Raw genomic sequence first — 57,324 nt, 5'->3', positions numbered from 1 at the left:
ATTATCAACCTTTTGGTTCAGATCAACGTCTTCTGTAAAATACGTCAAAATGATTTCTCGATAGTCTTTTCGCAACTGAGCTAACAGCGCATGGCGCTCTGTCGGAGGTAGATGACGCAAAAAATCTTGGGGATTCCGCTTGTAGTAGACGCCCAAATATCCCAGTCGCTCTTTCAGTTTGTCGGTAAGCCGCCGCTGTTGTAACATGAGAAAATTTTGGGTCGTTAACTCTCGAGTCAGGTCAAAGTCTGCGGTGCTATCGGGTAAACGACAGGACGGAGAGAGATTCAAAAATGCTGCGATCGCTGGATCGATGTACTCCGTGATCTGCTTGAGCTGAGCGAGCGGCACTCGAATCTCCGCCGTGTGATAGAGCGGGTCAACAGTCGTCACTCCGGTCTTACTAGCTTCCGGGTCAGTGGCGGTGTCGGGGTCAAGAATCACCGTTGGCAAGAGCGTTGCCTGAGCTTGCAGCCAGTCAATTAGCTGGGGAAGGGGCTGTCCATCTTGCAAAATCAAACAGTCAAGCTGCTGTTTCTCGCGCTCGATTAAGTCAAAAAAGGCGGCTTGCGAGTCGGGTTGCACAACCTTGTAGCGCTCATCATCGAACATTGACACCAGCGATTGCGCCAATGCTAAAGAGTTAACAAAAATACAGATAAATAGTCGCGGACGAATGCCGGAAGGAGATGAAGCGGTCAAGGCTGACTAACCCTGCGAAATGACATAAAACAATCTAAGAACAAATCTTAAACAGTGAGAGTAAGGAATGCAATGGAACAAACTTAAGCACTCAGGTCAAGGAGCATCTTAATGATTGGCCCCACAAGGATTCGGACTATGCTTTGATGGAGAGCCTCGAAAACAAAATGCTGAAAGACTTAATGATTATTTAAACCTTATCGTACATTGTTCATTATAATGACAAGAGGACATATCCTCTCGATCAGAAGTTCGGAACTAAGCGGTTCTCCTAACACATAAGAAACTAAGAAACTACATGAAGGCAAAGGCTGAAATGAAGTTTCTGCAACAAGGTTCTGCAAAAGGCATAGTATTTAGGGCTTAATAAATTGTCTTAAATCATTGTATTTCTGGTAACAATACCTAATTTTTCATTCGCACAGAGTTGACAACTGGCTAACATGTAGGCGTTGGCGCTCTCGATGTTTAGCTCCACGGCAGGTCTCAATGGTTATACTCAATGCTAAGTTCCGTGAGTTTATTGAACCTGCCCCCGTTTGTTCCGCCTCGGCAGGCATTTCGATCGCGGCTGAAATAGTTCACCAGCAGGCGTACGATCGCGTCGTGGTGATTGACGACTCGAATTATCCTGTTGGTTTAGTTCATTTCCGCCAACTGCTGCCTTTCTTGGGAGCAGATTACGCCCACCAACCCCTTTCAACGTTACTGAAGACTGACTCGCTGCCCTGTGTTGTGCAGGATCAGAGGCTGAGCGATTACATGGCAGAACTGGAGTATTCTCCAGTGCGATTTTGGGCAGTCATTGATTGCGATCGCAACTATTTGGGCGTTGTCGATATTTTCTACCTGCGAAAGTTCTTAGCGATCGCGACCTCAAACGACCGAGACGGTAGCTTGAGAACTAGTCTTGACACGGTGCGAACCCGCGACCTTGAAAGAATATCCTTAGAGTTCAATGAAGACAATGGAGCGGGTGCAAAATTAACGACGCTGACCAACATCTCTAAGCGGCATCCGGTTCAACCAGAAGGCCTACCAGAAGGCCTACCAGAAGCCGCTGAATTGCCCGCTGATATGGTGCGCATGAAGCGGCAGTTGCGCTGGCAAATCGATCAGCTCCGGACTCAGGTTCAATCGCATTCTTTGGTCGCTTCGACTAAACCAGCGCTTCCGAGGAGCTTAGCAGAGCCAGTCGCGGCGCTGCGATCGCTAATGCAATTTCTAGAGCGGTTACCGTTGCCGCTCATGCTGCAAACGACAGCAGGCGATGTCGTGGCTCGAAACATACACTGGCAACAGCAGTTGGGCGATTTAGTCGATCCGGGCTGGCTGCAACGCGAAGCCGCCGCCGTTTTAGAATATACGATGCCGCCGCCCGAAGCCGACGTCAACCGGCAGTCGTTAGAAAATACGGTCGGGCATTCGGATGAGGAGCCGCCTCTGGCGGTGGGTTCGTGCCAGGTAGGTGCCACTCCCAATACCTGTATTTGCGTTTGCCCATTAAAGAGTGGACAAGAACGGACTCTACAGTTTATCAAGATTCCGCTAGGTGACTTACTATTGGGGCGGGAGTTAGAGATATTCTCAGCTGTCCCATCGTGGTCAAAGTCGCCGTTTAAGCTGGCAACGCTAGATGGAGTGCCACCCGGAATGCGCCTGCCATCTCCCTCCTTGCCCGAAGAAGATTTGTGGCTTGTGCTAGCGCAGGATGTCACCGAGCAGCATCATCTGGCTAGAGAATTAGCGGCTAAAAATGCAGATTTAGTTCACCTCAATCGGTTGAAGGATGAGTTTTTAGCCTGCATCAGCCACGAGTTGAGAACGCCGCTCACGGCAGTACTGGGCTTATCGGGTTTGCTCAAAGACCAGTTGTCCGGTTCGCTGAATGAGCGACAGGTGCGCTATGCCAACCTGATTCACAAAAGCGGGCGGCATTTGATGACGATCGTGAATGACATTCTCGATCTAACCCGCATGGAAAGTGGGCAATTAGAGTTAGCCCTAGAGCCAGTGACTATCGCAACCGTGTGCGATCGCGCCTTTGAGCAAGCCCAGAACCTCTGTTTTGAAGAACACGAATCAGACACGGATTCAGGGAGTCCTGCCTTTAGCTACACGATCGAACCAGGGCTAGAAACATTGGTGGCAGATGAATTGCGGCTGCGTCAAATGCTGGTTCACCTCCTCTCCAATGCGTTGAAGTTCACCGAGGCTTCGGGAGTCATCGGGCTGGATGTGAGCTTATGGGAAGGCTGGATCGCTTTTACTGTGTGGGATACAGGAATTGGAATTCCAGCAGAAAAACAACATCTTATTTTTCAGAAATTCCAGCAGCTTGAGAACCCGTTGACGCGACGGTTTGAAGGGGCGGGACTCGGACTTGTGCTGACGCAACGCTTAGCGCGGCTTCACGGTGGCGATATTTCCTTTACATCTGAAGAACATCAGGGCAGCCAATTTACTCTGTTGCTGCCGCCGACGCACCCGCAGCCAACTCGAACCATTGGTGGAATGATTCATCGCCCGACTCAAAATCGGTTGGTGCTGATTGTAGAAGCCGTGGTGCGATCGCTCGAAAGCCTGGCTCAGCAACTGGGTGAACTCGGCTATCGCTTCGTCGTCGCTCGCTCAGGAACCGAAGCGGTCGAAAAAGCTCGTCGCTTGCAGCCCTGCGCAGTGTTTCTCAATCCGCTTTTACCGACTCTATCGGGGTGGGATGTGCTGACGCTTTTAAAGGCCGATGCCCAAACGCGAGGCATTCCTGTGATTGTGATGGGGACTCGCAACGATCGCACCTCTGCCTACCGCAATCAGGCGGATGGGTTTTTAAGCTTGCCCATTGCTAAAAAGCCGCTTAAGCAGATTCTCAGCCAATTTACTGAAGCAGCGTCTATTGAGTCCTCTGAGCCTGAGTCAAACTTAGTTGTGCTGCGAATCAGTCCGACCCGGTATGCCGATCTACATCGCTCAAGCCCCAAAGCGGCGATCGATCTGAATGCGCTGCTGCATAGCCACAACTACCGCGTTCTCGAAGCCGATGATCTAGAGCAAGCGGAGCTACTCGCCCAGGTTTGGAAGCCTAATGTCGTTGTGCTTGATCCAGCGATGCCCGATCCGGCTGCATATTTAAAGCGGTTGGGAGAGCAATCGTTTCTTTCCTCCCTGCCCCTCGTGACGCTCGATATTGCTACCACTCAAGCGGCGAACCAAGTGTCTGGCTTGACCGTCTTTCCGTGCCTAGCGCCCCTCGTGGAGCCATCGGTTTCTGCTGAACAGTCAGAAACATCGGCATTACTTCAGGTGATTCAGGTTGCGGCAGGGTTTGCGTGGCGTCCGTTGGTGTTGGCGCTCGATGCGGCGAAGTTAGGCAATGTGAAGGACGCCCATCTCCAAGAGTCGGAATGGCTGCAAGCGCTGATACAGTACCTGCAAACGGCTGGGTTTCGGGGAATGGTGGCGCGATCGCACGCCGAAGCGCTGCAAAAACTTCAAACTAGAAGCGTCGATTTGCTGCTGGTCTATTGGCATGAAACTGATTTGGACGACTCTAGCCGAGATGTCTTGAATGCGATCGAACAGTTGCCTCACAAGCCGCCTGTTCTCGTGATTGACCATTACTCAACGGCAAATGGCGCTCGGTCGAGCCAGTTAGAGGATGAGGTTTTTGCGGTGCTGAATAGCCTTTCTACCCATACTCTTCCGCCGTTGCCGATGGAGGAATTGCTCAGCCAAATTAACCAAATTTTGACGAATTGAGCTTGGCTCTACGCAGATTTTACTCTCTGCCTGCTTGGAGACGGTAGTGTTATGGACATGTTGATCATGACAACACTTGATCACGACAACACTACCGGGCGCTAAATTATGCGGCGGCCAAAAACTTGAAGTAGGCTTCACTCATTTCCTCAACCGCTAACTGGTAGAACTGCTGCCCGTGTTCTGGAGTCGCTAGGGCAGGATTTGACCCCATTCGTCCATCGGGGTATCGCTGACGAAAATCGACGGCGCTATAAATTTGGTGGTCTTTTGATACAGCTTCACTAAGGGGCGCGTGTTTAATGAATGCTGGATAAACGTACTGCGTTAGCGCTACTTCACTCGGCGTTGCGTGAGAGCCTTCCTGGTCGCCGTATAATTCTTTTGCTAATTTATAGACCGAACTGCCCATATACCAATTACTCACTTGACAATGAATTAGGTGGCTGTGAGGAATGCCGATTTCTGCCAGATGAGCGTAGGTTTCAGAAAAGGCGGCTTTTAGGGTCGCGACATTTCCACCGTGTCCGTTGATGAAGAAGAATTTGCGAAATCCAGCTTTTGCTAGAGAAGTGAGGTAGTCACGAATGAGCAGAATCATCGTGCTGGGGCGGAGGCTAATACTTCCCGGAAAAGCGGTATGATGGAGCGCCATGCCGACCTGAATGGTCGGCGCAACGAGGGCTTGGGTGACGTCTCCAACTCCATGCGCGATCGCTTCTGCACAAATTGCATCCGTTCCTATCAGTCCGGTAGGGCCATGCTGTTCAGTTGATCCGATCGGAAAAATAATTCCTCTGGAGTGTTCGAGATAGGTCTCGACTTCTTGCCAGGTACTGAGGTGGAGTAACATAATCAACGTGTCTAAAATCAGAGGTTAGCAGTTTATGAAGATGGTGGGGTCTCCTCGGGTGCGCTAAGACGTTATCATTTTCAGTAGTGATGTTGCTCAGAAAGCCGATTGTTTAGGCATTCTACTATTTAGGCATTGTTTAGGCATTGTGGACTTAAACCAAGTATTCAAAACTCCGAATCCCGTCATTGGCGTCGTGCATTTGCTGCCGTTGCCCACGTCTCCGCGTTGGGGAGGCAGTCTCAAAGCGGTGATCGATCGAGCAGAGCAAGAAGCAACGGCTCTCGCGGCAGGTGGCGTCGATGGCATGATTGTCGAAAATTTTTTTGATGCGCCCTTTCCAAAGGATCAAGTTGACCCTGCGGTGGTGAGCGCGATGACGGTTGTGGTGCAACGGCTGATGAACCTCGTGACGCTGCCCATTGGGCTGAATGTGCTACGGAATGATGCCCGCAGTGCGCTTGCGATCGCGTCCTGTGTGCAGGCTCAATTCATCCGCGTTAACGTTTGGACGGGCATTATGGCGACCGATCAGGGCTTGATCGAGGGTCGCGCTCACGAGCTAATGCGCTATCGTCGTGAGTTGGGCAGCGATGTCAAAATTATGGCAGATGTGCTAGTCAAACATGCTCGCCCTCTGGGGTCGGTGAATTTGACGACAGCAGTACAAGATACGATCGAACGCGGCTTAGCCGATGCGGTGATTCTGTCTGGATGGGCGACGGGTAACCCGACGAGCCGAGAGGATCTTGAACTCGCTAGTGCTGCTGCCAACGGAACTCCGGTGTTTATCGGCAGTGGAGCCGACTGGGAAAATATTTCTGACCTGATGCACGCAGCAGATGGGGTGATTGTGTCGAGTTCGCTCAAGCGTCAAGGCAAGCGCGAAAACCCGATCGATCCAATTCGAGTCAGTCGGTTTGTCGAAGCGGCGCGGCGGAGTGTCCCGTTAGAGAACCCTAAGAAGTCTATTCCTTCGGTCAAGATGCATTCGTAAGGTTTAAGAAGTAGGTAAAACTAGAGTAAATCCCGCTTCCTTTTTATGCATCTTGAACTCCTAGAGCGATTCCTCAATCAGCCTGATTCAGAAGATACGGCGCAGTGCCATATCTTTACAGATATTAGCTGGCAGCAATACGAAGCGCTACTTGAAGACATAGGAGACGATTTTCCGGGACTGCATGTGACTTATTTAGAAGGAACTCTAGAACTGATGTCTCCAAGCCGAAGGCACGAATCGAACAAATCTGCGATCGGCTCGTTATTGGAAGCTTATTTTCAAGAGAATCAGATTCGATATTATCCGTTGGGTTCTACGACGTTTCGGAAAAAGGCAAAATCAAGAGGGGCTGAGCCTGACGAGTGTTACTGCATTGGAACTGAAAAAGAGTTTCCCGATATTGCAATCGAGGTTGTCAAGACAAGTGGTGGCATTAATAAGCTTGAAGTCTATCAGGGACTAGAAGTACCGGAAGTATGGTTCTGGAGAAATAATAAATTTTCAGTTTACTGTCTTAGAGGCAATCACTATGAGCAAATGATTCGCAGCGAGTTTTTGCCAAATTTAGACTTGGAGTTACTGGCATCGTTCGTGCTTAACCCGGAACCTTTAGATGCTGTTTTACAGTTTAGAGAAGCGATTCGAGCTAGCTATTAGAGTGTTTAGGATGGTTATACCCAGCCTCGCAACTGATAAACAAAAATACCAATGTATTCTTTCAACGCTCGCGTCGTGCGACGGAGCTGATCAGCATCGGGCAACGCATCTAGAATGGCAGCTTCTGTACTGTTTTTACTGGCTTGATCGAGCGTCAGTGCGGTGTAGTCCGTGGGGGCAGGAATAGCATCAATGCCTAATTTCTGAAAAATTAAGAGCGATCGCGGCATGTGCATTGCAGAGGTCACAAGCAACACTCGTCGAATGCCTTGAGCGTCTATAATTTTCTTCACATTTACTGCATTCTCGCGGGTATTGAGAGACGTTGGATCTTGCAGCATTGCCGATCGCGGTACGCCCATTGTTTCCATCAGAACTGCCATATCTTCCGACTCAGACGCGCTGCCCGCTCGCCAATCGACCCGTCCGCCACTGAGAATAACCTTCGGCGCTTTGCCATCGCGGTAGAGTTTCGCCCCATATAACACGCGATCGCCTTCTTCACGCAACTCAACCCACGGTCTGGGCGCGATCGCAGATTCTGTTGCCCCGCCAAGCACTACGATCGCTTCGGCTTTTGGCAACTGGCCCTGAGGAATCGTTTGGAATTCGAGAGATTTCACAAGGGCGTCGCTAAACCGCGCACTGCCGCTCAACGTCAGCAACCCTAGCACCACAATCAGGGGAATGAGCGCGAGGCGCGATCGCTTCTGAAGAATCAAAACAAACGTGATAACGAGCAGCAGGCAACTTAGTCCGAGCGGGTAGAGGAAGATCGGCAGCAACTTCGAGAGAAATAGAAACATAAAGCGCTCTAGGGGAAGGACACTCAGCAAGCGATTTAGCTCAGGTCAAAAGGCGTCGTTGATCAAGGCGACGAGCGTCTATTTCGCCAACTCTTTCTCGATCGCATCCACCAATTCTGGACTATCTGGAGTCACACCACTGCGATAGCGAACCACCACTTCACCTTTTTTGTCGATCAAAAATTTCTCAAAGTTCCAGCTAACTGCGCCAGAGGGAGTCACGGAATCCGTCAAGGTTTTGTACAGCAGATGCTGATTTGCGCCTTTGGCATGAACTTTATCGAATAGCTCGAAGGTGACACCGTAGTTAAGGTCGCAAAACTGCTGAATTTCTGCATTTGTGCCCGGTTCTTGTGCCCCAAAATCATTACAGGGAAATCCCAGTACACGCAACCCTTGGTCTTTATACTGCTGGCTCAGTTGCTCCAAGCCCTTGTACTGAGGCGTGTACCCACACTGAGATGCCACGTTCACGATCAGAAGAACGTCGCCTGCGTAGTCACCTAGTTTTTTGTCTACGCCGTCGATGGTTTTAACTGTAATGTCAGAAATGCCCATAGCCGTACTTGCCTAATCCGTCCGGCTTGCACTATATCATTTACTCTCATTCAGTCGCTTTTCTAAGCGAGTCTAAGCGCGAAGCACTTCCTTTGCGATCGCTAAGTACTCTTGCCGCTCTGCAAATCCGTTCAGACCTCCATTAATCGTCCGAGTGACCATCTCTATATCATCGGCATCCGCATACTCATTCAGATTATTTTTCTGCCAAAACCAGCCTGCACTAAGGCAAGCTAAATCATCATTCTTTAACAAGACGGGATTGTTAATCAAATCAACTCCTAGATCTTGTCCGCACGCTTCGTAGTTTGTTCTACCCGTAATCTGAATCAAGCCTCTGCCTTTGTAGCGCCGACCATCTCCCCGTTGAGTGTTGCCAATATCGGTACGACCTTCAAGGTAGTCGCCTGGATCAATCTCTTCAACATAATGGAAGGAACCGGACTCATGAATGAGTTGCGACAGAAAGTGAGTTTCTCTAAGAGGGGTCGTGATGTCATACTCCGCCATTGTTAGAAGCAGATGAGGATACAAGCGTTTGACGCGATCTGGATCAGCGTAGAGCGCCATTTTTAACAATTGATTGAAGCTAATCGACGGCAGAGGGGTTGCTGGAATAATGTCTGCATAAGGTGGGTTGCCTCCTCTAAGGGGCAGCGTGAGTAGCGATCGCAAGGCATCGTCCACCCAGCCATCTTGGGGTTGCAGACTGTCGCCTTTAATATTGATGATGAGTTGTTTGAGTCGATTCGCAGTTTTGACTCGTCCAACGCTGATGCTCACATCGGGAAAACTGCCTTTGTAGGGAGCGCGATCGCTGGGTCGCTCAGGCAAATTGCTCAGCCGTCGTAACAACGTGTCGGCATGTGAATCAGTCGGTTGAAGTGCTTCTCCGGTATAGCCTGTAATCAATTGGTAGATGCGGTTGGCCGCTTGTTTGCGCCAAATGATGAGTTGCTGCGTCGATGGCATAGTCTGACCCTGAACGTAATTCCTCTAAAGTGCCCGCTCAAAACATGAACTGATCAGAACACTTGGGCAATTCATGAGCTACAATAGCCGTGTTTCTACGTACAGCAGCGTCAGATCACGCCAAATCGTGAATTCGGTGGCTTAAATTTTGGCTCAATCGGCTGATACTCTAATCCTGGTAATCTAACCCTTTTGGATGATACGAAGTCGATAGGAAGCTGCTAAAACAGTTAAACAATTCTTTTAACATTTCTCATTTTTTATATAAGGGTGCGATTTTGAAATGGAAACAAAAAGACGGCGGGATTTTATTAGGTTTTTGAAAGAAGAGTTAGCGCTACCGACCTCTGCGATCGACTTGGCAGTGCGTCACGGTGATTCTAGCAGCGCTCATTTACCGCATCTACCGATGATTCTTTGGCAGTATGGGCTGATTACGATCGCTCAACTCGATCAAATTTTCGATTGGATGGAGCAAGCGTAGGGTAAACTCCGGCCTCCCGATTTGGTCTAACGATAGAGTCTACCGTTCCGAATCTGCACGACAGGATGATTAGACAAGCGAATCAGATTCTCATCGTGGGTTGTGATTACCACGGTAGTGCCAAGCTGGTTGAGCTTCTTTAGAATTTTAATAACTTGCCAGGAGTTATCGGGATCTAGGTTTCCGGTAGGTTCGTCTGCTAGTAAGATCGGCGGAGTAGCCACGATCGCACGAGCAATGCCGACTCGCTGTTGCTCTCCACCAGAGAGTTCTTCCGGGAAGCGATTGGCTTTGTCAGTCAGTCCTACGATCTTGAGAGCAGGCTGTAAGCGGCGCGCGATCTCTTGACGGTTATAGCCCTGCGCCCACAGCACAAACGAAACGTTTTCTGCTACAGTCCGGCGCGGAATTAGCTTGTAATCCTGAAACACAATCCCGATACGGCGGCGCAGCATCGATAATTTGTTACCCCGCAACTGATGTGGAAACTCTTTATCGACAATAATTTCTCCGTCCGATGGGCGTTCATCGCCATATAGCATCTTTAATAGCGTTGACTTCCCTGAGCCAGACGGGCCTGTGATAAACAGAAAATCGCCTTTTCTAATGTCTAAATTAATGTTAACTAGGGCATGGCTACCGTTGTCATAGACCTTACTGACCCGCCGTAGTTGAATGATGCTTGGGGCGAGTTGATTGCTTGAGGGTTGCTCTAGAGGAACCCCTACCTGTACCGCAGCAGCAGGACGAGCATCAGTTGTAGGGGGATGGGGTAGAACTTGCGTCATGGTGGGGTAGAAAAGAAGGGTTAGCGAATCAGAAGCTAGCAATAGAACGCCCTGAAAGCGCTATAAACTAACTGTTACCCATCTTTTACATCAATTTTTTTTAGCAGGCGTCTGGGTACCTACTGAGGTCTGTCACCCCCTCACCCTCCGGTTTGTCTCAGAATTTACTGACAATCACCGGATTTCGTTTTGTGAGGCGGTAGATCAGCGATCGCCAAGCAAATTTGGGCAGCGCTGACATCCGTTTCCAGCGCCACGGCTCTTGATAGAGGCGATAAACCCACTCTAGATGATTGTCACAAAACCATTTTGGGGCGCGGGTTTTCGTCCCTGCCCAAATATCAAAACTGCCGCCCACGCCGATCCAAATTGAGTTTGGACAACAATGCCAATGCTGAGCAATCCACAATTCTTGCCGAGGAACCCCTAAGCCAACGTAGATGATTTGAGGTTGCAGTGTCTTTAGCCTATGTAGAAAGGCAGGCTCCTCATCGGGCGTGAGGTAGCCGTTTTGAGTGCCTACGATCGCAATTCCTGGTGCGTTCTGTTGCCAAACCTCAGCCGCTTTTGCCGCCACTCCGGGCGCACCGCCAAAAAAGAAAATTGACCAAGGCGGATTGGACTGCGGCGATCGCGCCAGTAAAGTTGCCGAAAGCTCAATGCCGGGACAGCGATTGACATGCCGACCGTGCAACTTGAGGTAAAGCACGATTCCGGCTCCATCGGGAATCACCAGTTCAGCGTTTTGAATAATGCGAGCTAGTGCTGGGCTATGTTCTGCCTGCATCGTCATTTCAGCATTTAGGGTGACAACGTGACAGCCCAGCCTTTGCTCAATGCGATCGGCTAACCAACTCGGATAGTCATTCAGGAGATGAACGGGTAAGCCGAGAACAGAGAACTGGTCTGACTGAGATGGAGTTAAATAAGTCACAGGAAAATTTTTGATTCACGAGCATTGAGTAACGCTTAGGGTATCGCTATCGTATTTCCATTGCAAGTCGTGATCTGCTTAATTTAGCCAAAAGGGCATTCTCTGTAAGCTGATTCAGACGGAATGAGAGGTAAATGCTACGCACATCAGTTTTTGAACTTTTGAAACCTGTCTGAGCTGCTACAGACCGAGATCGATCAGGAATTCAGAACAAGATTATCTCGATGCACAACGGTTTCAGCACCCGCATAGCCTAGAATCGTTGCAATTTCGTCTGAGCGCCGACCTCGAATCTTTTGCAGTTCGGCGCTAGTGTAGTTAACTAACCCCCTCCCGATTTCTTGTCCAGCGCGATCGCAGAGCCTCACCGCATCCTGACTCTCAAATTCTCCTTCAATCCCAATAATGCCAGCCGCTAGAAGAGAGCGTCCTAATTGCCGCACCGCATTTACGGCTCCTTCGTCTAAAGTTATCGTTCCAGTTGGAATTAGGCCGTGAGCAATCCAGCGCTGGCGCGCATTAATCGGGCGGGGCTGGGGTTCAAACTGAGTTCCAATCGATTCTCCAGCCAAAATTTTGAGCAGATTTTCGGGTGAGCGTCCTTGGGTAATCACGGTTCTCACGCCTGCATCCGTTGCAATTCGGGCAGCGGAAATCTTGGTAATCATGCCTCCTGTACCCCAAGCTGTCCCTGATGTCCCGGTGTTCACGCCAGCTAGTTCTTCAATGCGCTGGACTCGAATAATTGGTTCAGCATTGGGATTGCGACGCGGATCGGCAGAATATAAGCGATCGACATCGGTGAGCAAAAAGAGCCAATCTGCGCCGACTAAACCTGCTACGAGTGCCGATAGGCTGTCATTGTCGCCAAACTTGAGTTCTTCAACGGCAACGGTGTCATTTTCATTCACAATCGGCACAACGCCCAACTGCAGTAGAGCTTGAAACGTTTGATAGGCATTGATGTAGCGATTTCGCTCGACCAAATCGCCACGGGTGAGGAGGACTTGCGCGATCGGCTGCTGCATGGCGGTAAACAGGTCGTCATAAATTCGCATCAACCGCCCTTGACCCACGGCAGCGACGGCTTGTTTGAGCGCGATCGCTTTCGGACGCTCGGTTAAGCCTAGTCGCGCACAGCCAACCCCAACGGCTCCCGACGACACCAGAATCACGCGATGTCCTTGCCGCCGCAGTTCACACAGAACTTCGATCAGCGATGCGATCGTAGAGAGGGCTAACTGTCCTGAATCCGGTTGCGTCAGGCTAGACGTACCAATTTTAATGACTAATGTTTGAGCTATCACAGTTTGAACCATCACCCGCTACATCACAATATAGTCGCGTTAATCATGATGCCTGAAAATAGAATCAAGTGTCTCCCACAATTGAGCATGAGTGAAGAACAAGATATTTTAGCCGTTAATCATGCGTTTTATCGAGCCTTTGAGAAGAAAGATCTGGACGCCATGAATGCAGTTTGGTCAAAGGGTGCGGGAAGTATTTGCATTCATCCAGGGAGAGAAGCATTACGAGGATGGGAACGCATTTCTGATTCCTGGCAACAGATCTTTCGCAATACAAACTATATCGAGATTAATACAGAAATAATCACAGTTGAAATCAACGGCGATCTAGCTTATGTTGTGCTGATCGAAACAGTATTGCAAGTGGTAGGGCGGCGGCAACTTCAAGTGCGATCGATGGCAACCAACGTGTTTGAGCGAACGGCAAAGCAATGGTATCTAGTGCATCATCATGGCAGTCCTGTTGGTGGGATGAGGGAGATCTTCGACCCGCTTCGTGGTGAAAGACGCTTATGACAACACTAACTCAAGAAGAAATAGTTACTGAAATTGATGGGCTAGAGAGCCTTTCAGCCGATTACGCCTCATCGATTAATTCGCGTACCTTTTGAGCGATCGCAGCTTTATCAAATAGCTCTAAACACCGCTTACGCAACCATGCACCATCACATCGTTGATCCATTGATTGGAGCATTTCAACACACGCTGTCGCCACTGCCACCGGATCGCGATGGGGCACGCGCCACCCTAACGCGCCATCCTGCAACGGATCAGCAGAACCGTCAGCATCACCTGACAGAACGGGAACGCCGCATGCCATCGCTTCAAGGTAGACAATTCCAAATCCTTCTTGAGAGGGCATCACATAGGCATCGGCGAGGCAATAGTGCGGCGGCAAATCTTCGGTGGCGACAAAGCCCGCGAAAATAACGCGATCGCGGACTCCCAAATCTTCTGCTAAATGCGCTAGTCGGGGTTGGTCATCGCCGCGACCAATCACCAGATATTTCACATTCGGAAAACGCTGTGCGATCGCGGGCAAGGCGCGGATCGTCACATCAACACCCTTATACGGATCGCCTGACCACAACCGTGCGACCGTCATCAAAACTTTAGCGTCCCGTAGTCCATACTTCTCTAGCAGTTCCGGTGATTTGGCTTGAGGAGTAAACACCGCTCCGTCAACCGCACAGAACAGAAATTGGAACCGCTGAGGATCAATTTGGTTGGACGCACAAGCGCGATCGCGAGAATAGCGGCTAATCGTCCAAATTTGCTCCGCTTTGCGAAGCGCGTTTTGCTTGGTGGGTGAAAGCGGTTCCCAGACTTCTTTGCCGTAGGTCAGCACCGTGTATGGAATTCCTAAGGGTTGACACAAGGTTTGAACCAACGGAGTGAGTAGAATGTGACCGCAGAACACTCGATCAGGACGATGGTTCAGCAGATGCACAAAGAGCGCGATCGCCAGTCTCGTCCGTCCTAACAGGGCTGACTTTGATTTGAAGTAGTGAAACTTCAGATTTGAATGCTCTGACGAGTTCTCGACCTCTGCGCCGTCCCGCAGAAGAAAGACATCTCCGCGCGCGGGTAGCGCGGCATAAGCGTTCAAGATGTCTTTGACATAAGACTGAATTCCTCCCTCACGCGAAAAAATTTCTAAAAAGACGAAAACATGACGGGGAGATTGAGCGTTCATATTGGCATCAATAGGAAGCATGGAAAAAGGGCGAACGTACTGTTCGCCCTACCAAATATTCAAGAGCATCTACTGCTCTTTGTAATTCCCATTTCAGAGCGCGATCGCACAGCGAGCTTCGGAGAATCGCACAGCGAGCTTCGGAGAATCGCACAGCGAGCTTCGGAGAATCGCACAGCGAGCTTCGGAGAATTACTACGAGGCTTGAGGCACTTCCTTTAACATTTCAACAAGCGTCGTGTGAGCGTCTTTTGCATCTTCCAACACATGATCAAACTTAACTCTCACCGGAACAGCTTGCCCGTTCACTTGGGCAGACAGATCCATTCCTTCGGCATCGATCGCGACCATCTCAGCAGCACTCGCCTCATCTGCTTTGCCAAAAACTTTTGCATAGACCAACACCGCATCCGCATGGTCTTTATTCATGTGGTTGCAGATGCGATCGCTAATTGCTTGGGTAAATACCTCATCAGGCATCGTTTCATCTCCTGTCTTATCTGTTACGCATCATAACAAACAGGAGCTGGCGGCAAAGAATGAATCAAGGCGTGAAAATTCTTTTATGCCTTTATTCATAGATGGCTCTAGCCATAGATGGATGAAACACCCATCCCAAATCTGGTTGTTTCATTGATGTAGTTTTCTTCCCAAAAATTGATGCTGAAGTTAGTTGTTCGGCAAGCTCAATGGCTTATTGCCGTGTTTCCTATAGGAGCTTGTATCGCAGTCACCCCCTCTGCTTTGGCTCAAACGACTCCTACATCAGCGGTTGAATCAACGGTTGAATCGTTGGCTGAACCGTTGACTACTCAATCTGCAACTACTCCATCTACAAAAGCTGCAACCTTACCTATTCGACTAGAAATTCAGCTAAAACAGCGGCGTGTCACGCTATATCAGGGAGAAACCAAAGTTAAAAGTTATCCGATCGCGGTGGGTCGTCCTGGCTGGGAGACGCCCAAAGGAAGCTATAAAGTTCAGCAGAGAATTGAGAAACCAACTTGGGTTCATCCCCTAACTGGAGAAGTAGTGAAGGGCGGCGATCCAGAAAATCCGTTAGGAAAATATTGGCTTGGATTCTGGACAGACGGGAAGAACTGGATTGGGTTTCATGGCACGCCAACTCCCAAATCGGTTGGTACAGCTGCGTCTCATGGTTGTATCCGCATGTACAACAAAGATATTTCCGAACTATTTGCCAAAATTCCGATTGGTACAGAAGTGACCGTTCGTGACTAAAGACAAGTATTCATTTTGGATTTGAAAAATCAAACCATTGGGGGAGAGCCTAGCGATCGCTAATCCTTACACTTCAAAGCTGTGGTGACGATTTGACTTAATTTCTCACTGGCAGCAAAAAATAATCGCAGCCTGTAGCCCACCAATCCATTCGGGCATGTAGATTCAGTACATCAAGGAGAACCAAATGAACGGAAAGAAGCGTGTGTTTAGTAACTTATTCAACATAAAAGGCGTTGCGAAATTAGCAGGTACATTAGGAATCGCAGGTGTGGGTTCCTTTTTGGCGCTTCCTGCACTAGCACAGTCCTCTCCCCTCAATCCTAGACCTAGCATTTTTAACGAAGCTCCCTATAACAAGAGTCTTGCTCAGGCAACGCCAGATCAAACTACGCCGGGTATGATGTCGGCTCCTACAAGCGGCACAAGCGAAGAAACGCCCCGCAATTCATCACCTTCTTTAGCAAAAGTTAATCCGAACCCCAGCATTTTTAACGAAGCTCCCTATAATCGAGCACTCTCATCTAGCAGCACCACGGCTCCAGATAGCAGCGCTATGCCGGGTATGTCTGGCTCTTCGAACAACAGCATGCAGGCTCCTGGCAGTTCTTCGTCAGACTCGACTCAAAACTTGCCGTCTGGGTCAGGACTTTCTCAGCAGAATCTAGGTCAGTCGGGACCTGGAAGCTCCACCTTGCAGCAGACTGCTCCTAACACTCCCAACAATGGCACGAATACAGGTGACGCTGCTCAGCCAGGAATGTCTCAGCAGAATCTGTCTCAGCCGGGATCTGGAAGCTCCACCCTGCAGCAAACTGCTCCTAACACTCCTAATAACGGGTCTACTCCTGCTTCCCCCTCTAACGTAGGTCCAGGCAGCAATACGGATGGCAGTACCCCAGACACCAACTCGACTACCGAAACAACTACTCCTGGCGGTTCTTCAGGAACTCAAGTTACGCCTGGTTCAGGCAGTGGAACGGGCGATGTGATCGTGCCGACTACGCCTAGTGGGTCTGTAACTCCTGGCGGATCTGTAACACCTGGAAGCCCCAGCAACACAGTTCCAACAGCGCCTGATTCAACCATTCCTTCGACAACAACGCCTGATAACACAACAACGCCTGATACAACGATTCCTGATGATTCAACGACTCCTGGAGCAACTCCTTCTCAGGGGGGAACTGAGTCTGGTGGCGGTGTGCGGGCGCTTTGGTAAAGTTGCTCAAGCGCTAAGGTTGCCTAGACTGAGCGATTTCTACTGGGTCTGCTGACCTTTTTAAGCAGAACGCTGAATTGATAAGTAAAGGGACGCTTCTTCAAAAAGAGCGTCCCTTTTTCAGGTTTGGCTAGGTTAGTAACTTCTCTAGCGTCTCGCTAATGCTAATTAATCCATTTCCAGAGCGGATGATTCGCTCCTTGATGGCGAATTTTGAGTACTTTAGCTTCAAGCCTCTTCTGCTCAACTTTTGAAAGACCAAAGAGAATATTTCGGCTTTGCCAAACAAGAGTACTTACGGTCATGCCAACGCAGAGACCTAACCCGATTGCCGCGATGGGCTGACGAGCAAGTCCGTGACGCACGGCGGCCCAGGTAAAATACTGTTGCAGCAGAGAAATAGACCCTCGTAAGCTCCACAAGCTTAACAGGCCAACCGTGAGCCATAACCCAGTCACAACGATCCATCTCCCAAGTACCGTTAATCGGTGCAACTTGCGCACCAAGGTTTGAAACGTTGGATCAGAAGGTGACGAGTCGGATGAGCGCGGGTCGTGCATATTGTAGACGCTACCCTAGTGGATCTTTAGAGACATTCGCTTCGGTTGCTGTTGCGTTGACAGGCGCGATCGCGTTTCCAGTCCGTTCTCGCCACAGGGCAAGCAATGTACTAGCAACGAAAATACTGGAGTACGCGCCCATCGTGAATCCAACAATTAACGCCAGGGCAAAGTTCTTCAGCGTCTCTCCCCCAAATAAGAAGAGGGCAGTTAAGGTCAGCAATGCTGTCATCGTCGTGTTAATTGATCGCGTCAACGTTTGGTTTACAGCATCGTCAACAATATCGTCAATGTGACGACCGGGATTAAGCGCAATCGTTTCCCGGACGCGATCGTAAATCACAACTGTGTCATTCACCGAGAAACCGACGATCGTTAACAACGCCACGATGAATAAACTATCGACTTCTGTACCGTTGATCAGACCCAGAATGGCAAAGAATCCAACGGTGATCAGCACATCATGGAGAAGGGCGACGATCGCAAAGATGGCATAATCGAACTGATACCGAATGGTTAAATACAGCGCGATGCCGGCAAAGGCGACAATCAGCGAGAGTAAGCCCGATGAGAAGAGTTGACGACCGATCGTGGGTCCAACCGTATCGATTTGAGTTTTCTTAACATCAAACGTTCCGATTTTTGACTCTAAAGCAGATTGCAATTTGGATCGCTGATCCACATCCAGATTCGTCGTCCGAATCGTGACCGCATGTTGCTCTTGTCCGAGAACTTGAATGGTACTGCCAGCCAGTCCTTGAGCATCTACCACATCGCGAACCGCCGCCGTCTGAATCGGGCGATCGCAATTATTTGGTTTTGTGCAATCTAATTCAAATTGGAGGCGAGTTCCTCCGACGAAATCTAGGCTAGGACGCAAGGGTGCGTGAATTTGAGTCCAGAGAATCGCCATTGCGGCCAATCCCGCCAGAATTAATGCTGAAGAAATAGCCCACCAAAGTCCCCGTTGACGAATAACACTTAGTTTCATGAGGTTGCCTCCGCCGACGGTTTGTTAGGAATGTTGGGGCAAAAGAGTTCTGGCTTTCGCAAACTTTGAATGCTCAGCACGTAGAGCATGAGTGTCCGGCTACAGGTGATGGCTGTAAACATACTAATGACAACTCCCAAAGCCAGCGTTAGCGCAAAGCCTCGAACGAGACCTGCGCCGAGCCAAAACAGAGCGGCACATGCAATCAGCGTCGTGACGTTGCTATCGAGAATGCTAGAGAAGGCGCGAAAGAATCCAGATTCAACCGAGCGATAGAGCGTCTTGCCCGCTTTAATTTCTTCGCGGGTGCGCTCAAAGATCAGCACGTTGGCATCGACGGCCATCCCAATACTGAGAATGAAGCCTGCAATTCCAGGCAAGGTTAGGGTGACGCCAAGCAGATTAAATGCGGCAAAGGTAAGCAAGGCATAGATGACCAGCGCGATCGCGGCAATGACGCCGGGCAATCGATAGTAGACAACCATAAACACCAGTACAAGCGTCAAACCACCGATACCCGCAATAATGCTGCTTCTGATACTGTCTTGACCCAATGTTGCACCTACGGTTCGGTTCTCGACAATTTGAATCGGAACCGGAAGCGAACCGCCGCGAAGCTGTAGCTCTAACTCTCTAGCTGATTCTGCCGTAAAGTTTCCGGTAATGACAGCATTACCTCCGGTGATGCCTGTTTGAGCGAATTGAGCAGGATCAACACTGGGAGAGCTAAGCAGCTTGTCATCGAGAAAGATTCCCAAACGGGTGTTGGTTTGCGCCGCTTTCTTGGTGAGGGCTGCAAATAAATCGGCTCCTTTTTGGTCGAAGGAAATGCCGACTGCCCAAACGTTGCCTTGGAGTTCGGTGCGGGCGTCTTTAAGGTAGCGTCCGTCTAGCCCCGTTTTCTCATAAACCTGTTTGACTGCATCCTCGACCTGCTTTTCTTTCGCGACGATCGCGGCTTGGTTGGCCGCGATCGCGGCTTGGTCGCCCGCTTTTTCTAAGGCGGGTTGCTTTGTCTGCAATTCTTGCAGTTCTTCTTGCCGGACTCGTAAAAATGCGATTTGAGTCGGATTTTCTGAACGGAAGTCTAGCTGCGCTGTTCCGCCCAAGACTCGTTCCGCTTGTTGAGGATTATCAACTCCTGGAAGTTGAACGAGTACTTGATCTTCGCCTGCGGTTTGAATCACAGGTTCAGACACTCCTAATCCGTTGATCCGCCCTTCAATTACTTTTTGAACGGCTTCGAGTTCTCGCTCTGTAATTTTCTTAATTTCTTCGGTGGGTTTTACCTGAATGGTAAGTTGAGACCCTCCCCGCAAGTCTAGTCCTAAGCGAGTTGGCACTTTAACAATAACGACGATTGAGGCGATCACCAGTGCCAAGATTAATAGCAATAATCCGCGTTGCCTTCCCATAGCCAAACCTGATACAGACAAAGGCTATGATAGCTCTTTCTTCAGGGTTTAAGGCTGATAAAGGGATGTGGAGCTAGAGCGAAGGTATAGAAAGTGGGTTCTTGTTCAGCAAGGATTCTAGGTCACGTGAGCAAGAACGATGAAGGGCTGAGATGCTAGACCTCTAGGGATCGAAACTTCCATGCGTTTGCCCCATAGCATCCTTGTTTGAGGCCTAACGTTCATGTTCAACGGCGGCTAGTAACCTTCGCGTCACCACCGAGGTGTCTGAACTATCCGTTGCGACACGGTTGTTGTGCTGCCGTCCGCTACGAGGTTCTCGGTTTTGTTAGAGAGCAGTTCAAATTGAGACAAGAACTATCACTTTCTGTAAACATTTTTCCGGTGTTTGCATTGGAGTAGGAGAATGAGCAACCCTTTATCGTCGATTTCATAACGAACGCGATAATCACCGATACGAATACGGTACTCATTGTCAGTACCTTTCATTTTGACCACTCCATCGGGACGTGGGTCTTCAGCAAGTTGTTGGATGTTAACAGCAATGCGATCGTAAACGTCATTAGGCAAAGCATCTAGCTGTTTTTGCACAGCTTTAGGCGTGATTATGGTGTAGGTCATGCCGATCGATTTGCTCGCTGTGCTACGTAGTGGTCAAATGTGGTGTAGTCACCCGCTTTGTAGTCAGCATGGGCAGCTTGAATTTCAGCGATGTCTTCTGGAGAGTCTTCATCATCGGAGAATAATTCAGCTTCTAAAAGTTCCCAAAGCTTATGCTTTTCATTAATTTCCAGTGATGAAATTGCTTCTAAAAGTGATTGAAATGAAATATCTACTTTCACAGTATTCTCAGCCATTAGAGTTTTCCTCCGTTGTTGATTTTACATTGCGTTCTTTAATTGCTCCTGTGCCCATTCTTGCAGTTGCTCATCGAGATCGTTAGTGGCTCTATCGCGCAGCAGTTCAAGAATTTTGGGATGAGTGAGATAGGTGCTTACGATGAGATTGAAGCAGCTTGAAGTTGTTTTTCAATCTCATCACATGCCACACCAACCCCATTTTCTGTTCGGATAATACCTTCAACTTCTGAAGCTTTAGCTGCATAACTGGGATTTTCTAATAACTGACGTAATTGCTTGGCTACTCGTTCTTCTGTGTACTGATTTCGAGGAATTGTCCGCGATGTTCCCAATCGTTCAACTCTTGCCGCATTATCTGGTTGATCGTGGCTGTAAGGCATTACAAGCGTTGGACGACCTGCCCGTAATGCCTGCGCTGTTGTGCCGATGCCACCTTGATGCACGATCGCACAAGCACGCGGAAAAATTTGAGAATATGGAACATAACTCATGGCAAATATGTTCTTTGGCAGATCCTCTGGAGGAGTATTTTTACCCATCAATAAAACAGCACGGCGGTTCAGTTGCTTTGTGGCTTGAACACTTTCTTGATAAAAACGACCAGGAGCCATCACTGCGGCTGAACCTAAAGTAAAAACAACTGGGGGATCGCCCCGATCCAAAAACTGCTGGAGTTCTAGTGCAAGTTCTGTCTCACCTTCGCTGCCGTCATAGAATGCAAATCCGGTGAGCACTGTATTCTTTGCCCAATCGGGTTGAGGCTTTGCGAATACTGAAGAAAATAGTCCTAACACAAGATAAGGCGAGTACTTATCATCGATGAATGGATTTCCTGTGAGAGGTGGCAAGCCAAGCTCGCGTCGCAATTGATGGATTGGCTCTGCCCAGGATTTAGACAACACTTTCGACAGTTGAATAATGCCTCGGTTAGCGAGAGAACCTAGCCCCCGTAATTTGGCAAGAAATGGCAGAACAGGTAAGACGGATGGATCATAAACCGAAAGAAATGAGGCAGGCTGTAGGACAGCGAATGCCCACGGAATTCCTAATTTCTCTGCTACTAATCGAGCCGCTACAACTCCTTCACCTGTAATGATGAAGTCTGCATTTTCGGCACTGACCATTAAGTCGGTGTAAGTCTCACGTAGATTCGCGCAAACCCAATTTTTGATGACATATTCTGTACCTGTTTTCAGATCCATCATCCGCGCCATTTCTTGTGGATCATTAAGCGCAGTGTTGTCAGGACGTATTCGATGAAACTCGAAACCGAGAGCCTTAATTTTGTCTTGATATTCTTTGTGAGTTGCAAACACGACATCATGACCACGCTTCCGTAATTCAAGCGCGATCGCAAGTTTGGGATGCAAATCACCCAAAGATCCAATAGTGGTTAAAACAATTCGGCTCACTACTTCGCTCCTCGGTTAACGAGACTGTATAGATATACTTGCTCGATCCTAAAGCCTCGCTTCCCCAACAGTGAAATTGGGTTACTGTCCTTACCGAGATATGAAGCAGCCCAACTCTTGTTTAGACAGATTCATTCCATCTTATTCTGTAATATCTCCTCTGAATTGGAATCTTAGACGGACAGAGATTCGTATAACACCTCTATGCAGCATGTCATACGGTGAAATGTCAGCCTGATAACCTCAGAGATAAGAATACTCTTTATCTTTCTAGGAAATCTTTACTATTAATCCCTGAGCCAGAGTTCATACTGAGTCCTTTCATACTCAAATGGTGATTTCTTGTTGATAGAAACCCGTTCCAGAAAACTGTGCATTCAATGCGCGATCGCTTGGATAGAGTCAATCGTATTTACCCAAAGCATTTTTCCTACTACTCCAGTTGTTCAATTAAGGAATGCTTTGGTTATATCGACTTACGCTACGGCATTACCAAGGAACGCTGTTATTATACCGACTTGCGCTACGGCATTACTAAGGAGCACTTCCGTGATATCGACTTACGCTACGGCATTACTAAGGAATGCTTCCGTGATACCGACTTAGGCTTCAGCATTACCAAGGAATGCTGTTGTTATATCGACTTGCGCTACGGCATTACTAAGGAACGCTTCCGTGATACCGACTTGCGCAATCGCATTCCCGATGAATAGGCTGACAGAGTGCAGCATCTCTACCCAACATAGAGAGATAAGCTGCCTCGTTCTTCACATCTGTTGTTCAACTGACATTTGGAACAGTGGGAACGTCTTGCGCCTGTCCTAAACTGCTCATGTTGCCAATGTTAGCTCGACCTTGGGTTAAAAATCGGAATGTTTCCTGATACAAGCTCTGCCAAAAATGGTTGCTCATGTTCTGACTCACTTCGGTCGGGTCAACCATCGGATGGGGAACTTGGTCTTTTGAAGGGTAAAGATAAAAAGCATTCCTGCCTTCATCGCCACTGATATCTTGATAAAACGCCTTGTTCGTTTCAATGTCTGCCGCGTCTTCATTCTCGGTTAGCACCATAAAAGTTGGAATGTTTTGCAGCGATCGCACAGACGAGTCACTCATCACAACGCTACTGCCAAAGCGATCGACAGCGGTCAACGCCCCAACTGGAAAGCGTAAGTTCGGGTCCCATCCCGACTCACTAATATCTAACGGCCCCGCTAGATTCACATATTGCCTCCGCTCTTTACCCTGAATTCTGATCAACGGCGCATAGGCAACAACACCCCGGACGCGATCGGGTCGCGACGCTGCCAGTCCTAGCGCGACGGCTCCACCAACCGATAAGCCAACCGTATAAATAGCTCCCGGCATCGCCTGAAGTTCTTCGAGTCTGGCTTGAGCTTCGTTGAGGTAGCCAAGATGGGATGAAGTAAAGTACTTGTCAAAATCTGGATCGTCAGGGGACTCGATCGCTTTGATAATATCGAGCAACCGAGGCTCAATTGCCACCAATCGAGCCATCAGTGCAACCTGTTGCAGAAAGCCGGGACGAGCCGCATTTGGGCTATTGGCAAAGTTTCTAAAGAAGTCTTGCAGAATCGGATCGCGCTCAATCTTGGCTTTCAACGGATCGGCATAGGGAGGCTTGAGATCGACTTGACACCAGTTTTTAGCAGGATTGATCAGAACATGTCCTGCGATCGCGCACTGATATACATTGAAGCCGTTCTGAAACAGATAATCTGCCAGCCTCCACATTTGATGCGGTTTGGCACTAAAGCCATGAAACATCATCACTGTGCCGCGAATCGGCTGTCCTGCGTCGTGAAACAGATAGTACGGATACGCTCCCTCGCGCCGCTCAGGATTGCGATCGAGACTTTGAATGTAACCCTCAATCGATCGCTTAGTCTGATCGATCTGTTCTCTAGTCGGTGTAACGTTAGGAGCATTCATATAGAAATCCGCAAGAAAAACTTACAATTTACAATTCTCGTATCACTTAAAACGATGAACCTCGCTGCTTCAGAAACTCAAGCTCCTCAACGGTAGATGAGCGTCCCAAAATCATATTGCGATGGGGAAAGCGCCCAAACTGTTCAATAGTTTTCCGATGTCTCAGAGCAAATTGATAGCTATCGCTTAACGCCGGATCATCTTTAAATTGCTCAAATAGCTTCACGGACTGATGTTGAAATTCCAGATCTTCAGTGTGCTCTAACGGAAAATAAAAGAATTGTCGCTGCACGGGCGGAAGCTGCTGATCGAATTGGTGGGCGATGCCGTGCTTTGCCGCCTCTAATGCAACTGGATCGCTGGCAAATGCTGCTGGCTGACCGCGAAACATGTTGCGAGAGAATTGATCAAGCACGATCACCAGCGCTAAGCAGCTTTCGGCAGAGTTCTTCCAATCTGCCAGTTCTCCCGCTGCCGCTTGAGTGTGAAGGGACAGAAAGCGCGACCTAATTTCTTGATCAAACTGCAAGTTTTTAGCAAACCAAGCCTTGCGTGGCTTCAACTCCTCGCCAAACCAAAACTCTAGAACGGCTTGAACGGCTTGAACGGCTCTCATATAAAAATTTTCCTCGCCAGTCACGGAAGTTCTAACACAAACTCCTGCGACTAGCGAGGAAAACACGAGTATTTAGTTGTCTAACTGGTCTTGGCTCTATGACATCGCTTGAATAATGTAATCGAAGTAAGGAGCCGCTTCAGCCGCATCTGGCTGACTGAGTAAACCAGTCGCTGCCTCTTTGAGACATGCGATCGCTTCTGCCATGCCCGGAACCGGAACACCTAGCGCGTTATACATTTCCCGCGCTCCCACAACACCAATCTTCTCAATCGGATCGGTGGTTCCCGACAACACACCATAGGTCACAAGGCGCAAATACCAGCCATAATCGCGCAGGCAAAGTGCCCGTTGTTTGTTTCCATAAGCGTTGCCGCCCGGAGAAATAAAGTCAGGACGCTTCTTCCAGAGGGATTTGCTGGCTTCTTCTACAATCTTCTTCTCATTTTCAGACAAGACTGCAGCGATGCGGGTGCGCTGTACTCCCGTCGTGAAAAAGTCCTTTATACCATTGAGTTCACCCCTCGTTGGATAACGAAGTTCGTCGTCGGCTTGTAAGATAACTTGGCTAACTACGCTCATATTTAATTGCGGTATCTCAGAATTCATTTAGTAGTTTAGCTATTTTCGGCCACTTAAAGGAAGAGAGTTTTCTCATTTGCCTTGACAAAACGTAACAAATAGCTTGAGAAACAGGATTCGAGAATGCCACACTAAGGGTTGTAGAGATATGCTGAGTTGCTGCGATCGGTTAGCTCTAAGCGCAGAGCGTACACTTCAGAAAGACCCGCTCAAACGGTCATTCGTTCCGCTAATCATTTCATAGCAAAATACTGGAGAGCTAGAAATGGTCACACTGCACCTTCGACAAATCGAACTTTTGCCAGGACAACGAGTTGTATTGAGCGATGTGAACTGGCAAGACTTTGAAGCGATCGCAGATGAACTGGGAGAACATCGTAATACGCGCTTGGCATACAGCAAAGGAATGTTAGAAATTGTGGCTCCACTGCCAGAACATGAGGTTAGCAAAGAGATCATCGGAGATTTGGTAAAAATTCTTCTAGAAGAGTTAGATATCGATCGTGAGTGTTTTGGCTCTACAACCTTCAAACGACAAGACATGGAGTATGGGATTGAGCCAGATAATTGCTTCTATATTCGGCAACCTGAACTGATGCGAGGAAAATCTAGAGTCGATTTAGCAGTTGATCCGCCACCAGATCTAGCCATTGAAATTGATGTTACGTCTAAAACTCAGCTAGAGGCTTATCAAGCGTTAGGCGTTTCTGAATTGTGGCGCTACGACAATGGCAAATTAAGGATTGACGTTCTTCAAAACGGTCGATATATTCAATCCCAGCTTAGCCCTACATTTCCGACTCTTCCTGTGAGTGATGCTATTCCTCGGTTCGTTCGTCAAAGCAAATTGGAAGGGCAAAGTGCAGCGCTTAAAGCATTTCGCAAATGGGTGAAAGAGCAGATTCAAAAGAACGAACCTTAATTGGATACGGTTACGTCGTAGTCAACTGTTCCTAACCAAGGCGCTTGAGTTAACTTGTAGGGTTTAAACTTCAAAGAATCTAACTCGCCTTTTTTAGTTAAATGTCGTAGAAAATGAAGCGCTCCTTGCAGTAAATCTGCGCTTAAAGAATCACGCTCAAGCTGCACATCTCGACCTATTCTCTGGCTAACCACGTCCTTAAGGGATTTCAAGACTCCAGTATTGGGCGATAATTCCAAATATCGATACACTTGATTACGAACATCGGCTTCTAATTTGGCAGGATTTTTTAATTCATTTCCGTTGATTGAAAGCGCAAATCGAGTTTTCAGAAATGTCCTAACGTGATCTGAATAGCGGCTCGAATCGTAGTGTTGAATCGCTTGAGAAATTGAAGATTCATTGACCATTTTACCGACTACAAACGCTGCTACATCCGCCACATAGTCCGAATCGGAAGCAAACCGATTTAACGCCTCTTCAAGATTTGTAAATTTATTCGATTGAGTTTGATAGAGAGCAATCGCAGATCCAACATCCCCCGCCCAAGACGTATGATCACCCGTCCACTCAGAAAAATTAAGTCCAGGCTGAATCACTTGATCGGACAATGACGCAATGAAATGCCCAAAATCTGTCAGTTCACCCGCTAAAACAACAGTCTGATTCAGCGTTCCATCAATGAAAGATTGCTGATAGCCCGTCGCGATCGTCCATCCTCGTGTGGTGTAGTCTGGCTTCGTATAGCCGCGCAACCGATTCGCAATTTCGTACACCGATTGGCCTGGATTAGCCTGCTCGATCGTCTCAATAAATTTCAGAATAGACTCTAACTCAGCCATAGTGTGAATAGACAAGCGACAATGGAATCTGTTCATTTTATTCAACGGGATCTCCTGTGACTCAAAATTTAGAATTCCATCCCGCCGAGTCCCCAGAAGATCGCTGGAGACAAGGAGAATTGGTTGAAATCACCATCACCGATCTGAGCGACAGCGGCGATGGAGTAGGGCGCTCTGGCGAGCGTGTAGTGTTTGTGCCTGACACAGTGACCGGCGATCGCGTAGTGGTGCGATTGCTGCGCGTGAAGCCACAATACGCTCAAGGCAAACTGCACGACATTATCGAAGCATCTCCGCATCGGGTTCGTCCGAGTTGCATCGTGGCGGACAAATGCGGCGGCTGTCAGTGGCAGCACGTAGACTACGACTATCAGCGCGTGGCTAAGCGCAATCAAATTATTCAGGCACTAGAGCGAATTGGCGGATTCAGTCAGCCTCCAGTCGGTGAAGTGTTGCAGGCTGAATCGTTGGGATATCGCAACAAAGTGACGTATCCACTCTCGCGATCGCAATCAGGCCAACTCCAGGCGGGCTACTACCAGAAAGGAACGCATCAGATTGTTAATTTGAATCAATGCCCGATTCAGGATCAGCGACTGAATCCCCTGTTGGCAGAGGTTAAGCAAGACCTCTACGATCGCGGTTGGGGCATCTATGACGAGAAACTGCATCGCGGCAAGTTGCGTCATCTCGGTTTGCGAATTGGGCGTCGAACTGGAGAAATGCTGCTGATTTTGGTAGCAACCGATACGAACCTAGCCGGACTTGAAGAGCAAGCGCAGCAATGGTTAGAGCGCTATCCCGATTTAGTCGGCGTCTCACTCAATGTCAACCGCGATCGCACCAACGCCATCTTTGGATCAGACACTCACATCATCGCGGGACGATCTTACTTAGAAGAAAAATTTTCAGATTTAACCTTTCAGATTCGGGCTGACACGTTCTTTCAAGTTCACACCGAATCGGCAGAAGCCCTGTTTCAAGTGATTGTCGATGAGTTGAACTTGCAGGGAACAGAGATCGTAGCGGATTTGTACTGCGGAGTGGGGACGTTGACGCTGCCGATCGCGCGAAAAGTCAAATACGCCGTTGGGCTTGAAATCCAGCCAGAAGCGATCGACCAAGCCAAAGCAAACGCTCGTCTCAATCACATTGAAAACGTTAAGTTTCACATTGGCCCAGTTGAACGAGTTTTTTCTACTTTAGATGTCGATCCAGACATTGTTCTCCTCGACCCGCCGAGAAAGGGATGTGATGCTTCTATCATCGAGACGCTGCGAGATACGAAACCTAAGCGCATTGTTTACGTCAGTTGTAACCCAGCGACCTTAGCACGAGATCTAAAACTCTTGTGTGCTGATGCACAATATCAGCTCATGAGAGTTCAACCAGCGGATTTCTTTCCACAAACCGCGCATGTCGAGTGTGCTGCATTCTTGGAGATTAGAGAGGGTTGAATGAAATTTAGCGACCTCGTTCATAAATTGGGCAATGCGGCTACGAATAGTAGTCTCAGCATAAATGACAACGATCCAGATATCGCTGGAGTTGCCGCGATCGACAAAGCAACACGCCACCAATTGAGTTATGTAGATGGTGGAAAACATGCGGCTAAAGTTTCAACCACTGGAGCGATCGCGCTGATTTTGCCTGCGAATCCAACTCTCCAGACCAATGCTACAGAACGAGGGATTGCTTGGGTTGAGGTTGGCAACCCAAGACTGGCCTTTGCCCAAGCGATCGCGCTGTTCTATCAACCCTTCAAACCTTCTCCTAGCGTCCATCCTACCGCCGTCATTGATCCATCTGCCCAGCTTGGTCAAAACGTTGCGATTGGCGCTCATGTTGCGATTGGCGCAAACGTTAAGCTGGGCAATGATGTCATCATTCATCCGAATGTAGTGATTTATCCAGAGTCGCAAATCGGCGATCGCACAGTATTACATGCAAACTGTTCCATTCAGGAACGGACTCAAATCGGGGCAGACTGCGTGATTCACTGCGGTGCGGTGATCGGTTCTGAAGGGTTTGGGTTTGTGCCTACCCGCGAGGGCTGGCTCAAGATGGAGCAATCGGGTTACACCGTGTTAGAAGATGGGGTTGAAGTTGGGGCAAATTCAAACGTCGATCGACCTGCGGTGGGTGAAACGCGCGTCGGTCGCAACACCAAAATTGATAACTTAGTGCAGATTGGTCACGGTTGTCAGATTGGTCATGGCTGCGCGTTTGCGGCTCACGTCGGACTCGCTGGCGGAACCACAATCGGAAACCGCGTGATTCTGGCAGGACAGGTGGGGGTAGGAAATGAAATCACCATTGGGGACGGCGCGATCGTATCTGCAAAAGCAGGTGTCACACAAGACGTTCCGGCGGGTCGAACCGTATCTGGCTATCCTGCGGTAGACCACAAGGTTTTTCTAAAATCATCCATCCTTTACAGCCGATTGTCTGAGATGTATCAAGCGATCAAGCAATTACAAAAACGGATTGATGAAAAATGATCTCTTGATGAAAGGACTGCTTTCAAGACACCAGGTAGCCAAGTAGCCTCGTGTTATTGTCATGCAAACGGAGGTTCTGTCACTTAGCTACTATTAAGATTTTGGTCGTTCTCTGCTACAAATTCTCATGCTCTCTAGATTCTTGCACCAGTACTGGGTTTGAATTATACGTTCCCCTGCCGTCACAAAATCATTCCAATTCTTTAGCAGAATTTGTTTTTGAGCCTCCCTTGGCCAAAAGTTAGGTGCTTCCTCCAAACGCACAAATTTTCTATCAACAACAAGGGTCGGTGCTGTTTTGGCACAGTCAAGAATATGCCTAAGCTTTTCAGGAGAGTACCAAGCATATTGATGGAAGTCCGGGCACATAAGTCTGTCATTGGCTGCTCCATGTGGCATTACATTGGTGTTCTGACCAAGGCTCGCAAATCCTGTTCCATTTGGATACATAGATCTAAACGCCTTCAAGTCAACTGAGGGTTGAGTCAAGGCTGCAATCCTTGGGATTATTTGCATTGGGTTGTCAGCATAATGGCTAGTAACACGTGGTGTCCCACTAAGCAGGATGGCCGAAACTACTATTACAATTCCGAATAATGAACCAGCAAAGATCCTCTTTGAATTAATGCTTATTGCTATGCAGATAAGCATTAGAGTTTGCGAGAAGTATATCAGCGACAGGTGATGCTCCCATATGCCTGTCAGCCCTAATACGATTATCGAAATAATGCATGTTGCGAGTGTACCAATCAAAAAAGCCTTAATTTTTCTCTCAATCCTGGATTGAATTGCTATGTATTCAGAGAAACCCATGCTTGCGATTAATGAAAATAGCAGAAGCAATGTCTTAGGGGATCTTAGGAACATCGTCCGAAGATGTGAAGCAAAAGAGTTTACAAAGGAACTGTTGTCTGTCAGTAGACTTTGAGAATAGAAGAAGTTATTTTGCTGAGTTTGCAGATAGCCAAGTAATTCATGCCTAGTGAGAAGTATGACGATGACTATCGCAGAAACAGACGTGAATCCTGTAATTAAGCGCTTGAGATTTTCGCGGCTAACTTGTTTATCCCAAAGAATAAGCTCATAGGTAAGGCAGAAGACAGCCGGCAGAGGAAACGCGATTAATTTCGTGAAAGCCACTAATCCTATGCATCCACCAGCAAGTAGCATCTTTTTTCTAAGAAAGAAAGAGCAGGCCAATAAGCTGAGCGCTGTACCAGGCAGAGTAGTATATCCTGGAAGCCAGAAAGCCCCTGTTACAAGCAGAGGTACTGCAATCAGCAAAATTCTTTTACGCATCGTGTGAGTGCACTCAATCATGCACGAGATGTCGTATGCAGATACTGTTGCTATAACTACCATTAGCAACTCAAATAGGTATTCACCTATCCCTCCAAACACTCGCTGCAGCGACACAGCGTAAAAAAACAAAGGATCTTTATTGTCGTAGACATCTATGTAGAGCTGATTTCCTGAAAGTAGATACTCGGCTACAGAAACAAAAATAGCCCTGTCGCTTGTGGGGCTTGGGACTAGCCTAGCTGTAAAGCAGAGAGTGAAGAAAGTTGCTATCAGTACTCCAAGGGCAAAATGACGCTTTGAAACTCTTCTTTTGGCATCAGTAATAGATGTCTTAGTCATGCCGTTAGGGGTGAAATGATAGTTTTATCGCCAAATTTTAATGATTTCAGCGTTGATTGTCAGCTTCCAGACCTACTAACTCCGTTGTCATTCTCATCGGTCGTGTTTATGGAAGAGGTCTAAAGATGATCTTCTGCAAGTTGGGCTGGATGAATTGGGATCGACGGGCATTGTCGATCGCTGGACAATGCCCTCAGTCCTACAACCAGTGTTTCTAAAAGGTGGATGTCGTCATACTTGCAATCACTCGCTCAATCCGAACATCCGATTCAAATACCATCTCCTCTGGTTTATATAGCATTGTCAGTTTATTTCCACTCACTTTCAGCGCTGTGGAAAGCTTGATCGAGCGTTGATCTGGAATGGTAAAGAGTCGGTCTTTGCCTCGTGATAGCGCTGCCACAAACTGCTTCAATGTTTTGTCGCGGTTAGAAGGACGTTGATAAAACGATTCCAGCCGCCGCCACAACTTCGGAAAAATAGGTGGTAATTCTGCCAAATTAGGAGGAATGTCAATCTCAACGCCTTGATTTGAGCGATCCGCCTTCCAAATTCCTGCCTTCTCTGCTCGTGCCTTCTCCGTTGCCGCAGCCATCACATCGCGCAACTCTTTGTAAAGCGTCTCGTAAAACATGGGGTAAACAAATCCTTCTTGAAGGAGCTTGTAGTTAATGCTTTCCCGCAACAAATCGGCGGTTAGCTCCTCTCCTCGATCGGAATTGTCCCATTTTGGAGGTTTGCCAACGAAGACAAAGCAAACAGGACGCCCATTTCCATCGGCATTGCCAGAAAGAATATATCCTGGCAACCCAGCCTTTTTGCCTCCAAGTAGCTCGATGTTGCGGTCGGTGGCGTCTGACGAAAAGGGTTTTTTCGCCGCTTTTTCAAGCGCATCAATGCCTTCGTAGCGTAGTTGCACTTGTCCTTCGCTCTTGAACTCGACTCTTCCACCTAACTTGTCGAATAGCGTATCGTCATCTGCCTTGAAACGGACTGAATCTCCATCTGGTATTCCACTCGATGGCTCAAACGTACCTTGAATGAGTGTAAATGGCATAACATCTCGTTCCTCATCGCTAAAGAGTTAGTAGCTTCACAGTCAGTTCAAGAGTACAGGCACAGCGATCGCGATTTATACAATGCTAAATCAGTGTGACTGAGCTTAAAGCAACTGCTCGATCCTGATAGATTCACTACAAATTCACACAAGCGTGACAGAAGATCCGACATAACGAAAGTGCTATACAACACATTGCGTTTATCGTTTTACAGCGCGATGAGTTCAGGTTCCGCTTCGGCTTGCCACCCAGATTGATTGAGACGAGTAATCGCGGTATCAATCAAGTCCAACCCTTGATGAACATTCTCAATTACACTCAACTGTCCGCGCAAATCTGCCGCGCCCATAAAGCCTTTGGAATACCACGTCATGTGTTTGCGGGCTTGCCGAACGCCGCGATCGCCCTTATATTCCCACAGCATTTGCAAATGCTCACGAGCGCACTCTAGCCGCTCAACGGGCGTGAGGGGAAGTCTTTCCTCTCCTGTTTTGAGAAAGTGATCAATCTCGCCCACCAAAAACGGATAGCCCAGCGTGCCCCGTGAACACATGATGCCATCGGCTCCGGTTAGCTCTAGACATCGCACCGCCGACTCGACCGAGAAGATGTCACCGTTACCAATGACCGGAATTGAGAGGACTTCTTTGACTTTGGCGATCCATTCCCACTTGGCAGAGCCGTTATAGCCTTGGGCACGAGTTCGTCCATGCACAGTGATCATTTTTGCGCCTGCATCTTCCATGCGGCGAGCAAAGTCAAGAATGTTGATTTCTTTTTCTGTCCAGCCGATGCGCGTTTTGACTGTCACCGGAACCTCAACGGCTTCAACCACCGATCGCACAATTTCTGCGGCTAATTCAGGTTGCCTGAGCAATGACGAGCCGCCGCCATTCTTAGTGATTTTATTGACCGGACAACCCATATTGATATCGACCGTATCGGCTCCTTCAGCAACCGCTTTCTGGGCGGCTTCTGCCAAAAAATCGGGACGGCAATCAAATAGCTGAATGCTAATGGGACGCTCATTCGGATCGACTTCCATAATGATCGGAAGCTGCTTGACATAATGCAATCCGGTCGCATTGACCATTTCGGTATACATCATCGACTCGGGCGCATAGCGGCGCACCAACCGTCGAAACACTAAATCTGTCACTCCAGAAAGGGGCGATTGCAGCACTCGGCTGTTGACCTCAACATGTCCTATCTTGAGAGGCTGAGAGAGACGGGCTTTGAGTTCGGGCGAGAGCGTCACCATAGCAGAGGCAATATTTTCTAGACTCCATCATTCTACTACTGAGCTAGGGGAGGGATGAGGGATGAGGGATGAAGTAAAAACTTCAACATTCCTCATTTCTTGTGTCAGCACTGCTGTAGGTAATTCCTGCTCGCACAGCGCTATCAAGCCATCTTTCATCCCTCATCCCTTCAGCTAGATCGAGTAGTAGAGCGGGAAAGACTTTGCATCTTTGGGTTTGACGTATACCCGTTGTTGAGGCGCTAAGTTCAACTGATCGAAGCGATCGCGGGTCAAATGCGCTGTGACAATCTGACCGTCATCAAGAGATAATTCTGCCTGGACCTCCCAGCCCAGATGAATCAGACGAGTGACTCTAGCGGAAACCGTGCTGCCATTGGGAGAGGTTTCGATCAACACATCTTGAGGACGCAAGAACATTTCTGGATGGGCAGAGTCAAACCCGTTGTTCTGAAAAATGTGTGACGAACTGGGCAGCACGTTGACCGGTCCGATAAAGCTCATGACAAAAGCGCTGGCGGGATGATCGTAAATATTGGCAGGCGTTCCAATTTGCTCGACTTTGCCTTTGTTCATCACCACTAGTTCGTCTGAGACTTCCATCGCCTCCTCTTGGTCGTGGGTGACAAACACGGTTGTCACGTGGACTTCATCGTGCAGTCGCCGCAGCCATGCCCGCAAATCTTTACGCACTTTGGCATCGAGTGCGCCAAACGGTTCGTCGAGCAAGAGAACCTGAGGTTCCACCGCTAAGGCTCGCGCTAGGGCAACCCGTTGGCGCTGTCCTCCAGAGAGTTGAGACGGGTAGCGATCGCCCAGTCCACTCAATTGCACTAACTCCAGCAATTCTTCAACTTTCTTCTTTACTTTGCTGGCTGACGCTTTGCGGATTTCTAGCCCAAAGGCAATATTTTTACGCACGGTCAAATGCTTAAACAGCGCGTAATGCTGAAACACAAATCCAATATTGCGCTCTTGCACACTGCGATCGGTGGCGTCTTCTCCCGTCAGCCAAATCTTTCCAGAATCTGGCATCTCTAAACCCGCAATCAGTCTCAGTAATGTCGATTTGCCCGACCCGGACGGACCTAATAGCGCCACTAGAGAACCGCTTTTAATTTCTAGCGAGACTCGATCAAGGGCTTGAAAACTGCCAAACTGCTTAGAAACGTCTTGAACTGTGATGGCCACGGCGATCTCTTAAGGGATGAAGGATGAGGGATGAGGGATGAGGGATAACCAGAATTGGGATACAAGCAGGCGAGAAACGCTATCAACAGTTCACAACGACTTTGACTACTTTCCATTCCTCATCCTTCATCCCTGATCTTTAATCTCCGGTTTCTCGACAAGATTACTGTAGTTTATAGCATAGAGTGGACGAGGATGTCTGGATGAGAAAAATTCTGCGATCCTTTTTAGAGCTTCGGTTGCTGGGAATTTTCAAACAAAATTTAAAAAGACGCCCTTTTGAGACGCCTTTCTAGAACCCGATCACCTGCCGTAGCACGTGCAAAATCGTGTGGATTCGCGGCATTCGCGGCTACGAAAGCGGCTGATTAGAGGCCTCTGAAACATGTACTGTTGAAGCAGGAAGAGTGTGATGTCCAGCGGAGGAAATAGCTGAGTTTGCAGCGGCTGAGTTTGCATAGTCCGGATTGCTATAGTCCGAATTAGCGTAGGGATTTGGCACTGCACCTTTGACTTGACGCATCAGACTGGCCATTTCTAAAGCGCTCATGCCATATTCCCAGCCTAAATTGCTCTTGATGCCGGCTCGTTCTAAGGCTTGCTGCATGGTGTCTGTCGTCAATACGCCAAAGACGACAGGAACGCCCGTTTGAAATCCAGCCGCTGCAATGCCTTTAGACACTTCAGCCGAGACATAATCAAAGTGAGGCGTTTGCCCTTTGATCACTGCGCCCAGGCAAATGACAGCATCATACCGACCGGACATGGCAAGCTGACGCGCGACTAAAGGCAACTCAAACGCGCCGGGAACCCAGGCATAGTCGGTTTGAGTTCCTTGAGGGTTGACATCAATTCCGTGCCGTTTGAGACAGTCTTGACAGCCCTCTAAGAGCTTTCCCGTCACTAAATCATTAAAGCGACCTACAACGATCGCAAACCGTAACCCATCGGTTTGAGCAAATGTTCCTTCAAAAATAGCCATTGTTTAATTTGAGTACCAACGTGATGCACACCGATAGCTTAAACAGATTTTCTGCCTTTGGGGGTGAGAACCTGCTTCAGGATGCCTCCTCAAACCTAGCGAGATCCGTCGGCTTTGGTAGGATTAATCCGGTTTACTAATTTAGACCTTAACATTTAGCAAAGAAAGTTTAGAAAAACTTATCTTAGCAGGACGGAAGAATAGAGGGGTGGGGTTGAAATACTAAAATCTCTTCCCCACGACCGCAACCCTGCACACGCAAATTTACACCACGAGGTAGTTTAGAACCCCGACAGTAATCACCAAAATAAACCAGATTCCTGACCCCAGCAGAATCAAGCGCTTCGATTGATCCCAGTTGCTTGGTGAAGCGTAGGCAACAGGAACGCCAATCACCATGACAAACGAGAAGAGAACCAGCGCAGTTAATGCAATTTGAAATACGATCGACATTTCCTTCTCCCTAAACAGCAAATTAAATCCAGTTATGGCAGTTATTGAAACTGCGTTTTCACTATCACTAAGTAACTTATCAGAAATGATGGACTTGATTCTATGTCACACCACAGCAGATTTTGATACCCTAGGTGCTGCCGTTGGGGTCAGCCGCTTGCGTCCGGGATCGCGGATTGTCCTTTCAGGAGGTGCCCATCCTGCTGTGCGGGACTTTTTGGCGCTCCACCGCGATGAATATCCTTTGATCGAGCCGCGATCAGTGAATCCAGATTTAATTCGCTCGATCGCGATCGTTGATGCCCAAAGCCGCGATCGCATCGGTGCTACTGCAAAGTGGATCGATCTGCCCAACATTGACATTATTATTTACGACCATCACAAAAGCGTTGACAGTGATATTCCCGCAACAGAAGTTCATTTTGATTCGGTTGGAGCAATCACCACGCTGATTGCGGAGATCGTGCAAGCTCAGTCGATTTCACTCACACCCAGCGAAGCAACGGTGATGGCACTCGGCATTCACACCGATACTGGCTCGCTGACCTACGATCACACAACAGCTAGGGATGCAGCGGCATTAGCGTGGCTCATGACTCAAGATGCAAGTCTAAGCGCGATCGCAGAGTACGTCGATCCCGGTCTTTCTCCTCAACTGCAAGAGCTTTTGGGTCAGGCGCTAGAGCAGTTACAGTCCGAAACCATTCGCGGGCAAACGATCGCCTGGGTCGTGCTTCAGACTGAGGACTATGTGCCGGGACTCTCAAGCCTTGCCTCCCGAATTATGGAACTGACAGATATGGACGCCCTATTTTTGGCGCATCACTATTGTCGGGGGGCGGCGTGCCGAGACGGTGGAAATGTGCTGGCGGTGATTGCGCGATCGCACATTTCAGGAACGGATCTCAATGCGGTGCTTAGCCCGTTTGGGGGAGGTGGACATCCCAAAGCAGCAGCATTAACGAGTCGAGAAGAAGATCCCCAGCCGCTTCTGGATCAGATTTTGGCTCAATTTAGAGATCAGATTCCCCAACCACCGACCGCGCGAGATTTGATGTCCTCGCCGGTGAGAACCATTCGACCAGAAACGACAATTGATGAAGCTCAGCGAATTTTACTGAGGTACGGACATTCTGGCTTATCGGTTGTGGATGCTGATCGTCTAGTGGGTATGATTTCTCGTCGCGATTTAGATATTGCGTTGCATCACGGATTCTCTCATGCACCCGTTAAGGGCTATATGACGACGAATTTGAAAACGATCGCACCCGAAACCCTGCTTCCCGAGATCGAATCGTTAATGGTCACTTACGATATCGGTCGGCTTCCCGTCTTGGAGCAAGAGCAACTCGTTGGAATTGTGACTCGAACCGATGTTTTACGGCAGTTGCACGAAGCGGGAAGCCAACACTCCAAATCCTCTGACCCATCGACTGGGCGATCGCCTGGACGCTCACACACGGCGCGGCTCGATCTCGGCCGATTGACTCCACCTTTGCAGAAAATTCTGGCGATCGCATCTGAGCAAGCCCAACAGCGCGGATGGCATCTGTATCTCGTCGGTGGCGGTGTCCGCGATCTGTTACTTGCCGAGCCAGATCAGCCTGTGATGCTAAATGACATTGATCTCGTTGTCGATGGCTTTCACCAGTCTGCCGATGTCGGAGCGGGAGTCGAATTAGCGCGATCGCTGCAAGCCCTCTACCCTCAAGCGCGATTAGAGATTCACGGAAAATTTCAAACAGCAGCGCTGCTGTGGCACAACGATCCCACTCTCGATTCGCTCTGGATCGACATTGCCACCGCTCGGACGGAGTTCTATCCCTATCCCGCCGCCAACCCAGAAGTTGAGGCAAGTTCGGTTCGTCAAGACCTCTATCGTCGGGATTTCACGATCAACGCGTTGGCACTGCGGTTAACCCATCCTCGTGCGAATGAATTGCTCGATTTTTTCGGCGGCGTGTTGGATTTGCAGAAAAAGCACATTCGCGTGCTACACACCAATAGTTTTATTGAAGACCCGACCCGAATCTTTAGAGCCGTACGATTTGCCGTGCGGCTTGGATTTGAGATCGAGTCGCAAACTGAAGGATTCATTCGCTATGCGATCGCTAGTGGCATTTACACGCAATTTCAATCGGGCCAGTCCGAACGAGTCATTGCGCCTGCTCTGCAAACTCGCCTCAAAGCCGAACTGAAGCACATCTTGCAAGCGCCTTATTGGAAGCCCGCCCTCAAGAAGCTGTCAGAGCTAGGAGCGTTAAGCTGCATTCACCCCACATTAGAACTAGATGACGAATTGTGGTGGCAGTTGCGGCTGGTCGATCGCTGGCTCCGTCGTTTTGATCCGCAGCAGATGTTGATTCACTGGCAACTGCTGCTCGAAGTTCTCCTAGCGCAATTAGCCCCTGAAGAACGCGGATTTGTTGCTCAAACGCTCCAGCTTCCTCATGACAGCATCGAGCGTCTCACTAGCCTCTGCCAAGTGCAAGCGCAACTGATAGCAACGCTGCCCCAAGCAACTCGACCCAGCGAAGTGGTGAAACTGCTCAAGCCCTATGATGTCCCGATGTTGACCCTAGTAGCCGTGCGATCCGGTGGAGCTTGGCGAAGCCAATCGCCTCGGCAACGCATCTGGCAATACCTCACCTGTTGGTCGCGGGTAAAAGCGCCGTTAGATGGAAATGACCTCAAGCAACTGGGTTACAAGCAAGGTCGGCAGTTTAAAGAAATCTTGGATCACCTATTGATGGCAACCTTGGATGGGGATATCCACGATCGCGACACCGCCAAACGCTATTTAGCCGAGCATTTCCCCTTAGAATAATCAATGCAGCCGCCCGTTAGGTTTTTTGAAGTTAGATTTTTTGAATGCTATGTCTTCTGAACTCATCTCCGCGCAATCAATTCCCGTTGAAACGATCAAATATGACGATCGCGGCTTAGTACCTGCGATCGTGCAAGACTATCTCGACGGCACTGTGTTGATGATGGCCTGGATGAATCAAGACTCGCTTCAGAAAACCTTGGAAACGGGTGAAACGTGGTTTTGGAGCCGATCGCGGCAAGAATTTTGGCACAAAGGCACAACGTCTGGACATACTCAAAAGGTCAAAGCGATCCGCTATGACTGCGATAGCGATGCGCTGCTAGTCACCGTCGAACAGAGCGGCGATATTGCCTGCCATACCGGAGAACGCAGTTGTTTTCACCAAGTGAATAGCGGGGTAACACCGCCACCTGCCGATACCTTGTCACAAGTGTTTTCGATCATCTGCGATCGCAGAGATACTCCGAGCGAAGGCTCTTACACTCGCAAACTGCTCGACGGCGGCGACAACAAGATTCTCAAGAAGATTGGCGAAGAAGCGGCAGAAGTGGTGATGGCCTGTAAGGACGATGACGCAGAGGCGATCGCGGGAGAAGTCGCAGATTTGTTCTATCACACCCTCGTTGCGATCGCCTATCACCGTGTGGATCTGAGCGCCGTCTATCGCAAATTACAAGAGCGCAAGCGATAGGCGAATTGCGGGCAGGGCGTCATTACATCGGTTTCATGACAAACCAATAAAACCCATAAGGGGAAAGATTGAGCCGATAAGGATCATCCGTGATCGGGGGAAACTCGGTCTGCCCAAACATTTCAGTCAACGTGTAGTCTGTGAACAGCGACAGATCAAATGTTGCCGACTGTGCCGCCGCAGAAAGATTTGCAACGACTAAAATTCTGCTCTCCTGATCCGCGCGAATAAACGATAAAACTTTGTGATTAGAAGAGGGCAAAAACTTAAAGTCACCGCTTCCGAAGACAGCATACTGTTTGCGAAGGTCAATAACCTGCTTCATCCACGACAAGAGCGAGTATTGATTTGCACTCTGCACTTCAACGTTAGTCGTGACGTAATGATATTCTGCATCAATAATCACGGGGAAATACAGTTTTTGAGACGCCGCCCGACTAAATCCAGCATTGCGATCGCTCGTCCACTGCATTGGGGTTCTGACACCATTGCGATCGCCTAGATACACGTTGTCGCCCATGCCAATTTCATCGCCGTAGTAAATCACAGGCGTTCCGGGCAAGGAGAACAGCAGGCTATTGAGCAACTCAACTTGACGCCGATCGTTCCCCAACAACGGAGCCAAACGCCGCCGAATGCCGACATTCACCCGCATCATCGGATCTTGAGCATAGACGTTGTACATATAATCGCGATCTTCGTCCGTGACCATTTCTAGGGTCAATTCGTCGTGGTTGCGTAAAAAGATCGCCCACTGGCAGTTCTCAGGAATTGGCGGCGTGTGTTGGAGAATGTCGATAATCGGGAGACTATCTTCCATTCGCACCGACATAAACAATCGAGGCATGAGCGGAAAGTGAAAATTCATGTGGCACTCATCACCGTCACCATAATATTTCACCGCATCTTCTGCCCACTGATTCGCTTCCGCGAGCAGCATTCGGTCGGGGTATTTTGAATCGATGTGCGATCGTAGGGCTTTTAGGTAAGCGTGCGTTTCGGGCAAGTTCTCGCAGTTCGTGCCTTCTCGCTCATAAAGGTATGGCACGGCATCCAGCCGTAACCCATCGACTCCCAAATCCATCCAAAAATCTAAAATCTCAAATACCGCTTCTTGAACGTCGGGATTGTCGTAATTGAGATCAGGCTGATGATGGTAAAAGCGATGCCAATAAAATGCCTTGGCAATCCCATCCCATGACCAATTTGACGTTTCAAAATCTTGAAAGATAATTCGCGTGTCCGAGTATTTCTCAGCCGTGTCGCTCCAGACATAAAAATTCCGTTCTGAGCTACCTTCAGGGGCACGCCGCGCCCGATCAAACCAGGGATGTTGATCGGAGGTGTGATTGATAATTAGTTCAATAATGACCCGAATGCCGCGATCGTGAGCCGCTTTTAGAAACGCTTTGAAGTCGTCGAGCGTTCCATAAATCGGATTGACGCTGGTGTAATGGGCGATGTCATAGCCATCATCTCGAAGCGGTGATGGGAAAAATGGCAGCAGCCAAAGGGCAGTCACGCCCAATTCTTCTAAGTAATCAAGCTTTTGGGTTAATCCGACAAAATCGCCGATTCCGTCTCCATTGCTATCGGCAAATGCTCGAACCGATAATTCATAAATAATGGCGTTTTTGTACCACAACGGATTGGCTGTCATAAATCAAGGGGTGCGAAATTTCTTATACATTGTAGTTGCCAAGCTCTACAGGAACACGGGCAAAGAGGCTGAAAACGCGGGATGAGGGAGGAAAGAGTAAGCAGGATTTATCTCTCTTTGCATAATGTTTTTGCATAACGTTATGCAGGTACCCTTCGTCTCTGTTCAGAACCACTGATTTACAAAAACAAGCCCTGCTCATACAAAGACAGGGCTTATTCATCACTGTAATTATTGGCTGTGTTCACTCGTTTGAAGCAGCAAAACCGAGAGGATTACGCTTGACCCAACAAGCTGTTATTCTTGGCCTACGGTTTTCTTCACTGCCTTCGCTGTATTCTCGATAACCTTGTCTGCGTTTGGAGTCTCTTTCTTAAAGATTTTTAAGTCTTTCTCGTATTCTTTCTCTGCACCTTTCGGATCTTTGATTGCTTGCACAGCTTTGTCATATGCTTCTTCGCGGGAGCCATACTTCTGGCTGTCCGGGCTGATCACTTCTTGCTGTCCGCTCACATCGTCAACGGTCGGCGCTGCGATCGCGTTAGCTGAGATTGCACTCATGCCAACCCAGCTTAGCAGTCCCACGAATGCGATAACCATGCCGCGCAGTAGGCTTTGGCGCAATGATGATAGTAAACCTTTCATATAGAAATTCCTCCATGAACATAATGCGATCGCGATGCAATTACGCAAACCGCAACCGCAGCTATCTTAGGGGATCGCTTCAAGAGAATCCTTCTATCAGAAGTTATATTCACGAAGCGGGGGGCTGTGTCCCGCTGTAGGGTTTGGGTTGAAGCTGGAGTTGTTTTGAAATCGCGTCAAACAAGCGGTTTGCTAGAGCAGTGTTGGCATCGTCCGTCAGGTGAATCGCGTCTTGAAACGCATCGCCCTTAAAGCCAGCGTAAGCATTGTAGAAATTAAACGTAGTGACCTGCGGCACTTCTTTTTTGACTTGATCCAGCGATCGCTGCAACTCTGAATATCCCGCTTTCACCTGTTGCGGATACTGCGAGCCGAGTTGCTCCAAAATCTCTTTCTCGCGGGGCGTTTGGCTCGCACCCCGACTGGTAATTTCGGGCTGCATTGCCACAATCAACGGAACTTTTGAGGCACTCGTGAGCCGCGCCAGTTGACCCATATTTTGGCGATAGCGCTCTGCTCGGCGGTTGAGTTCATCTGCCTCGGTAGGCATCCGTTGCGTCAACGACGCATCTCCTTCACTGGGAGGAATGACTTGTTTGAGCGAAGTTTGAGGCTGTAGCACCCAATATTGAAAGGCTTTAACCAGAAACAGCTGCGAGAATAAATTTTTGACCTGCTGCGTTAATCCGACAAGTAAATGACGAGGAGCGCTCTCTAACAAACTTTCTGTACCCGGAATATCGCTGCCTTCTTGAGTGCTTGGCACGAGCAAATCAGCATAGCCATTGAGAACGACAATGAGATCGGGCTGATAAGGCAACACATCAAACGCCAGCTTAGACAGTTCGTTGCCAGAAATATAGCCCGGTACAGCCGCGTTAATCACGTTGTAGCGATTTTCCCGAATTTGCGGCGGGAGCGCTAGAGCTTTGTCTAACTCATCGGCAAAATAAGGCAGAACAGCCGGACGAAATTTACCAGGATTGGCTTTTTGAGCCGCCACTTGCTGGTTTAGACGAGCTTCTAGTTTTTGGGTAAACGTCGCTTCATTGCTAGAACTGAGTTGCCCAAAAGCGGTTGAGCCGCCCAAAACAAAAATTCGGACTTCGCCTTTTGGTTTATCGAGCGCGATCGCTTGATCACTCCGAAACCCTTGTTCATTAATTTTCCAGTCTTGACTTTCCTGGTTGCCCACCAACCGATAGCCCATCACCGGACTTTGCTTCACCGTCAGTTGTCCTTGGTTGGGAAGCCCGTCAAACATCTTGCCCGCGCGATCGAGATACTTTAATCGATAGGCGGTGACGTTCAGCGGTTCGCCCTGAAACGCTGATAGCTCATCTGTTTTTCCGGAAACTCCAACAATCAGCCGCACCAGCAACTCTAACCCAATCAAAGCGAGTGGAATTGAGAGCAAAACCCACTTGCGGGGTAAGGGTTTTTTCTTTTGGTACAGCGAACGGCTAGACCTATAACTATAAGTTTTACGGCTAGACCTAAACATTCAGCTTGTCCTCAAACGATCGCGGCATAAAATCAAGTCGTCTTTCTCTATCAAGAAACACCCAGCTACACTTAGAATTCTGAGATTTCGGACTTGCAATATAATGGTTTGCAAAAGAATTTAAGTTGATTGCTCAACGTTTACAAATCAGTTTCGCATCTTACTACATAAATGGTTTTCAGTGTTGCATTTCAAACATGTTTCTCAACAATCAACAAAGCAACAGCGATCACTTCTACAGAACATGGAACTCCATTCTGCGGTTGCAAGTCCTACTGTAGATCTAAAGAGCTAAATTACTGTCAATCTAAATTATTCTGTAGAGCTGCATAGAATTTGGCAATCAAATGCTTACCGTTGATCTGCACGGCATTATGCGTAATATAATCGGGCTTAAACTCTTCTCATGACACAGGTACAGGGACTTAGCGATCGCGAAGTCAACGCACAAAAGCTTGCGGGCCACACCAATCAGGTAACGTTGCCGACAAGTCGTTCCTACTGGCGCATCTTTCGTGAGAATCTATTTACCTTTGTAAATGCCGTTTTTTTTGTGATCAGCGGCGTTTTTATTGTGCTAAAACGCCCAAGCGATGCCGTTTTCGTAGCGGTTGTAATTTTTAGCGGCGTCCTTATTGGCATTGTTCAGGAAATTTGGGCAAAACGTAAGCTAGACGAGATCGCGTTGCTCTCTCGCCCTCAAGCGACGATTATTCGCAATGGTGAAGCGCTCATCTCTGACCCGAACGAAATTGTTTTAGGCGATATTCTGCGGGTGAGTCCAGGAGATCAAATTTTGGTTGATGGTCAGATTGTTTGCGACGGGCAGATCGAAGTCGATGAATCGTTGCTGACCGGCGAATCGGATCTGATTCTTAAACGACTGGGCGATCCGGTCTATTCGGGCAGTTTTTGTGCGAGTGGACGCGCTCATTATGAAGCGCAAAAAGTGGGAACCGAAACAGTGGCTTATCAGCTTGTGGTGGGCGCAAGAGAATTTCGACAAATCTATACGCCATTGCAGCAAGAAATTAATTTAATCATTCGAGTGTTGTTGCTGGTTGCATTGTTTCTTTGGCTGTTAGTCGGGATTGGATTCATTAGTCGATCGCAGCCTTTTAATGAAGTGGTGCAGCGTGCGGCGGTTATTGCTGGACTCGTCCCCGCCGGATTGCTGATTGCAATCACGTTAGCGTATGCGACGGGTGCGGTGAGAATGTTGGGCGAAAACGTTTTGATTCAACAAACGAATGCGATCGAGTCGCTTAGTAATGTCGATGTCCTGTGTTTAGACAAAACTGGAACGCTGACCACAAATCAGATTGAATTAGGCGCAATTTATCCGATCGAGCGCTCTGAATCGGAGCTGCGAACCTTGCTGGGTGATTACGCCGCGAGTACACAAGCTGGAAATCGTACCAGCGAGGCGATTTTGCTTAGCTGTTCTGGCTATGCGCGATCGCTGCGATCGGAGGTTCCATTTTCATCGGAGCGCAAATGGAGCGCCATTTCCTTTCGTGACATTCCTGGAACGTATTTTCTCGGCGCATCAGAAGTGCTGACAAAATGCTTTTCGCTCAGTCCGTCTGCGTCAGACTACATTGAACAACTGACTGAGCAACTCACGCAACAAGGCTTGCGAGTGGTGTTGTTTGCGCATAGTCCAGACTTGCTTCAAACCGAGACTCCATTTTTACCCGCCGCGCTAACGCCTTTGGCTGTATTGAGTTTTAGTGATCAGTTGCGTCCGTCTGTTCAGGAGACGCTACAAGGATTTGTCAAAGCGGGAATTACGATCAAGATTATTTCGGGAGACAATCCGCAAACGGTAGCGGCATTGGCAAAGCAAGCCGGATTTAGCGATGAAATTAGACTCATTTCAGGAATGCAACTAGCTGGGTTAGACAACGCGCAATTTACCCAAGCCGCGCGTCAGTACAATGTGTTTGGACGCATTACGCCTCAGCAAAAAGCCAAACTTGTGAGGAGTTTGCGAGATGCAGGACATTATGTCGCGATGACCGGAGATGGGGTGAATGACGTGCTTTCCCTGAAACAAGCCAATTTAGGAATTGCGATGGAAAGTGGCAGTAAAGCAACTCGGGGAATCGCTGACATTGTGCTGCTAAAAGATTCGTTTGAAGCATTGCCGCATACGTTTTTGGAAGGACAGCGCATTCGCAACGGTGTATTAGACGCGCTGAAGTTATTTATGGTGCGATTATCCTGCGTGACGCTGCTAATTTTCGCAACCGCGATCGTCGCGGATAGTTTTCCGCTCATGAATAAACACAGCGCGATTATTACGTTGATTGGCGTTGGCATCCCGACGTTATTTATTCCGGTTTGGGCGCAGCCTGGAGAAAAACCAAAACGAAGCCTGGTTCGCTCGTTGCTTCATTTTGTGTTGCCTGCAACGTTGTCTATTACATTAGTCGCCCTGACAATTTATCTGTTTTATCTTGTCAGTGCAGCGCTCGATTTGCCGCTCAACGTCACCATGACCGAACTTGACTTTACGCTGCCGCGCACGGCGTTAGTAACCATTTTGGTATTCTGCGAACTGCTTTTAATTCCATTTCTCAAACCTCCAACGACAGCGTGGGTGGGGGGTGAACCATTGAGTGGAGATTGGCGCTATACGTTTGTGACGGTGGCACTTATTTTTGTATATTTGCTGATTTTATTCGTTCCGCCCGTTCGGATTTTCTTTGAATTGTCGGCACTCGAAACTGCCGATCTCATTTTTCTAGGATTTGCTGCGATAGAGTGGTGTTTTATTGTGCGTTGGGTTTGGCGATCGCGCTTTTTTGATCGATTTTTGGGAGTGAGTTTGGAATGACGCAAATTCCTCAGTACAAAGTCACGATTTGGGAATCCACTGCTGTGTTGCTCGGCGCGATCGCGCTGCTAGGAGTTGGGACGCTGGGGCTGACGATGAAATTTATCGCCAACGGGCAACGCCCACAGCAAGCAGACGCGATCGCGAACAATATTATTAAATACAACATTCCCAATGCTCAGAGTGTCTTGGGATTAAACTTTGTGGGCGCTAGAGTTGCGCTCATTACCAACAGTGCAGAGCAACCCGATATTCAGCTACTGGCCGCCCGCATGAAAGGGGTTCAAGAAGGCGAGAAACGCAGAATTGAGCGATTTTTAGACACAATTTCTTTGGGAGATGCGGGAGACTTTAAGGTAACAAGAGAACGCATCGAGCCAAAAGAGTTTTGTGGTGAAACAGTTCTGGTGACGATCGGAGAAGGACGGGCAAAACAATCTGCTTCTACGTCTAAAATCAGCGTGACGTATCGTGCCACTGTTACCTTGAATGCCGATCGATACATTATTAGTTTGCTCACGACTGGACAAGATGCACGAGAAAAAGCCGAGAGGGTGTTTGATTCGCTTCAGTGTCAGCAGTAGAGAATAGTGTGAAGACGGAGGTGTTTGCACACTATTCATTAGATTTACATCTTTACCAAGGTAGCCGACTGCCATCCCAAGAAAAGAATTCACCGCTATCGCTTTCTTGAAATCCATCGAGAACAGTTAATAGTTGTTTGACGGTGCGATCGCAGGAAAATAATTTTTCTGGCGGTACGTTGCGCTGAAATGGACGGGATAATTCAGTATCGGTTGTGCCCGGATGCAAGGTGACGACGATCGCACGTGGACAGGTTCGCTTGTATTCGATCGCGGTGGTTCGCATCAACATATTTAAAGCTGCTTTAGAGGCGCGATAGCCATACCATCCGCCTAAGTGATTGTCACCAATGCTGCCCACCTTTGCAGAAATCGTCGCGAAGACAGAACGATCGCGATGCTTTAACAACGGCTGCACGTGTTTTGCTAATAAAACGCCGCCAACACTATTAATTTGAAAATACCGCAGTAAGTTCTCTGCATTGATCTGACGCAAGCTTTTTTCAGGCTGCATGATCGAGTCGTGCAGAATGCCAACGCAGTTGATCACGTAATGCAGCGCGGATGTTTCGGTTTGAATCTCTGCGATCGCATCCGCGATCTGGGTTTCGTCGGTAATATCCATTGGCAAACAGCGCAGGCGTGGATCTGCGATCGTTACCAGGTCTGATTTCGGATTTCGATAGGTGGCGTAGAGGCGATCGGCGCGATTTGTGCTTAAAAATTGTTTGACAAACTCTAATCCAATGCCTTGACCCGCTCCGACGATCAGTACTGATCTTAAATTCACGTCGCGAGGTGAATCGGTCATAGTCATCAGACGGTAAAAAGCGCTTTGAGTATAGCATTCAATGCTTTACGGTAGACATGGATTGGTTTGCTGAAGTTTTTTCTGAGTATGCCCGACGCGAACCACAGTATTGATTAGACTATTTGCGATCGACCATTAGTTTTTTCACCGCATTCAGCATCACAGCATTTCCTTTGTTTCTCTCAGCTAACCACCATTCAGCACCCCAGAAATACAGCTTAGAGATCCCAGCTTGCATGGCGTATGTCCAAGTTTCAGTTAAGCGTTCAGGATTCATGGATAAATATGCATCTTCAGGATGCTCAAACTGATAAGGACCATCTGGACCCCACGGTTCTGCTTGCAGTTCTGCAATCCAAAATTGTTTTCCCTGATGTTCTGCAACTGCTTTTTGATAGGCCAACCGCAATGGCGAGATAAATCCTAGCTTAAACATCTCGACATATCCGTTAAACACCGGACTTCTAAAAAAAAGTTTGTTGAATAGGGTAACGGCAATAACATCACTATCAAACTTAAGAGTTTGTCGCAGTTGTGAAGCCATCCAAGGTGTTGTGGCAAACGTTACAACAGTTGGGTGAGTTGGATCAAGCGATCGTACAAATTTAATCTCCTCGGTCATGAATGGAGCGACCTCTCGGCACGTCTGCCCTCCCCAAATCTTGCCTAAAATCTTAGCTAACGGTTCATTCTCGATTTGCCACGCTTCAAGGGCGGGATAATCTTTTAGGTGAAGTACTGTTGCTTCTATCATGTTCAATAATGATTGCTTAAATTCCTGGTCATTAAAGTTTTGAGTCCATGCGGGTGCATAGCATTCTGGATAGCGGGGAACGCGGTGTCCCACAACTAAAAGCACGTTTGCGTTGGCTTTAGCAGCTTCTTTCATCTGCCAATCGATTGCGCTCCAGTTAAAAATACCGGGTGCGGATTCGATCTGATCCCAAAACACAGGAATCCGAACATGATTGATGCCGAGATCGTTAATAATTTCTTTATATGCAGCTTTCCAATCTAAATTCAACGCTTCAGCATTCATCTGAATAAATGTTGCACCGATTTCGACCCTGTTTGCCGGACCAGGATTTTGAACGGTGTATTGCAATAGAAAATCTTTAGAGAAGATCAGCAGCAGTGTCAATCCAAACGGTAACAATACTTTGATTAAGGTTTTCTTCAATGATTCACGTTTCATGCTTGTAGATGGATTTACAGGCGTGTCAACTTTGCCGACCTCAAAAGTTAGAATTTAAGGCTAAAGTCTATGGTTCGGTGCTACATCAAGCGGGCTAAGGGTCTACCTCATGCGAATATAGCTCTAAGTGTAGTTTGGCATCAATCAATAGACCCAACGGATGGATGCGCAACCCATCTTGCGGAACGAGAACCGTAAATAGCGGTTTCAGTTGTGAGATGCATAAAATTTAAGATCGATTCTGCTTTGTGCAACAAATTTGCTGCTCTAGTGTACTGATTAAACGATTGAAAACTTGCGATCGCGTCATTAAATTGCGCGATCTACTCAATCATGAGTGGAGATCCACGATTGAAATTGCAAAACTACCGCAGTAGATCCCGCAACTCACGACTTTGATTACTGTATTAAATAGGTAGGCGAGATTAAGACGGACCTACAACAGTGCCCAATTATCCGCCCTGCTGGAGCAAGAGCGCGTCATCAAGCTGAGTCCTGACCGAATCCGCCGGATTCTACAAAAAAGGGGTGCCAATGGAAGCGCACCCGTCATACTCAACCACAAAGTCCAGACCCAGAGCAGCAGCAGCGCAAACAGTCCGACCTCGCCACGCTAGAACTCGCCGCCCAGGAGGGGCACATTGACCTGAAGTACCTGGATGAAGCGGGATTCTGTTTGTACAGTCCGGTCAGCTACAGCGACAGTCGGGTCGCAGAAACAGTTGGAACAAGTGCCGACGAGAGGCAACCGCATCAGCATTCTGGGACTCTGGCAACCCGACAAAACCGTTGAGGATGCCCTCGCTCAAGGCGGATTTGCTGGCGAAAGTTACATCAAAGTGATGGACTGGATCGCTGAAAAAACCGCCCTGACCCTGAAAGAAACTGGGCGCTTGACGGTCGTCGTGCAGGATAACTGTTCGATTTCACAAGTGTGACCTCGTCCGAGAGCACTGGCAACGTTGGCAAGACCAGGGAGTGCTGCTCTTTTTCTTGCCGCCGTACAGTGCCAAGATGAATCGGATTGAAGACCAGTGGCATCAACTCAAAGCCCATGAGATTGCAGGGCAGATGTTTGAAGATGAGTATGATTTAGCCATGGCGGTAATCAGAGGAATGGAAGCACGGAGTCAACCGGGAGGATACTTACTTGAGCGTTTTCGGTTTAAATCCGCCTAGCTACTTACCAGGTCGGTAATGCTAATTTAGTAGACAAGACACAGAGATATATTTCTCCTCGATCTCTGCTCTAGCTCTTGGGTCTGTGTTTCCTACCCAAAGCCTCTACAACCTCAGATTACATTCGTTTAGTGCGTTGCTGGAATCTCAAGTTGTATTGCTACGAAAAGGAGGCAAGTGAACCGTTTCTCACATTTTCTTTCATATCGTAGGTTGTAGTGAATATTCACCTTATCGTACGCATATTTAACGAAATGGGTTTGGTCTTCTTAAGGCTAAACCCATTTCGTTTAAGAAGAAATGATAGAAAGCATTTTGATAAGTTTCTTGTGCTTTGTATTCAACTAAAAACCAGTTTTGTTAAGCTCAAGTCAGAACATTAGAAATGTAAGGTTCATCCAATGGCTGTGGTTTCACAGGTCGCTTCAAAACCCGTCATCTGGTACAAGGTTCTCATCTTTACCTTGGGCTTTTGGATCAGTAGTAGTTTGTTTTTAGACATGGTAATTATGCCTAGCCTCTATCAAGCTGGGATGTTATCACAACCTGACTTTGTGACTGCTGGCTATAGTCTTTTTGGAATCTTTAATCGCCTAGAACTGCTATGCGCGGCTCTTGTTTTAACCAGCGTTTTTGTGCAGTATCATTTAGGAATTCTTCGCAAATCAAGTTACGTGATGTTGTCGCTGCTGTTGCTAATTGCTAGCTTCACCTGCACGTATTTTCTCACTCCTCACATGAGCGCTTTAGGATTACAACTCAATTTATTTGAGCCAGCAAGTATTTCAACCGGCATGAATGAGCTTCATGTGAGCTACTGGCTAATCGAGGTTTTCAAATTGTCTGTGGGAGGAATGCTGTTGCTGTGGAACGTAAATCAGCTTTCCGAACCTACTTTTTCTGATTAAGCAGCTATTTGGATGCGGTGAACTCTAGTAAGCCTCCGGTTACTCCGGGGGCTTTTACTTTGCTTCTTTTACTTTGTCTTAGAGTCCAGCTTGCGTTTTCAAAGGGATTTTGTGAGATTAGAGCAAGTTGTTTGAGTCTGCGAAGGTTCCGATTCTTCAGCAGACGGGAAGCAGAGTAGACGAATTGCCATCCCTGCAAATCCGATCGCTGCGATAATCTTCGTCCAGCGCGTCGGTAAAAGCTGAGCGGTTCCTTCCCCAACCAAAACCCCGATCGCACTTGCCAAGATCAGGGCTGCGATCGTGCCCAAAAAGATTGCTTTAGGAGAATTTTTAGAGTTGCTGCTGAGCGCGATCGCAGCAAGCTGGCTTTTGTCTCCTAACTCGGCTAAAAAGACGGTGGCAAAGCTGATTCCCATTAATCGCCAATCCATGCCCTACATCCTCACAATATCAATTACTAACAGAATTGAGATTACCAGTAGCAAGCAGCCTGTCGCTTTCTCAAGAGTTTTTGGAGAAAGGTTTTGACATAACCAGCGCCCAATGATCACTCCAATTAGACTCGTCGCCACTAGAGCAGATGCGGCTCCCGCAAACACAATCCAAGGCGCGTGAGATTGAGCGCTCATTAGCAAGGTGGCAACTTGAGTTTTGTCACCCAATTCGGCTAAGAAAATAGTGGCGAATGTTGAACCAAATACGCTCAGGAAATGACCTTTGGTAGATAGCGCTGGGGTTTCTAGAGGCTGCTCGCTCATGATCCGCAAAGAAGGCTCAACCTCTATGTTTGATGTATCAGATGTAGGTAGGGGAGTTACTGTCATGCGAAAGACTTTTCATTTTCTTTTCATTATCTAGGAATTTACTTGCATTGGCAAGATTTCTCTACCCCACTCCGACTTCTCGCTCGAATCTTAGGAGTTCTAAGCTGCGATCGCCATAAACCCCTTCAATCTGCTCGTGACAACAGGCGATAGCAAACTCATCTAATTGATCTGGCTCAATGTCGTACATGTCCTGAAATGTCTCTGGCGTCACGCGGCAAAAGCGCGGACGGTCTTCGTAAATGCGACATTCGCGGTTAAACGGGTCATAATTCACGCACCAGCCATTCTCGCCTACCATGCTGAGGTAAAGCGCCAGTTCATCGGGCGTCAGATAGTCTTCCAGATCGGGGCGATCGCGCGGATCGAGGTTACAACATGCCCCGCACTGCTTCATACAATGCCAAGTCGCCATAGCTCTAAGTAGCTCTAATTAAGTTAAAAAGCCTCTCCATCTTCACCTTCTAAAGAAAAGATTGCAACTTTTGAACTTTGTGGTTATACTAGATGAGGCGACGCGGGGTAGAGCAGTCTGGTAGCTCGTCGGGCTCATAACCCGAAGGTCCATGGTTCAAATCCATGCCCCGCCACCAAGTTAAGTTAAAAAGCGCTCTGGTTCTAGATGTTCCAGAGCGCTTTTTTAATCACTTACGAATTCACTCATAAAAACTTTTACTCGCAGACACTCAGGGATGCAGCGCTGAGGCAATTTTTGTAGAGAGTAAATAAACGATTTCGCACATACAGAAGTTAGGCTGCACGAATCGTGAGACTTTGATTTATCCTGGGAGTCAGTAGTCAGCGAAGTGTATTGCAAATGGCTGTTCAGTGGCGTCGTCCGCTTATTTATGGCGGTGTGGGGGTAACACTGCTTGCTCTAGGATTTGATGGGTTAAATCAACTGTTGGGAGACTGGCTGCCTGCGATCGTACTGGGCAGTGGCATCGCTTGGGCGGTGATGAAATTCCAAAAAATCGAACCGCTTCAGCCTAAAGCGGCCCCTGTTACTTTAACCACGGTCAAGACGGCGCTTACCGAAGCGGAGAGCGTGATCAATCAGCTGGCGTTTGAAGTGACGGATCTAAGCAGTGACGGCAGTGCTCAGCAGTTATCGGACTTGCGATCGCAGATCAATCAGGTCACAAAAGAACTTCAGCGTGACGACATTCGCCTTGTTGCCATCGGTGGAAAATCGGTTGGTAAAACAACATTAGCTGGGCTGCTAGAAAGAAATTGGGCATCGCAGGTTTCGCACAAGCTGACGGTGAATGACACACCCGAATTATTTGCAGCGACGGAAGGCGGCATCATCGCAGAGCGGGATGCGTGGCAGCTAACGAGATCATCGGATCTTGTGCTGTTTGTCACCAATGGAGATCTGACGGCAACCGAACTTCAGGCCATTGAGCGGATTACAAAGGCTCAAAAGCGGCTGATTCTTCTATTCAACAAACAGGATCAGTACCGTCCTGAAGATCAGCAAGCTATTTTGACGCAGCTTCGACAACGGGTGCAAAAGTTGCTCCCCCCGCAAGATGTCCTTGCGATCGCAACTAACCCAACCCAGGTGAAAGTCCGCCAGCTGCTCGCGGATGGGATGACGAGAGAATGGCTGGAAAAACCCAATCCGCAGATTTCACCTTTAATTGAGCGGCTGAATCAGATTTTGATGCAGGAAGGGCAGCAGCTTATTCTTGCCAGTTCACTGAGCAACTTGAAAGAAGTTAAGTCTGAAGCGAAGACGGCTCTCAACCAAGTGTGGCGCGATCGTGCGATGCCGATCGTCGAGCAAGCCCAGTGGGTTGTGGCGGGAACGGCGTTTACAAATCCATTTCCAGCGCTAGATCTATTGGCAACGGCAGCGATTAACGCGCAGATGGTAATGGATTTGAGCAAGTTGTATCAGCGTAAGTTTTCCCTCGATCAAGCCAAGACGATTGCAGCGACGATCGCAGGGTTGATGCTGAAACTAGGATTGGTAGAAGTCTCGACGCAAGCGATCGCAGGGATTCTTAAAACCAATGCAGTTACCTTTATTGCGGGTGGTTTAATTCAAGGAGTCAGTGGCGCTTACTTAACCCGATTAGCAGGCTTAACCTTAATCGAATATTTTGAGGGTGAAGCGTCCAGCGAAATTAAGCGAGACCGACTCCAGCAAATCTTGCAGACCATTTTTGAGCAAAACCGACGATTGCCGTTTATGCAGATGTTTGTGAAGCAGGCACTAGATAAGCTGAGACCGACTTCACTCCCTGCGAAAGCAGTGATCATTACGCCTCCTGATGGCTTACCTGCACCCGCAGAAGCTCCCCTCCAGATCGGAGCTAAGTTAGACGAGCAACCGTTAGCGCTGGAAGAACTCGTGATAGAAGAAAAGCTAGCGATTAGCTCCGTTAAGATTCCAGAAATTGCGAGCCAAGAAATGGTTCTGTAAGACAAAGCGATCTCATCTAAAACTTGACTTTTGCTTTCGGGTCTGAGGAGCTAACGTTCCTGGTCAGCGGTGCCAAAACCTTGGCTATGCTAAAAGCGGATTGATACAAGCCGCTGCACCAGGGTTGTTAGCCTTACGGTGCTGATGCGTACTCCTCATCTAACTCCTTAGCAATTTCTTGTATTGATTTTAATTGAGCCGAGAGAAATGAAGCATAAATGTATGCATCTTTCTCATTTATAGAATCATTGCCCTTGAAATACGATTCCAGACGCTTTAAAGGGTAATCAATCAGTTCATAGTGATAATCTATTGACTCGTATACTCCCCATTCATCACGAATGGATAATTCATCTTTAAAGCTCTCAACACATTTAGCAATAATGGTTAAGTTAGGAGTTCCGAGAAAAAAGCTATCTCTGCTATATGTAGCTTCATAAATTTTACTAAAGTGATAACTAATTGTGGGCGGAAAGATATCTACTAATTTTTTGTCATTATGCATTGCTCGGTGTTCCATTTCTTGTTTTTCTAGCTCGGCAATAACTTTTGATAAAATTTCACCTAAATATACTTGCTGTTTTTCAATCAAAGATGGAATTGCTACATGACGCATTTCATACTCTTTATCACCCGAGTACACAGTCATTAATTCAAAACCTGTAGGCGATATTGACATCCTTGTAATAAAGCTAGATTTTGATAAACCATTTTCTCTCTGATAACTGGGATGACCCGCAGCATTATTTCTGATTACTCGTATTTCCTCTAAATCCTTTGAGAGCTTTACCTTGATATTCAAGGCATCTCCGATATGCTTTGCGGCATCTTGTTGTAACAAAAGTGTTTGCAAAATCCCATAAACAATCAAATAGCTTACCCCCTGTTCTTTCATACTGAAAAGCTGCGGGTATGCATCTATCGCTATTTGTGTATCTCCAATCAAATCTAGAGAGCTACATAATTTATTCCATGTAGCAGAGTCTCTGAGTGAATTAGATTGCCTTCTGCCGCTATTAATAAAATCTCTTATTCGATCTTCCAAGTCATGAATCTTTGTCATAAAAGATTACTGGCTAACGGCTCAAATCAGCGGCAGCATGGACCCTAGACAACCTCACTAGAATTTCTCAATCGTCCGCTGCATTTGAATTGTTAGGTGGAACTTCAGAGATTGGAAAATAGCTTTGCAAATAATCTAGCATCATTCGTTTCTGCGACTAGACGTTGCTGAAAACCTCCTTCTTGACTCAGCGATAACCATAGCAAGGTTCCAATAGCATTGACTAATAGGATTGTTGGGTAATAGCACTAAAAAGCCTCGAAACCCGCTTCAGACAAACAATTTAGTGATTTCTTCTAAAAACGCCTAAAGCCCATTACGTGTAAGCGTTTCAGCGTTTTTTCTCGCTATTACCCAACAGGTCTAATGTAAACGCGATCGACTCAAAGCTGCGAATGACACCCACAGCAACTTCTGACCGTTCGTGGTTTAGGAACAAAACTCAAATCACGCCCGGCGATTAAAATTGCGTCTACACGTGTGAAACCCGCCTGCATGGATTGAATCGCTCCCTTTCTCGGGTAGGGAAGGGGTATATCCGCTGCGGCAAGCGAGCCACAAGAAAGAGGGGATTGGGCAATTTTCACACTAGATACATAATGCTAAGTCCATGGCAAATCAGCAAAGGAGTGATAGATGATGAGTCTCACAGTTGCGTAAGATGTTCTTAACTCAACGGATAGGCATTTATTCTTATTCTTATCATGATGGAACAGTTCCCCTGGCTGACCGTGATCGTGCTACTGCCGTTGATGGCCGCTTTGTTCATTCCTTTGATCCCTGATAAAAGCGGCAAGACTGTCCGCTGGTATGCTTTGGGGGTTGGCCTGGCTGATTTTGTACTGATGTACTATACCTTTTGGCAGCATTACGACGCGAGCCAGGCGACATTTCAACTGGCGGAAAAGGTGATCTGGTTACCGCAGTTGGGCTTGAGTTGGGCACTGTCGGTGGACGGTATTTCGGCTCCGCTGGTGCTGTTAGCAGGCTTTGTGACGACGCTGTCAATGTTTGCCGCCTGGCAGGTGGATCGGCGATCGCGCCTGTTCTACGCACTGATGTTAATTCTGTATGCCGCCCAGGTCGGGGTGTTTGTGGCTCAAGACCTGATGCTATTTTTCATCATGTGGGAAGTGGAGCTGGTGCCGGTCTATCTGCTGGTGTGCATTTGGGGCGGGCAAAATCGGGGCTATGCAGCGACAAAATTCTTGATGTATACGGCTCTGGCTTCGATTTTCATTTTGGTGGCAGCCCTGGGGATGGGATTCTATGGTGATACGCTCACCTTTGATATTGCTGAATTAGGGTTAAAGCAGTTTCCCTTGGGGCTAGAATTGTTTTTGTATGCTGGTCTGCTGGTGGCCTTTGGGGTCAAATTGGCAATTTTTCCCTTTCATACTTGGCTGGCGGACACCCACGGCGAAGCGTCTTCTCCAGTGTCGATGATTTTGGCAGGGGTGTTACTGAAAATGGGGGGGTATGGGCTGATCCGGTTGAACTTGGAACTGTTGCCGCATGCCCATGTGTATTTTGCGCCGGTGTTGGCGATTTTAGGGGTGGTCAACATCGTCTATGGGGCGCTGAACTCCTTTGCACAGACCAATATGAAGCGGCGGTTGGCCTATTCCTCAGTTTCTCACATGGGGTTTGTGCTGCTGGGGATTGCTTCCTATAGTGACTTAGGTGTGAGTGGGGCGATGCTGCAAATGCTGTCTCACGGGCTGATTGCGTCGGTGTTATTTTTCTTGGCAGGCGTTACCTACGATCGCACCCGCACGATGATGATGAATCAGTTGGGTGGGTTGGGGCAGGCGATGCCCACGGTGTTTGCCCTGTTCACCATGGGGGCAATGGCATCCTTAGCTTTGCCCGGGATGAGTGGGTTTGTCGGAGAGCTGGAGGTCTTTGTCGGCTTGGCCACAACGGACATCTAT

Annotated in this window: 55 protein-coding genes and 1 tRNA gene (1 of these 56 cut by a window edge); 21 read left to right on the top strand and 35 right to left on the bottom strand. The window is 48.2% G+C overall.

The window, feature by feature from the left end; genetic code table 11:
• Nucleotides 1–702 carry the 5' portion of a circadian clock protein KaiA gene (locus AC5JLB_RS06390; RefSeq protein WP_495873012.1) on the bottom strand. The gene continues 201 nt to the left of window position 1, outside the view, so the window shows 702 of its 903 coding nt (coding positions 1–702); it begins with the start codon at nt 700–702; its stop codon lies beyond the left edge, outside the window.
• Between the two features lie 489 nt (nt 703–1,191).
• On the opposite strand from AC5JLB_RS06390, the gene AC5JLB_RS06385 reads away from it, so the two are divergent.
• Nucleotides 1,192–4,461, top strand: coding sequence for an ATP-binding protein (locus tag AC5JLB_RS06385; RefSeq protein WP_495873011.1), 3,270 nt, complete (start codon nt 1,192–1,194; stop codon nt 4,459–4,461).
• Nucleotides 4,462–4,567: 106 nt separating this feature from the next.
• On the opposite strand, the gene AC5JLB_RS06380 is transcribed toward AC5JLB_RS06385, so the two are convergent.
• Complete coding sequence (locus AC5JLB_RS06380) at nt 4,568–5,314, bottom strand: creatininase family protein (RefSeq protein ID WP_495873181.1); 747 nt, start codon at nt 5,312–5,314, stop codon at nt 4,568–4,570.
• 148 nt (nt 5,315–5,462) lie between these two features.
• Between AC5JLB_RS06380 and btpA the strand changes: the two genes are divergently transcribed.
• Both btpA and AC5JLB_RS06370 read left to right on the top strand, forming a co-directional pair.
• Complete coding sequence (btpA, locus tag AC5JLB_RS06375; RefSeq protein ID WP_495873010.1) at nt 5,463–6,311, top strand: photosystem I biogenesis protein BtpA; 849 nt, start codon at nt 5,463–5,465, stop codon at nt 6,309–6,311.
• Nucleotides 6,312–6,356: 45 nt separating this feature from the next.
• Entirely contained in the window at nt 6,357–6,971 is a 615-nt protein-coding gene (locus tag AC5JLB_RS06370) for a Uma2 family endonuclease (RefSeq protein WP_495873009.1), read from the top strand.
• A gap of 14 nt (nt 6,972–6,985) precedes the next feature.
• Here the strand turns inward: AC5JLB_RS06370 and AC5JLB_RS06365 are convergent, their stop codons facing one another.
• From AC5JLB_RS06365 to AC5JLB_RS06355, 3 genes are all read right to left on the bottom strand, one after another.
• A complete protein-coding gene (locus tag AC5JLB_RS06365; RefSeq protein ID WP_495873008.1) occupies nt 6,986–7,777 on the bottom strand; it encodes a YdcF family protein in 792 nt (263 codons plus the stop codon).
• A 78-nt stretch (nt 7,778–7,855) separates the two neighbouring features.
• Nucleotides 7,856–8,335, bottom strand: coding sequence for a glutathione peroxidase (locus AC5JLB_RS06360; RefSeq protein WP_495873007.1), 480 nt, complete (start codon nt 8,333–8,335; stop codon nt 7,856–7,858).
• 72 nt (nt 8,336–8,407) lie between these two features.
• Nucleotides 8,408–9,307 (bottom strand): glycoside hydrolase family 19 protein, encoded by a 900-nt coding sequence (locus AC5JLB_RS06355; protein ID WP_495873006.1) that lies wholly within the window; start codon nt 9,305–9,307, stop codon nt 8,408–8,410.
• Nucleotides 9,308–9,590: 283 nt separating this feature from the next.
• Here AC5JLB_RS06355 and AC5JLB_RS06350 point away from each other — a divergent pair, with 283 nt between their 5' ends.
• On the top strand, nt 9,591–9,791 hold the full coding sequence (locus AC5JLB_RS06350; RefSeq protein WP_495873005.1) for a DUF2949 domain-containing protein: 201 nt from the start codon (nt 9,591–9,593) through the stop codon (nt 9,789–9,791).
• 26 nt (nt 9,792–9,817) lie between these two features.
• Here the strand turns inward: AC5JLB_RS06350 and ftsE are convergent, their stop codons facing one another.
• The 3 genes from ftsE to proB form a co-directional block, all read right to left on the bottom strand.
• Entirely contained in the window at nt 9,818–10,579 is a 762-nt protein-coding gene (ftsE, locus tag AC5JLB_RS06345; protein WP_495873004.1) for a cell division ATP-binding protein FtsE, read from the bottom strand.
• 157 nt (nt 10,580–10,736) lie between these two features.
• On the bottom strand, nt 10,737–11,513 hold the full coding sequence (locus AC5JLB_RS06340) for a WecB/TagA/CpsF family glycosyltransferase (protein ID WP_495873003.1): 777 nt from the start codon (nt 11,511–11,513) through the stop codon (nt 10,737–10,739).
• 197 nt (nt 11,514–11,710) lie between these two features.
• The gene (gene proB, locus AC5JLB_RS06335) at nt 11,711–12,832 is read right to left on the bottom strand and encodes a glutamate 5-kinase (protein ID WP_495873002.1); all 1,122 of its coding nucleotides are present in this window, start codon (nt 12,830–12,832) and stop codon (nt 11,711–11,713) included.
• A gap of 75 nt (nt 12,833–12,907) precedes the next feature.
• Here proB and AC5JLB_RS06330 point away from each other — a divergent pair, with 75 nt between their 5' ends.
• Nucleotides 12,908–13,336 carry a nuclear transport factor 2 family protein gene (locus AC5JLB_RS06330; protein ID WP_495873001.1) on the top strand — a complete coding sequence of 143 codons (429 nt, stop codon included), beginning with the start codon at nt 12,908–12,910 and terminating at the stop codon, nt 13,334–13,336.
• Between the two features lie 61 nt (nt 13,337–13,397).
• On the opposite strand, the gene AC5JLB_RS06325 is transcribed toward AC5JLB_RS06330, so the two are convergent.
• Entirely contained in the window at nt 13,398–14,537 is a 1,140-nt protein-coding gene (locus tag AC5JLB_RS06325) for a glycosyltransferase family 4 protein (RefSeq protein WP_495873000.1), read from the bottom strand.
• A gap of 174 nt (nt 14,538–14,711) precedes the next feature.
• Nucleotides 14,712–14,996, bottom strand: a complete 285-nt coding sequence (locus AC5JLB_RS06320) for a DUF2470 domain-containing protein (RefSeq protein ID WP_495872999.1) — start codon at nt 14,994–14,996, stop codon at nt 14,712–14,714.
• Nucleotides 14,997–15,176: 180 nt separating this feature from the next.
• On the opposite strand from AC5JLB_RS06320, the gene AC5JLB_RS06315 reads away from it, so the two are divergent.
• Nucleotides 15,177–15,758 (top strand): L,D-transpeptidase, encoded by a 582-nt coding sequence (locus AC5JLB_RS06315; protein WP_495872998.1) that lies wholly within the window; start codon nt 15,177–15,179, stop codon nt 15,756–15,758.
• A gap of 187 nt (nt 15,759–15,945) precedes the next feature.
• Nucleotides 15,946–16,977, top strand: a complete 1,032-nt coding sequence (locus AC5JLB_RS06310) for a hypothetical protein (protein WP_495872997.1) — start codon at nt 15,946–15,948, stop codon at nt 16,975–16,977.
• A gap of 164 nt (nt 16,978–17,141) precedes the next feature.
• On the opposite strand, the gene AC5JLB_RS06305 is transcribed toward AC5JLB_RS06310, so the two are convergent.
• The 6 genes from AC5JLB_RS06305 to AC5JLB_RS06280 form a co-directional block, all read right to left on the bottom strand.
• Nucleotides 17,142–17,537, bottom strand: coding sequence for a hypothetical protein (locus AC5JLB_RS06305; protein ID WP_495872996.1), 396 nt, complete (start codon nt 17,535–17,537; stop codon nt 17,142–17,144).
• 10 nt (nt 17,538–17,547) lie between these two features.
• Nucleotides 17,548–18,528 (bottom strand): protein translocase subunit SecF, encoded by a 981-nt coding sequence (gene secF, locus AC5JLB_RS06300; RefSeq protein WP_495872995.1) that lies wholly within the window; start codon nt 18,526–18,528, stop codon nt 17,548–17,550.
• Entirely contained in the window at nt 18,525–19,943 is a 1,419-nt protein-coding gene (secD, locus tag AC5JLB_RS06295; RefSeq protein WP_495872994.1) for a protein translocase subunit SecD, read from the bottom strand. Before secD ends, secF begins: the two co-directional genes overlap by 4 nt.
• A 360-nt stretch (nt 19,944–20,303) precedes the next feature.
• On the bottom strand, nt 20,304–20,564 hold the full coding sequence (locus AC5JLB_RS06290; protein ID WP_495872993.1) for a type II toxin-antitoxin system RelE family toxin: 261 nt from the start codon (nt 20,562–20,564) through the stop codon (nt 20,304–20,306).
• Nucleotides 20,561–20,800 (bottom strand): hypothetical protein, encoded by a 240-nt coding sequence (locus AC5JLB_RS06285; protein ID WP_495872992.1) that lies wholly within the window; start codon nt 20,798–20,800, stop codon nt 20,561–20,563. Before AC5JLB_RS06285 ends, AC5JLB_RS06290 begins: the two co-directional genes overlap by 4 nt.
• A gap of 137 nt (nt 20,801–20,937) precedes the next feature.
• Nucleotides 20,938–22,215, bottom strand: coding sequence for a glycosyltransferase (locus AC5JLB_RS06280; RefSeq protein ID WP_495872991.1), 1,278 nt, complete (start codon nt 22,213–22,215; stop codon nt 20,938–20,940).
• Nucleotides 22,216–22,595: 380 nt separating this feature from the next.
• Between AC5JLB_RS06280 and AC5JLB_RS06275 the strand changes: the two genes are divergently transcribed.
• Nucleotides 22,596–22,928, top strand: a complete 333-nt coding sequence (locus AC5JLB_RS06275) for a hypothetical protein (RefSeq protein WP_495872990.1) — start codon at nt 22,596–22,598, stop codon at nt 22,926–22,928.
• Between the two features lie 67 nt (nt 22,929–22,995).
• On the opposite strand, the gene AC5JLB_RS06270 is transcribed toward AC5JLB_RS06275, so the two are convergent.
• From AC5JLB_RS06270 to apcD, 3 genes are all read right to left on the bottom strand, one after another.
• Nucleotides 22,996–24,168, bottom strand: coding sequence for an alpha/beta hydrolase (locus AC5JLB_RS06270; protein WP_495872989.1), 1,173 nt, complete (start codon nt 24,166–24,168; stop codon nt 22,996–22,998).
• Between the two features lie 46 nt (nt 24,169–24,214).
• Complete coding sequence (locus AC5JLB_RS06265; protein ID WP_495872988.1) at nt 24,215–24,784, bottom strand: DUF924 family protein; 570 nt, start codon at nt 24,782–24,784, stop codon at nt 24,215–24,217.
• Between the two features lie 96 nt (nt 24,785–24,880).
• Nucleotides 24,881–25,366, bottom strand: coding sequence for an allophycocyanin subunit alpha-B (gene apcD / locus AC5JLB_RS06260; RefSeq protein ID WP_495872987.1), 486 nt, complete (start codon nt 25,364–25,366; stop codon nt 24,881–24,883).
• A 265-nt stretch (nt 25,367–25,631) separates the two neighbouring features.
• Between apcD and AC5JLB_RS06255 the strand changes: the two genes are divergently transcribed.
• Nucleotides 25,632–26,288 carry a Uma2 family endonuclease gene (locus tag AC5JLB_RS06255; RefSeq protein WP_495872986.1) on the top strand — a complete coding sequence of 219 codons (657 nt, stop codon included), beginning with the start codon at nt 25,632–25,634 and terminating at the stop codon, nt 26,286–26,288.
• Here AC5JLB_RS06255 and AC5JLB_RS06250 read toward each other — a convergent pair.
• Complete coding sequence (locus AC5JLB_RS06250) at nt 26,285–27,130, bottom strand: hypothetical protein (RefSeq protein WP_495872985.1); 846 nt, start codon at nt 27,128–27,130, stop codon at nt 26,285–26,287. The genes AC5JLB_RS06255 and AC5JLB_RS06250 overlap by 4 nt on opposite strands.
• Before the next feature lie 56 nt (nt 27,131–27,186).
• On the opposite strand from AC5JLB_RS06250, the gene rlmD reads away from it, so the two are divergent.
• Entirely contained in the window at nt 27,187–28,587 is a 1,401-nt protein-coding gene (gene rlmD, locus AC5JLB_RS06245) for a 23S rRNA (uracil(1939)-C(5))-methyltransferase RlmD (protein WP_495872984.1), read from the top strand.
• On the top strand, nt 28,588–29,631 hold the full coding sequence (gene lpxD / locus AC5JLB_RS06240; RefSeq protein WP_495872983.1) for a UDP-3-O-(3-hydroxymyristoyl)glucosamine N-acyltransferase: 1,044 nt from the start codon (nt 28,588–28,590) through the stop codon (nt 29,629–29,631).
• Between the two features lie 93 nt (nt 29,632–29,724).
• Here the strand turns inward: lpxD and AC5JLB_RS06235 are convergent, their stop codons facing one another.
• From AC5JLB_RS06235 to psbZ, 6 genes are all read right to left on the bottom strand, one after another.
• Entirely contained in the window at nt 29,725–31,272 is a 1,548-nt protein-coding gene (locus tag AC5JLB_RS06235; RefSeq protein WP_495872982.1) for a glycosyltransferase family protein, read from the bottom strand.
• Nucleotides 31,273–31,486: 214 nt separating this feature from the next.
• A complete protein-coding gene (locus AC5JLB_RS06230) occupies nt 31,487–32,329 on the bottom strand; it encodes a thermonuclease family protein (protein ID WP_495872981.1) in 843 nt (280 codons plus the stop codon).
• Nucleotides 32,330–32,538: 209 nt separating this feature from the next.
• The gene (gene dusB / locus AC5JLB_RS06225) at nt 32,539–33,591 is read right to left on the bottom strand and encodes a tRNA dihydrouridine synthase DusB (RefSeq protein ID WP_495872980.1); all 1,053 of its coding nucleotides are present in this window, start codon (nt 33,589–33,591) and stop codon (nt 32,539–32,541) included.
• Nucleotides 33,592–33,765: 174 nt separating this feature from the next.
• Nucleotides 33,766–34,782, bottom strand: a complete 1,017-nt coding sequence (locus tag AC5JLB_RS06220; protein ID WP_495872979.1) for a sulfate/molybdate ABC transporter ATP-binding protein — start codon at nt 34,780–34,782, stop codon at nt 33,766–33,768.
• 352 nt (nt 34,783–35,134) lie between these two features.
• Entirely contained in the window at nt 35,135–35,764 is a 630-nt protein-coding gene (gene ribH / locus AC5JLB_RS06215; RefSeq protein WP_495872978.1) for a 6,7-dimethyl-8-ribityllumazine synthase, read from the bottom strand.
• 264 nt (nt 35,765–36,028) lie between these two features.
• Nucleotides 36,029–36,217 carry a photosystem II reaction center protein PsbZ gene (psbZ, locus tag AC5JLB_RS06210; protein ID WP_495872977.1) on the bottom strand — a complete coding sequence of 63 codons (189 nt, stop codon included), beginning with the start codon at nt 36,215–36,217 and terminating at the stop codon, nt 36,029–36,031.
• An 85-nt stretch (nt 36,218–36,302) separates the two neighbouring features.
• Here psbZ and AC5JLB_RS06205 point away from each other — a divergent pair, with 85 nt between their 5' ends.
• Both AC5JLB_RS06205 and hisIE read left to right on the top strand, forming a co-directional pair.
• The gene (locus AC5JLB_RS06205; protein WP_495872976.1) at nt 36,303–39,044 is read left to right on the top strand and encodes a CBS domain-containing protein; all 2,742 of its coding nucleotides are present in this window, start codon (nt 36,303–36,305) and stop codon (nt 39,042–39,044) included.
• A 49-nt stretch (nt 39,045–39,093) separates the two neighbouring features.
• The gene (gene hisIE / locus AC5JLB_RS06200) at nt 39,094–39,738 is read left to right on the top strand and encodes a bifunctional phosphoribosyl-AMP cyclohydrolase/phosphoribosyl-ATP diphosphatase HisIE (protein WP_495872975.1); all 645 of its coding nucleotides are present in this window, start codon (nt 39,094–39,096) and stop codon (nt 39,736–39,738) included.
• A gap of 22 nt (nt 39,739–39,760) precedes the next feature.
• Here hisIE and treS read toward each other — a convergent pair whose 3' ends face one another.
• The 3 genes from treS to AC5JLB_RS06185 all read right to left on the bottom strand — a co-directional run bounded on the left by treS (nt 39,761) and on the right by AC5JLB_RS06185 (nt 43,547).
• Nucleotides 39,761–41,398, bottom strand: a complete 1,638-nt coding sequence (gene treS / locus AC5JLB_RS06195) for a maltose alpha-D-glucosyltransferase (RefSeq protein WP_495872974.1) — start codon at nt 41,396–41,398, stop codon at nt 39,761–39,763.
• A 297-nt stretch (nt 41,399–41,695) separates the two neighbouring features.
• Nucleotides 41,696–42,043, bottom strand: a complete 348-nt coding sequence (locus tag AC5JLB_RS06190) for a hypothetical protein (RefSeq protein ID WP_495872973.1) — start codon at nt 42,041–42,043, stop codon at nt 41,696–41,698.
• A gap of 109 nt (nt 42,044–42,152) precedes the next feature.
• Nucleotides 42,153–43,547 (bottom strand): SGNH/GDSL hydrolase family protein, encoded by a 1,395-nt coding sequence (locus AC5JLB_RS06185; RefSeq protein WP_495872972.1) that lies wholly within the window; start codon nt 43,545–43,547, stop codon nt 42,153–42,155.
• Between the two features lie 406 nt (nt 43,548–43,953).
• On the opposite strand from AC5JLB_RS06185, the gene AC5JLB_RS06180 reads away from it, so the two are divergent.
• Nucleotides 43,954–46,389, top strand: coding sequence for an HAD-IC family P-type ATPase (locus AC5JLB_RS06180; protein WP_495872971.1), 2,436 nt, complete (start codon nt 43,954–43,956; stop codon nt 46,387–46,389).
• Nucleotides 46,386–46,973: a hypothetical protein gene (locus AC5JLB_RS06175; protein WP_495872970.1), complete on the top strand. Its 588-nt coding sequence runs from the start codon at nt 46,386–46,388 to the stop codon at nt 46,971–46,973. Before AC5JLB_RS06180 ends, AC5JLB_RS06175 begins: the two co-directional genes overlap by 4 nt.
• 52 nt (nt 46,974–47,025) lie before the next feature.
• Here the strand turns inward: AC5JLB_RS06175 and AC5JLB_RS06170 are convergent, their stop codons facing one another.
• Both AC5JLB_RS06170 and AC5JLB_RS06165 read right to left on the bottom strand, forming a co-directional pair.
• The gene (locus AC5JLB_RS06170; RefSeq protein WP_495872969.1) at nt 47,026–47,784 is read right to left on the bottom strand and encodes an SDR family NAD(P)-dependent oxidoreductase; all 759 of its coding nucleotides are present in this window, start codon (nt 47,782–47,784) and stop codon (nt 47,026–47,028) included.
• 118 nt (nt 47,785–47,902) lie between these two features.
• Nucleotides 47,903–48,979: a cellulase family glycosylhydrolase gene (locus tag AC5JLB_RS06165; protein ID WP_495872968.1), complete on the bottom strand. Its 1,077-nt coding sequence runs from the start codon at nt 48,977–48,979 to the stop codon at nt 47,903–47,905.
• Nucleotides 48,980–49,638: 659 nt separating this feature from the next.
• Between AC5JLB_RS06165 and AC5JLB_RS06160 the strand changes: the two genes are divergently transcribed.
• The 3 genes from AC5JLB_RS06160 (at nt 49,639) to AC5JLB_RS06150 (ending at nt 51,066) form a co-directional block, all read left to right on the top strand.
• Nucleotides 49,639–49,917 (top strand): hypothetical protein, encoded by a 279-nt coding sequence (locus tag AC5JLB_RS06160; RefSeq protein ID WP_495872967.1) that lies wholly within the window; start codon nt 49,639–49,641, stop codon nt 49,915–49,917.
• 40 nt (nt 49,918–49,957) lie between these two features.
• Nucleotides 49,958–50,158: a hypothetical protein gene (locus tag AC5JLB_RS06155; RefSeq protein ID WP_495872966.1), complete on the top strand. Its 201-nt coding sequence runs from the start codon at nt 49,958–49,960 to the stop codon at nt 50,156–50,158.
• 401 nt (nt 50,159–50,559) lie between these two features.
• A complete protein-coding gene (locus tag AC5JLB_RS06150) occupies nt 50,560–51,066 on the top strand; it encodes a hypothetical protein (protein ID WP_495872965.1) in 507 nt (168 codons plus the stop codon).
• A gap of 98 nt (nt 51,067–51,164) precedes the next feature.
• Here AC5JLB_RS06150 and AC5JLB_RS06145 read toward each other — a convergent pair whose 3' ends face one another.
• The 3 genes from AC5JLB_RS06145 to AC5JLB_RS06135 form a co-directional block, all read right to left on the bottom strand.
• A complete protein-coding gene (locus AC5JLB_RS06145; protein WP_495872964.1) occupies nt 51,165–51,500 on the bottom strand; it encodes a TMEM165/GDT1 family protein in 336 nt (111 codons plus the stop codon).
• 3 nt (nt 51,501–51,503) lie between these two features.
• Complete coding sequence (locus AC5JLB_RS06140; RefSeq protein ID WP_495872963.1) at nt 51,504–51,827, bottom strand: TMEM165/GDT1 family protein; 324 nt, start codon at nt 51,825–51,827, stop codon at nt 51,504–51,506.
• 127 nt (nt 51,828–51,954) lie between these two features.
• On the bottom strand, nt 51,955–52,308 hold the full coding sequence (locus tag AC5JLB_RS06135; protein ID WP_495872962.1) for a YkgJ family cysteine cluster protein: 354 nt from the start codon (nt 52,306–52,308) through the stop codon (nt 51,955–51,957).
• Nucleotides 52,309–52,409: 101 nt separating this feature from the next.
• Here AC5JLB_RS06135 and AC5JLB_RS06130 point away from each other — a divergent pair.
• Together AC5JLB_RS06130 and AC5JLB_RS06125 are read left to right on the top strand one after the other, a co-directional pair.
• Nucleotides 52,410–52,486: transfer RNA gene (locus tag AC5JLB_RS06130), tRNA-Met, on the top strand.
• 224 nt (nt 52,487–52,710) lie between these two features.
• Nucleotides 52,711–54,327: a YcjF family protein gene (locus AC5JLB_RS06125; protein ID WP_495872961.1), complete on the top strand. Its 1,617-nt coding sequence runs from the start codon at nt 52,711–52,713 to the stop codon at nt 54,325–54,327.
• Nucleotides 54,328–54,460: 133 nt separating this feature from the next.
• Here the strand turns inward: AC5JLB_RS06125 and AC5JLB_RS06120 are convergent, their stop codons facing one another.
• A complete protein-coding gene (locus AC5JLB_RS06120; RefSeq protein WP_495872960.1) occupies nt 54,461–55,390 on the bottom strand; it encodes a hypothetical protein in 930 nt (309 codons plus the stop codon).
• Between the two features lie 704 nt (nt 55,391–56,094).
• Here AC5JLB_RS06120 and AC5JLB_RS06115 point away from each other — a divergent pair.
• Nucleotides 56,095–57,324 (top strand): NAD(P)H-quinone oxidoreductase subunit 4 (locus tag AC5JLB_RS06115; RefSeq protein ID WP_495872959.1); only part of this gene is annotated, 1,230 nt, incomplete at its 3' end.

It is taken from the genome of Myxacorys chilensis, from assembly GCF_059505265.1.
The sequence above is the reverse complement of the archived record's forward strand: the minus strand, read 5'-3'. Positions and strand labels throughout refer to the sequence as shown.

Bases quoted from the DNA above. Each gene is read 5' to 3' on its own strand.
- AC5JLB_RS06305 (WP_495872996.1), bottom strand. From the start codon at position 17,537: ATGCACGACCCGCGCTCATCCGACTCGTCACCTTCTGATCCAACGTTT.
- secD (WP_495872994.1), bottom strand. From the start codon at position 19,943: ATGGGAAGGCAACGCGGATTATTGCTATTAATCTTGGCACTGGTGATC.
- AC5JLB_RS06350 (WP_495873005.1), top strand. From the start codon at position 9,591: ATGGAAACAAAAAGACGGCGGGATTTTATTAGGTTTTTGAAAGAAGAG.
- AC5JLB_RS06385 (WP_495873011.1), top strand. From the start codon at position 1,192: ATGGTTATACTCAATGCTAAGTTCCGTGAGTTTATTGAACCTGCCCCC.
- AC5JLB_RS06360 (WP_495873007.1), bottom strand. From the start codon at position 8,335: ATGGGCATTTCTGACATTACAGTTAAAACCATCGACGGCGTAGACAAA.
- AC5JLB_RS06125 (WP_495872961.1), top strand. From the start codon at position 52,711: ATGGCTGTTCAGTGGCGTCGTCCGCTTATTTATGGCGGTGTGGGGGTA.
- AC5JLB_RS06205 (WP_495872976.1), top strand. From the start codon at position 36,303: ATGATGGACTTGATTCTATGTCACACCACAGCAGATTTTGATACCCTA.
- AC5JLB_RS06120 (WP_495872960.1), bottom strand. From the start codon at position 55,390: ATGACAAAGATTCATGACTTGGAAGATCGAATAAGAGATTTTATTAAT.
- proB (WP_495873002.1), bottom strand. From the start codon at position 12,832: ATGGTTCAAACTGTGATAGCTCAAACATTAGTCATTAAAATTGGTACG.
- AC5JLB_RS06275 (WP_495872990.1), top strand. From the start codon at position 22,596: ATGCGCGATCGCTTGGATAGAGTCAATCGTATTTACCCAAAGCATTTT.
- lpxD (WP_495872983.1), top strand. From the start codon at position 28,588: ATGAAATTTAGCGACCTCGTTCATAAATTGGGCAATGCGGCTACGAAT.
- AC5JLB_RS06255 (WP_495872986.1), top strand. From the start codon at position 25,632: ATGGTCACACTGCACCTTCGACAAATCGAACTTTTGCCAGGACAACGA.
- ftsE (WP_495873004.1), bottom strand. From the start codon at position 10,579: ATGACGCAAGTTCTACCCCATCCCCCTACAACTGATGCTCGTCCTGCT.
- AC5JLB_RS06180 (WP_495872971.1), top strand. From the start codon at position 43,954: ATGACACAGGTACAGGGACTTAGCGATCGCGAAGTCAACGCACAAAAG.
- AC5JLB_RS06135 (WP_495872962.1), bottom strand. From the start codon at position 52,308: ATGGCGACTTGGCATTGTATGAAGCAGTGCGGGGCATGTTGTAACCTC.
- AC5JLB_RS06365 (WP_495873008.1), bottom strand. From the start codon at position 7,777: ATGTTTCTATTTCTCTCGAAGTTGCTGCCGATCTTCCTCTACCCGCTC.
- AC5JLB_RS06270 (WP_495872989.1), bottom strand. From the start codon at position 24,168: ATGAATGCTCCTAACGTTACACCGACTAGAGAACAGATCGATCAGACT.
- AC5JLB_RS06140 (WP_495872963.1), bottom strand. From the start codon at position 51,827: ATGAGCGAGCAGCCTCTAGAAACCCCAGCGCTATCTACCAAAGGTCAT.
- AC5JLB_RS06370 (WP_495873009.1), top strand. From the start codon at position 6,357: ATGCATCTTGAACTCCTAGAGCGATTCCTCAATCAGCCTGATTCAGAA.
- AC5JLB_RS06235 (WP_495872982.1), bottom strand. From the start codon at position 31,272: ATGACTAAGACATCTATTACTGATGCCAAAAGAAGAGTTTCAAAGCGT.
- AC5JLB_RS06175 (WP_495872970.1), top strand. From the start codon at position 46,386: ATGACGCAAATTCCTCAGTACAAAGTCACGATTTGGGAATCCACTGCT.
- AC5JLB_RS06325 (WP_495873000.1), bottom strand. From the start codon at position 14,537: ATGCTTCCTATTGATGCCAATATGAACGCTCAATCTCCCCGTCATGTT.
- AC5JLB_RS06185 (WP_495872972.1), bottom strand. From the start codon at position 43,547: ATGTTTAGGTCTAGCCGTAAAACTTATAGTTATAGGTCTAGCCGTTCG.
- AC5JLB_RS06145 (WP_495872964.1), bottom strand. From the start codon at position 51,500: ATGGATTGGCGATTAATGGGAATCAGCTTTGCCACCGTCTTTTTAGCC.
- AC5JLB_RS06165 (WP_495872968.1), bottom strand. From the start codon at position 48,979: ATGAAACGTGAATCATTGAAGAAAACCTTAATCAAAGTATTGTTACCG.
- AC5JLB_RS06380 (WP_495873181.1), bottom strand. From the start codon at position 5,314: ATGTTACTCCACCTCAGTACCTGGCAAGAAGTCGAGACCTATCTCGAA.
- AC5JLB_RS06250 (WP_495872985.1), bottom strand. From the start codon at position 27,130: ATGGCTGAGTTAGAGTCTATTCTGAAATTTATTGAGACGATCGAGCAG.
- AC5JLB_RS06290 (WP_495872993.1), bottom strand. From the start codon at position 20,564: ATGACCTACACCATAATCACGCCTAAAGCTGTGCAAAAACAGCTAGAT.
- AC5JLB_RS06160 (WP_495872967.1), top strand. From the start codon at position 49,639: ATGAAGCGGGATTCTGTTTGTACAGTCCGGTCAGCTACAGCGACAGTC.
- dusB (WP_495872980.1), bottom strand. From the start codon at position 33,591: ATGGTGACGCTCTCGCCCGAACTCAAAGCCCGTCTCTCTCAGCCTCTC.
- AC5JLB_RS06285 (WP_495872992.1), bottom strand. From the start codon at position 20,800: ATGGCTGAGAATACTGTGAAAGTAGATATTTCATTTCAATCACTTTTA.
- secF (WP_495872995.1), bottom strand. From the start codon at position 18,528: ATGAAACTAAGTGTTATTCGTCAACGGGGACTTTGGTGGGCTATTTCT.
- AC5JLB_RS06330 (WP_495873001.1), top strand. From the start codon at position 12,908: ATGAGTGAAGAACAAGATATTTTAGCCGTTAATCATGCGTTTTATCGA.
- AC5JLB_RS06315 (WP_495872998.1), top strand. From the start codon at position 15,177: ATGCTGAAGTTAGTTGTTCGGCAAGCTCAATGGCTTATTGCCGTGTTT.
- AC5JLB_RS06150 (WP_495872965.1), top strand. From the start codon at position 50,560: ATGGCTGTGGTTTCACAGGTCGCTTCAAAACCCGTCATCTGGTACAAG.
- hisIE (WP_495872975.1), top strand. From the start codon at position 39,094: ATGTCTTCTGAACTCATCTCCGCGCAATCAATTCCCGTTGAAACGATC.
- AC5JLB_RS06170 (WP_495872969.1), bottom strand. From the start codon at position 47,784: ATGACCGATTCACCTCGCGACGTGAATTTAAGATCAGTACTGATCGTC.
- AC5JLB_RS06265 (WP_495872988.1), bottom strand. From the start codon at position 24,784: ATGAGAGCCGTTCAAGCCGTTCAAGCCGTTCTAGAGTTTTGGTTTGGC.
- AC5JLB_RS06230 (WP_495872981.1), bottom strand. From the start codon at position 32,329: ATGCCATTTACACTCATTCAAGGTACGTTTGAGCCATCGAGTGGAATA.
- ribH (WP_495872978.1), bottom strand. From the start codon at position 35,764: ATGGCTATTTTTGAAGGAACATTTGCTCAAACCGATGGGTTACGGTTT.
- AC5JLB_RS06355 (WP_495873006.1), bottom strand. From the start codon at position 9,307: ATGCCATCGACGCAGCAACTCATCATTTGGCGCAAACAAGCGGCCAAC.
- AC5JLB_RS06310 (WP_495872997.1), top strand. From the start codon at position 15,946: ATGAACGGAAAGAAGCGTGTGTTTAGTAACTTATTCAACATAAAAGGC.
- psbZ (WP_495872977.1), bottom strand. From the start codon at position 36,217: ATGTCGATCGTATTTCAAATTGCATTAACTGCGCTGGTTCTCTTCTCG.
- AC5JLB_RS06320 (WP_495872999.1), bottom strand. From the start codon at position 14,996: ATGCCTGATGAGGTATTTACCCAAGCAATTAGCGATCGCATCTGCAAC.
- AC5JLB_RS06190 (WP_495872973.1), bottom strand. From the start codon at position 42,043: ATGAAAGGTTTACTATCATCATTGCGCCAAAGCCTACTGCGCGGCATG.
- apcD (WP_495872987.1), bottom strand. From the start codon at position 25,366: ATGAGCGTAGTTAGCCAAGTTATCTTACAAGCCGACGACGAACTTCGT.
- treS (WP_495872974.1), bottom strand. From the start codon at position 41,398: ATGACAGCCAATCCGTTGTGGTACAAAAACGCCATTATTTATGAATTA.